The 55,796-nt window shown below is 61.7% G+C and carries 56 protein-coding genes (1 of these 56 running past the window's edge); 21 read left to right on the plus strand and 35 right to left on the minus strand.

Annotation, left to right across the window (positions count from 1 at the left end):
- Positions 1–336 precede the first annotated feature (336 nt).
- Together HU806_RS20065 and aptA are read right to left on the minus strand one after the other, a co-directional pair.
- Positions 337–1,830 carry a CoA-acylating methylmalonate-semialdehyde dehydrogenase gene (locus HU806_RS20065; protein ID WP_186613636.1) on the minus strand — a complete coding sequence of 498 codons (1,494 nt, stop codon included), beginning with the start codon at positions 1,828–1,830 and terminating at the stop codon, positions 337–339.
- A gap of 63 nt (positions 1,831–1,893) precedes the next feature.
- Positions 1,894–3,243, minus strand: a complete 1,350-nt coding sequence (gene aptA, locus HU806_RS20070) for an omega-aminotransferase AptA (protein ID WP_186613638.1) — start codon at positions 3,241–3,243, stop codon at positions 1,894–1,896.
- 123 nt (positions 3,244–3,366) lie between these two features.
- Between aptA and HU806_RS20075 the strand changes: the two genes are divergently transcribed.
- The 5 genes from HU806_RS20075 (at position 3,367) to HU806_RS20095 (ending at position 8,250) form a co-directional block, all read left to right on the plus strand.
- Entirely contained in the window at positions 3,367–4,287 is a 921-nt protein-coding gene (locus HU806_RS20075) for a LysR family transcriptional regulator (protein WP_186613640.1), read from the plus strand.
- Between the two features lie 105 nt (positions 4,288–4,392).
- Positions 4,393–5,043, plus strand: a complete 651-nt coding sequence (locus HU806_RS20080; RefSeq protein ID WP_186613642.1) for a TetR/AcrR family transcriptional regulator — start codon at positions 4,393–4,395, stop codon at positions 5,041–5,043.
- 6 nt (positions 5,044–5,049) lie between these two features.
- Positions 5,050–5,643: an IMPACT family protein gene (locus tag HU806_RS20085; protein ID WP_186613644.1), complete on the plus strand. Its 594-nt coding sequence runs from the start codon at positions 5,050–5,052 to the stop codon at positions 5,641–5,643.
- Positions 5,644–6,056: 413 nt separating this feature from the next.
- Positions 6,057–6,743 (plus strand): SDR family oxidoreductase, encoded by a 687-nt coding sequence (locus tag HU806_RS20090; RefSeq protein WP_186613646.1) that lies wholly within the window; start codon positions 6,057–6,059, stop codon positions 6,741–6,743.
- Between the two features lie 148 nt (positions 6,744–6,891).
- Positions 6,892–8,250, plus strand: coding sequence for an 8-oxoguanine deaminase (locus tag HU806_RS20095; RefSeq protein ID WP_186613648.1), 1,359 nt, complete (start codon positions 6,892–6,894; stop codon positions 8,248–8,250).
- Between the two features lie 28 nt (positions 8,251–8,278).
- Here HU806_RS20095 and HU806_RS20100 read toward each other — a convergent pair whose 3' ends face one another.
- Entirely contained in the window at positions 8,279–9,370 is a 1,092-nt protein-coding gene (locus tag HU806_RS20100) for a calcium:cation antiporter (protein WP_186613650.1), read from the minus strand.
- A gap of 186 nt (positions 9,371–9,556) precedes the next feature.
- Between HU806_RS20100 and HU806_RS20105 the strand changes: the two genes are divergently transcribed.
- Positions 9,557–10,510 carry an adenosine deaminase gene (locus HU806_RS20105; RefSeq protein WP_186613652.1) on the plus strand — a complete coding sequence of 318 codons (954 nt, stop codon included), beginning with the start codon at positions 9,557–9,559 and terminating at the stop codon, positions 10,508–10,510.
- 42 nt (positions 10,511–10,552) lie between these two features.
- On the opposite strand, the gene HU806_RS20110 is transcribed toward HU806_RS20105, so the two are convergent.
- Together HU806_RS20110 and HU806_RS20115 are read right to left on the minus strand one after the other, a co-directional pair.
- Positions 10,553–11,929: an MFS transporter gene (locus HU806_RS20110; protein ID WP_186613654.1), complete on the minus strand. Its 1,377-nt coding sequence runs from the start codon at positions 11,927–11,929 to the stop codon at positions 10,553–10,555.
- An 87-nt stretch (positions 11,930–12,016) separates the two neighbouring features.
- Positions 12,017–12,751 carry an ArsR/SmtB family transcription factor gene (locus HU806_RS20115; RefSeq protein ID WP_186613656.1) on the minus strand — a complete coding sequence of 245 codons (735 nt, stop codon included), beginning with the start codon at positions 12,749–12,751 and terminating at the stop codon, positions 12,017–12,019.
- A 392-nt stretch (positions 12,752–13,143) separates the two neighbouring features.
- On the opposite strand from HU806_RS20115, the gene HU806_RS20120 reads away from it, so the two are divergent.
- Entirely contained in the window at positions 13,144–14,157 is a 1,014-nt protein-coding gene (locus HU806_RS20120; RefSeq protein ID WP_186613658.1) for a zinc-binding alcohol dehydrogenase family protein, read from the plus strand.
- 156 nt (positions 14,158–14,313) lie between these two features.
- Positions 14,314–14,484: a hypothetical protein gene (locus tag HU806_RS20125; RefSeq protein WP_186613660.1), complete on the plus strand. Its 171-nt coding sequence runs from the start codon at positions 14,314–14,316 to the stop codon at positions 14,482–14,484.
- A gap of 1 nt (position 14,485) precedes the next feature.
- Here the strand turns inward: HU806_RS20125 and HU806_RS20130 are convergent, their stop codons facing one another.
- Together HU806_RS20130 and HU806_RS20135 are read right to left on the minus strand one after the other, a co-directional pair.
- The gene (locus HU806_RS20130) at positions 14,486–15,688 is read right to left on the minus strand and encodes a multidrug effflux MFS transporter (protein WP_186613662.1); all 1,203 of its coding nucleotides are present in this window, start codon (positions 15,686–15,688) and stop codon (positions 14,486–14,488) included.
- 95 nt (positions 15,689–15,783) lie between these two features.
- Positions 15,784–15,981, minus strand: coding sequence for a heavy-metal-associated domain-containing protein (locus HU806_RS20135; RefSeq protein ID WP_186613664.1), 198 nt, complete (start codon positions 15,979–15,981; stop codon positions 15,784–15,786).
- A gap of 148 nt (positions 15,982–16,129) precedes the next feature.
- Here HU806_RS20135 and HU806_RS20140 point away from each other — a divergent pair, with 148 nt between their 5' ends.
- From HU806_RS20140 to cueR, 3 genes are all read left to right on the plus strand, one after another.
- The gene (locus tag HU806_RS20140; protein ID WP_186613666.1) at positions 16,130–16,513 is read left to right on the plus strand and encodes a hypothetical protein; all 384 of its coding nucleotides are present in this window, start codon (positions 16,130–16,132) and stop codon (positions 16,511–16,513) included.
- Positions 16,514–16,640: 127 nt separating this feature from the next.
- Positions 16,641–19,037, plus strand: coding sequence for a heavy metal translocating P-type ATPase (locus HU806_RS20145; protein ID WP_186613667.1), 2,397 nt, complete (start codon positions 16,641–16,643; stop codon positions 19,035–19,037).
- On the plus strand, positions 19,034–19,447 hold the full coding sequence (cueR, locus tag HU806_RS20150; protein ID WP_186613669.1) for a Cu(I)-responsive transcriptional regulator: 414 nt from the start codon (positions 19,034–19,036) through the stop codon (positions 19,445–19,447). Before HU806_RS20145 ends, cueR begins: the two co-directional genes overlap by 4 nt.
- Positions 19,448–19,732: 285 nt before the next feature.
- Here cueR and HU806_RS20155 read toward each other — a convergent pair whose 3' ends face one another.
- Entirely contained in the window at positions 19,733–20,626 is an 894-nt protein-coding gene (locus HU806_RS20155; RefSeq protein ID WP_186613671.1) for a PA4780 family RIO1-like protein kinase, read from the minus strand.
- A 209-nt stretch (positions 20,627–20,835) separates the two neighbouring features.
- On the minus strand, positions 20,836–21,627 hold the full coding sequence (locus HU806_RS20160) for an AraC family transcriptional regulator (protein ID WP_186613673.1): 792 nt from the start codon (positions 21,625–21,627) through the stop codon (positions 20,836–20,838).
- Between the two features lie 79 nt (positions 21,628–21,706).
- Here HU806_RS20160 and HU806_RS20165 point away from each other — a divergent pair, with 79 nt between their 5' ends.
- On the plus strand, positions 21,707–22,735 hold the full coding sequence (locus HU806_RS20165; RefSeq protein WP_186613675.1) for a bile acid:sodium symporter family protein: 1,029 nt from the start codon (positions 21,707–21,709) through the stop codon (positions 22,733–22,735).
- Here HU806_RS20165 and HU806_RS20170 read toward each other — a convergent pair.
- The gene (locus HU806_RS20170) at positions 22,722–23,999 is read right to left on the minus strand and encodes an acetyl-CoA C-acetyltransferase (protein WP_186613677.1); all 1,278 of its coding nucleotides are present in this window, start codon (positions 23,997–23,999) and stop codon (positions 22,722–22,724) included. The two genes, HU806_RS20165 and HU806_RS20170, sit on opposite strands and share 14 nt — an antisense overlap.
- 136 nt (positions 24,000–24,135) lie before the next feature.
- Between HU806_RS20170 and HU806_RS20175 the strand changes: the two genes are divergently transcribed.
- Entirely contained in the window at positions 24,136–25,488 is a 1,353-nt protein-coding gene (locus HU806_RS20175; protein WP_186613679.1) for a 3-oxoacyl-ACP reductase, read from the plus strand.
- 2 nt (positions 25,489–25,490) lie between these two features.
- On the plus strand, positions 25,491–26,348 hold the full coding sequence (locus tag HU806_RS20180; RefSeq protein WP_186613681.1) for a MaoC family dehydratase: 858 nt from the start codon (positions 25,491–25,493) through the stop codon (positions 26,346–26,348).
- A 70-nt stretch (positions 26,349–26,418) separates the two neighbouring features.
- Here HU806_RS20180 and HU806_RS20185 read toward each other — a convergent pair whose 3' ends face one another.
- Genes HU806_RS20185 through HU806_RS20200 form a run of 4 tightly spaced genes read right to left on the minus strand, consistent with a single transcriptional unit; the run spans position 26,419 to position 28,668 of the window.
- On the minus strand, positions 26,419–26,976 hold the full coding sequence (locus tag HU806_RS20185) for a DUF4136 domain-containing protein (protein WP_186613683.1): 558 nt from the start codon (positions 26,974–26,976) through the stop codon (positions 26,419–26,421).
- 20 nt (positions 26,977–26,996) lie between these two features.
- A complete protein-coding gene (locus HU806_RS20190) occupies positions 26,997–27,605 on the minus strand; it encodes a DUF4136 domain-containing protein (protein WP_186613685.1) in 609 nt (202 codons plus the stop codon).
- Positions 27,606–27,617: 12 nt separating this feature from the next.
- On the minus strand, positions 27,618–28,367 hold the full coding sequence (locus HU806_RS20195; protein WP_186613687.1) for a methyltransferase: 750 nt from the start codon (positions 28,365–28,367) through the stop codon (positions 27,618–27,620).
- Complete coding sequence (locus HU806_RS20200) at positions 28,360–28,668, minus strand: MazG-like family protein (protein ID WP_186613689.1); 309 nt, start codon at positions 28,666–28,668, stop codon at positions 28,360–28,362. The genes HU806_RS20195 and HU806_RS20200 overlap by 8 nt, the downstream gene beginning before the upstream one ends.
- Before the next feature lie 163 nt (positions 28,669–28,831).
- On the opposite strand from HU806_RS20200, the gene HU806_RS20205 reads away from it, so the two are divergent.
- Positions 28,832–29,125, plus strand: coding sequence for a hypothetical protein (locus tag HU806_RS20205; RefSeq protein WP_186613691.1), 294 nt, complete (start codon positions 28,832–28,834; stop codon positions 29,123–29,125).
- Positions 29,126–29,360: 235 nt separating this feature from the next.
- Positions 29,361–30,710 carry an MATE family efflux transporter gene (locus HU806_RS20210; RefSeq protein ID WP_186613693.1) on the plus strand — a complete coding sequence of 450 codons (1,350 nt, stop codon included), beginning with the start codon at positions 29,361–29,363 and terminating at the stop codon, positions 30,708–30,710.
- 4 nt (positions 30,711–30,714) lie between these two features.
- Here HU806_RS20210 and HU806_RS20215 read toward each other — a convergent pair whose 3' ends face one another.
- The 14 genes from HU806_RS20215 to HU806_RS20280 all read right to left on the minus strand — a co-directional run bounded on the left by HU806_RS20215 (position 30,715) and on the right by HU806_RS20280 (position 44,596).
- Positions 30,715–31,512: a DUF4123 domain-containing protein gene (locus tag HU806_RS20215; protein ID WP_186613695.1), complete on the minus strand. Its 798-nt coding sequence runs from the start codon at positions 31,510–31,512 to the stop codon at positions 30,715–30,717.
- Positions 31,509–32,819, minus strand: coding sequence for a contractile injection system protein, VgrG/Pvc8 family (locus tag HU806_RS20220; protein ID WP_186613697.1), 1,311 nt, complete (start codon positions 32,817–32,819; stop codon positions 31,509–31,511). The genes HU806_RS20215 and HU806_RS20220 overlap by 4 nt, the downstream gene beginning before the upstream one ends.
- 316 nt (positions 32,820–33,135) lie before the next feature.
- Positions 33,136–34,158, minus strand: coding sequence for a lipoyl synthase (gene lipA / locus HU806_RS20225; RefSeq protein ID WP_434560820.1), 1,023 nt, complete (start codon positions 34,156–34,158; stop codon positions 33,136–33,138).
- A 1-nt stretch (position 34,159) separates the two neighbouring features.
- Positions 34,160–34,807 carry a lipoyl(octanoyl) transferase LipB gene (lipB, locus tag HU806_RS20230; RefSeq protein ID WP_186613699.1) on the minus strand — a complete coding sequence of 216 codons (648 nt, stop codon included), beginning with the start codon at positions 34,805–34,807 and terminating at the stop codon, positions 34,160–34,162.
- Positions 34,807–35,079: a DUF493 domain-containing protein gene (locus HU806_RS20235; protein WP_122565047.1), complete on the minus strand. Its 273-nt coding sequence runs from the start codon at positions 35,077–35,079 to the stop codon at positions 34,807–34,809. The genes lipB and HU806_RS20235 overlap by 1 nt, the downstream gene beginning before the upstream one ends.
- A gap of 81 nt (positions 35,080–35,160) precedes the next feature.
- Positions 35,161–36,318: a D-alanyl-D-alanine carboxypeptidase family protein gene (locus HU806_RS20240; protein WP_186613701.1), complete on the minus strand. Its 1,158-nt coding sequence runs from the start codon at positions 36,316–36,318 to the stop codon at positions 35,161–35,163.
- Between the two features lie 167 nt (positions 36,319–36,485).
- Positions 36,486–37,514, minus strand: coding sequence for a septal ring lytic transglycosylase RlpA family protein (locus HU806_RS20245; protein ID WP_186613704.1), 1,029 nt, complete (start codon positions 37,512–37,514; stop codon positions 36,486–36,488).
- A complete protein-coding gene (gene mltB / locus HU806_RS20250; RefSeq protein WP_186613706.1) occupies positions 37,514–38,524 on the minus strand; it encodes a lytic murein transglycosylase B in 1,011 nt (336 codons plus the stop codon). The genes HU806_RS20245 and mltB overlap by 1 nt, the downstream gene beginning before the upstream one ends.
- A gap of 17 nt (positions 38,525–38,541) precedes the next feature.
- On the minus strand, positions 38,542–39,645 hold the full coding sequence (gene rodA, locus HU806_RS20255; RefSeq protein WP_186613787.1) for a rod shape-determining protein RodA: 1,104 nt from the start codon (positions 39,643–39,645) through the stop codon (positions 38,542–38,544).
- Between the two features lie 31 nt (positions 39,646–39,676).
- Complete coding sequence (gene mrdA / locus HU806_RS20260; RefSeq protein ID WP_186613708.1) at positions 39,677–41,572, minus strand: penicillin-binding protein 2; 1,896 nt, start codon at positions 41,570–41,572, stop codon at positions 39,677–39,679.
- A gap of 10 nt (positions 41,573–41,582) precedes the next feature.
- Positions 41,583–42,050, minus strand: coding sequence for a 23S rRNA (pseudouridine(1915)-N(3))-methyltransferase RlmH (gene rlmH, locus HU806_RS20265; protein ID WP_047229490.1), 468 nt, complete (start codon positions 42,048–42,050; stop codon positions 41,583–41,585).
- Positions 42,051–42,059: 9 nt separating this feature from the next.
- Positions 42,060–42,554, minus strand: a complete 495-nt coding sequence (rsfS, locus tag HU806_RS20270) for a ribosome silencing factor (RefSeq protein ID WP_186613710.1) — start codon at positions 42,552–42,554, stop codon at positions 42,060–42,062.
- Positions 42,555–42,624: 70 nt separating this feature from the next.
- The gene (nadD, locus tag HU806_RS20275) at positions 42,625–43,296 is read right to left on the minus strand and encodes a nicotinate-nucleotide adenylyltransferase (RefSeq protein ID WP_186613789.1); all 672 of its coding nucleotides are present in this window, start codon (positions 43,294–43,296) and stop codon (positions 42,625–42,627) included.
- Positions 43,297–43,324: 28 nt separating this feature from the next.
- Positions 43,325–44,596, minus strand: a complete 1,272-nt coding sequence (locus tag HU806_RS20280; RefSeq protein WP_186613712.1) for a glutamate-5-semialdehyde dehydrogenase — start codon at positions 44,594–44,596, stop codon at positions 43,325–43,327.
- Between the two features lie 198 nt (positions 44,597–44,794).
- On the opposite strand from HU806_RS20280, the gene HU806_RS20285 reads away from it, so the two are divergent.
- Positions 44,795–45,475, plus strand: a complete 681-nt coding sequence (locus HU806_RS20285) for a DNA-3-methyladenine glycosylase (protein WP_186613714.1) — start codon at positions 44,795–44,797, stop codon at positions 45,473–45,475.
- A 61-nt stretch (positions 45,476–45,536) separates the two neighbouring features.
- Positions 45,537–46,853, plus strand: a complete 1,317-nt coding sequence (locus HU806_RS20290; RefSeq protein WP_186613716.1) for a bifunctional DedA family/phosphatase PAP2 family protein — start codon at positions 45,537–45,539, stop codon at positions 46,851–46,853.
- Between the two features lie 18 nt (positions 46,854–46,871).
- On the opposite strand, the gene HU806_RS20295 is transcribed toward HU806_RS20290, so the two are convergent.
- From HU806_RS20295 to HU806_RS20305, 3 genes are read right to left on the minus strand one after another with little or no spacing between them, the layout of a single operon-like run.
- A complete protein-coding gene (locus HU806_RS20295; RefSeq protein WP_186613718.1) occupies positions 46,872–47,462 on the minus strand; it encodes an LON peptidase substrate-binding domain-containing protein in 591 nt (196 codons plus the stop codon).
- Positions 47,463–47,472: 10 nt separating this feature from the next.
- A complete protein-coding gene (locus tag HU806_RS20300; RefSeq protein WP_186613720.1) occupies positions 47,473–48,189 on the minus strand; it encodes an LrgB family protein in 717 nt (238 codons plus the stop codon).
- A complete protein-coding gene (locus tag HU806_RS20305; RefSeq protein WP_186613722.1) occupies positions 48,186–48,551 on the minus strand; it encodes a CidA/LrgA family protein in 366 nt (121 codons plus the stop codon). The genes HU806_RS20300 and HU806_RS20305 overlap by 4 nt, the downstream gene beginning before the upstream one ends.
- Positions 48,552–48,740: 189 nt before the next feature.
- On the opposite strand from HU806_RS20305, the gene HU806_RS20310 reads away from it, so the two are divergent.
- From HU806_RS20310 to HU806_RS20320, 3 genes are all read left to right on the plus strand, one after another.
- Positions 48,741–49,196 (plus strand): MaoC family dehydratase, encoded by a 456-nt coding sequence (locus HU806_RS20310; protein ID WP_186613724.1) that lies wholly within the window; start codon positions 48,741–48,743, stop codon positions 49,194–49,196.
- 93 nt (positions 49,197–49,289) lie between these two features.
- Complete coding sequence (locus HU806_RS20315) at positions 49,290–51,008, plus strand: C13 family peptidase (RefSeq protein WP_186613726.1); 1,719 nt, start codon at positions 49,290–49,292, stop codon at positions 51,006–51,008.
- Between the two features lie 27 nt (positions 51,009–51,035).
- The gene (locus HU806_RS20320) at positions 51,036–51,677 is read left to right on the plus strand and encodes an oxidoreductase (protein WP_186613728.1); all 642 of its coding nucleotides are present in this window, start codon (positions 51,036–51,038) and stop codon (positions 51,675–51,677) included.
- Between the two features lie 157 nt (positions 51,678–51,834).
- Here HU806_RS20320 and HU806_RS20325 read toward each other — a convergent pair whose 3' ends face one another.
- The 4 genes from HU806_RS20325 to HU806_RS20340 all read right to left on the minus strand — a co-directional run.
- A complete protein-coding gene (locus HU806_RS20325) occupies positions 51,835–52,119 on the minus strand; it encodes a YceK/YidQ family lipoprotein (RefSeq protein ID WP_186613730.1) in 285 nt (94 codons plus the stop codon).
- Positions 52,112–52,744 (minus strand): flavin prenyltransferase UbiX, encoded by a 633-nt coding sequence (gene ubiX / locus HU806_RS20330; protein ID WP_186613732.1) that lies wholly within the window; start codon positions 52,742–52,744, stop codon positions 52,112–52,114. The genes HU806_RS20325 and ubiX overlap by 8 nt, the downstream gene beginning before the upstream one ends.
- Positions 52,744–54,090, minus strand: a complete 1,347-nt coding sequence (gene mpl, locus HU806_RS20335) for a UDP-N-acetylmuramate:L-alanyl-gamma-D-glutamyl-meso-diaminopimelate ligase (RefSeq protein ID WP_186613734.1) — start codon at positions 54,088–54,090, stop codon at positions 52,744–52,746. The genes ubiX and mpl overlap by 1 nt, the downstream gene beginning before the upstream one ends.
- 161 nt (positions 54,091–54,251) lie before the next feature.
- On the minus strand, positions 54,252–55,796 hold the 3' portion of the coding sequence (locus HU806_RS20340) for a sigma-54-dependent Fis family transcriptional regulator (protein WP_186613735.1). It continues 360 nt past the right edge of the window; 1,545 of the gene's 1,905 nt are visible here — the last part of the coding sequence; the start codon falls outside the window, past its right edge; it ends in the stop codon at positions 54,252–54,254.

Raw genomic sequence — 55,796 nt, forward strand, 5'->3', positions numbered from 1 at the left:
CGTTAGCGGGAGGCGAATTCTACAGCGTTAGTCGCTGCTGTCAACACCTCTTTTACACCGCTTTCGACCGAGAGGATCGAATCGTCGACAGAGCCAAACAACACCGCCCCATCCACTCCTTCCGCGCCTCGATAAACTGAAGCCTGCCTACATCGAAACCTACTTAACTCGTTGAAACTCAAGGAGTTTTCCGTTTCGACTGCGCCGGAAGTGGGGCGAATTATAGACACCCAGGATTTGCCGTCAACCCTTTATTTCATAATTCTGTCATATCGGTCAAAAAGCTCCGTAAACACAGAGGCCTGCGTCCCAGGGCGCAGGCCTCTCATCTACCTTTTACAAGCTAGGGAAAGCAAACTGCGAAGCCTCGTGGCTGGCGCGCTGTGGCCAGCGCTGGGTAATGGCCTTGCGGCGAGTATAGAAACGCACTCCGTCCGGACCGTAGGCATGCAAGTCGCCGAACAGCGAACGCTTCCAACCACCAAAGCTGTGATAGGCGACAGGAACCGGCAATGGAACGTTAACGCCGACCATCCCTACTTCAACCTCATCGCAGAACAACCGCGCTGCTTCACCATCCCGGGTAAAGATGCACGTGCCGTTGCCATACTCGTGATCGTTGATCAGTTGCATCGCCTCTTCCAGGCTGTTGACCCGGACGACGCACAATACCGGCCCGAAGATCTCTTCCTTATAGATGCGCATTTCAGGCGTTACGCGATCAAACAGGCAGCCTCCCAGGAAAAAGCCCTCTTCGTAACCGCTCACACTCAAGCCACGGCCATCGACGACCAGCGAAGCCCCCGCTGCCACACCGTCTTCTATATAGCTACTGACTTTGTCGCGATGCTGACCGGTCACAAGCGGCCCCATGTCCAACCCGCAAGACGTCCCGGCACCAATCTTCAACGCATTGATTTGCGGCACCAACTTGGCCACCAGTGCATCCGCCACCTGGTCACCGACACACACCGCCACCGAAATCGCCATGCAACGTTCACCGCATGAACCGTATGCCGCGCCCATCAGTGCGCTGACGGCGTTATCCAAATCTGCATCCGGCATCAGCACCGCATGGTTCTTGGCACCGCCCAGCGCCTGGACGCGCTTACCGCGTCGGGTACCTTCGGCATAGATGTACTCGGCAATCGGCGTCGAGCCGACAAAACTCAGCGCCTTCACCTCTGGCGCCTCGATCAACGCATCCACTGCCGTCTTGTCGCCATGGATTACGCTCAGCACACCCTTGGGCAATCCCGCTTCCAGCAATAGCTGGGCGATCAACAGGGTGGAACTCGGGTCGCGCTCGGACGGCTTGAGAATGAAGCAATTGCCGCAGACGATCGCCAGCGGATACATCCACAGTGGCACCATCGCTGGAAAGTTGAACGGAGTGATACCCGCCACAACTCCCAAAGGCTGAAAGTCTGACCAGGCATCGATGTTCGGTCCTACGTTGCGGCTGTATTCACCCTTCAGTATTTCCGGCGCCGAACAAGCGAACTCGACGTTTTCAATACCGCGCTTGAGTTCACCAGCGGCGTCCTCCAAGGTCTTGCCATGCTCTTCGCTGATCAGTTGGGCAATGCGCGACTCGTTCTGCTCCAGCAACTGCTTGAAGCGAAACATTACTTGGGCACGCTTGGCCGCCGGCGTGTTGCGCCACGCGGGGAAAGCCGCCTTGGCGGCATCGATGGCCTGCTGGACCGTTGCGCGATCCGCCAGCGGCACCTTATGGATAGCCTGGCCAGTGGATGGGTTGAACACGTCGGCGGTGCGCGCACTATCGCTCGACAGCTCGCCATTGATCAAATGCGGGATGAGGCTCATGAGGACTCCAGACAATTCGCTCACCAGGCGCCCGCTACAGGGCGCCTGTCTATAAAGAAGAAATCAGTCGATTTTATTCAACACTTCACCGACCGCATCGAACAGACGATCCAAATCATGCGGTTTGCTGTTGAACGTCGGTCCGAACTGCAGGGTGTCGCCGCCGAAACGCACGTAGAAACCGGCCTTCCACAGCGCCATGCCCGCCTCGAACGGGCGCACGATGGCATCACCGTCGCGCGGAGCAATCTGGATCGCCCCGGCCAAGCCATAGTTGCGAATATCGATGACGTTCTTCGAGCCCTTCAAACCATGCAAGGCGTTCTCGAAATGTGGCGCGACCTCGGCCACGCTTTGCACCAGGTTTTCTTTCTGCAACAGGTCCAGTGCCGCCAAGCCTGCCGCGCACGCCACTGGGTGCGCCGAGTAGGTATAGCCATGGGGAAACTCGACGGCATATTCAGGTGTCGCCTGGCTCATGAAGGTCTGGTAGATCTCGGAGCTGGCAATCACCGCCCCCATGGGGATCGCGCCATTGGTGACTTGCTTGGCGATACACATCAGGTCCGGAACCACGCCAAAGCTATCAGCGCCAAACATTGAGCCGGTACGACCAAAACCGGTAATGACCTCGTCGAACACCAGCAGGATGTTGTGCTGATCGCAGATGTCCCGCAGGCGTTTCAGATATCCCTCCGGCGGCACCAAGACACCGGCAGACCCGGCCATCGGCTCGACAAATACCGCAGCGATATTGGAAGCGTCGTGCAGTTCGATCAACTTCAACAACTCATCGGCCAACGCAATACCGCCTTCCTTGGGCATGCCACGCGAATAGGCATTGCTGGCGAGCAAAGTGTGGGGCAAATGATCGACGTCCATCATGGCCTGGCCGAACAATTTGCGATTGCCACTGACGCCGCCAAGGCTGGTGCCGGCGATGTTCACGCCGTGATAACCACGGGCGCGGCCGATCATCTTGGTCTTGGTCGCCTGTCCCTTGAGGCGCCAATAGGCGCGAACCATCTTCACTGCGGTATCGGCGCACTCGGAACCGGAGTCGGTGAAGAACACATGGTCAAGATTGCCCGGAGTCAGGCTGGTGATTTTTTCCGCCAACTGGAACGACAGCGGATGCCCGTATTGGAAGCCCGGCGAGTAATCGAGCGTACCTAGTTGCTTGGCGACCGCTTCCTGGATTTCCTTGCGGGTGTGTCCGGCGCCGCACGTCCACAGGCCTGACAGCGAATCATAGACCTTGCGGCCCTTGTCATCGGTCAACCAACTGCCTTCGGCGGCAACGATCAACCGAGGGTCGCGTTGGAAGTTGCGATTCGCCGTGTAAGGCATCCAGTGGGCATCCAGCTTGAGCTGGCTGGCCAGTGAACCGGGAGCGTGTTCGGGCATGTTCATCGACAAAAACCTCGCATGGCGTAAGCGGCATGAAATCAAAAGCGTTCTTGCAGCTAAATTGCCACGGGGATAAAGTCGGTGAAATCCAACTTTTCTAACCTTCAGTCAGCAGATCACTAAACTATGAGCGTCCGTCGTTCCGATCCCCTGGCCCAAGTCAGCGACTTCGACATCCGCTTGCTGCGCATTTTCCGAAGCGTAGTGGAATGCGGGGGATTCTCTGCCGCCGAGACGGTGCTCGGGATAGGCCGCTCAGCCATTAGCCAGCAGATGAATGATTTGGAACAGCGCCTGGGCCTGCGCCTGTGCCAGCGCGGGCGCGCTGGATTTTCCCTGACGGAAGAAGGCCGCGAAGTCTATCAATCAGCCCTGCAGTTATTAAGCGCGCTGGAAAGCTTTCGTACCGAGGTCAACGGCCTTCACCAGCACCTGCGCGGTGAATTGACCATCGGGCTGACGGACAACCTCGTCACTCTGCCCCATATGCGCATTACTCATGCCTTGGCCCAGTTGAAGGAGCGCGGGCCAGATGTGCAAATCCAGATCCGTATGATCGCGCCCAACGAAGTCGAGCAAGGTGTGCTCGACGGTCGCCTGCACGTCGGCGTAGTCCCCCAGGCCAGCGCGCTTTCCGGCCTCGAATATCAACCGCTCTACAGCGAACGCTCGCTGCTGTACTGCGCGGTGGGACATCCGCTGTTTTATGTCGATGACCAGCAGCTCGAAGACGCGCGTCTCGACAGCCAGGACGCCATCGCCCCGACCTTTCGCCTGCCCACCGAAATCCAGGCTCATTACCAGGCACTCAATTGCACCGCCAGCGCCTCGGATCGCGAAGGCATGGCGTTCCTGATTCTCACCGGGCGCTATATCGGTTACCTGCCGGATCACTACGCCAATCTTTGGGTCCAGCAAGGCCGGCTGCGAGCACTCAAACCCTTGGCACGCTTCTACGATCTGAGCCTGGCATCGGTCACGCGCAAGGGTCGTCGCCCTCATTTGGTGCTGGAAAGTTTCCTCGAAAACCTGGCGGCAACCCGCTGATAAATATCCACCGCACGGCTTTTATAGCGACGGCACTTGTCGGATCGGCACCGGTGCGCTATGAACGCATTTGCCCGCACCCACAGACCTAGCCCGGAAACGTCCATGACCTTTGAAGTTCCCGCCCATGGTGGCAAGCCTACCGGCCGCATTCGTCAAAAGAATGAGGAGACTATCCTCAGGGCCGCCGAGGATGAGTTCGCCCGGCACGGTTTCAAGGGCACCAGCATGAACACCATCGCCGTGAAAGCCGGATTGCCCAAGGCGAACCTGCATTACTATTTCACCAACAAGCTCGGGCTCTACGTGGCAGTGCTGAGCAACATCATTCAGTTGTGGGACAGCACGTTCAACTCTCTGACGGCCGAGGATGATCCGGCGCAGGCGCTGACCCGCTATATCCGCGCCAAGATGGAGTTTTCCCGGCAGCATCCCCAGGCGTCGAGGATCTTTGCCATGGAGGTGATCAGCGGCGGCGAATGCCTGAGCGAATATTTCAACCAGGACTATCGCGCTTGGTTCAAGGGCCGCGCAGCCGTGTTCCAGGCGTGGATCGATGCGGGCAAAATGGATCCGGTCGATCCGGTGCACCTTATCTTCCTGCTGTGGGGCAGCACCCAGCATTACGCCGATTTCGCCACGCAGATCTGCCGCGTAACTGGACGCAGCAAGTTGACCAAGCAAGACATGATCGATGCCGGCGACAACTTGATCCGCATCATCCTCAAAGGCTGCGGCCTGACACCAGACCTCTAGGATTCCATGCCTTATACCCTCGCCGGCTTTTGCGAATACCGAGAAGAGATCCGCAAGAGCCGATTCATTACCTTCGCGGCCCCCATCGCCAGCCCCGCCGAGGCCCAGGCCTTTATAGAGCAGCACAGCGACCCTGATGCCACGCATAACTGCTGGGCTTGGAAACTGGGTGACCAGTACCGCAGCAACGACGACGGCGAACCGGGCGGCACCGCCGGGCGCCCTATCCTGGCCGCTATCCAGGCCCAGGACTGCGACCAGGTCGTGGTGCTGGTCATTCGCTGGTACGGCGCAATCCAGCTGGGTACCGGCGGCTTGGCCCGCGCATACGGCGGTGGCGCCAACAAATGCCTGCAAAACGCCGAGAAAGTTGAATTGATCAGCCGCGTGGCGCTGCACTGTATGTGCAGTTTCGCGGAGCTGGCCTTGGTGAAACTGCGAATTGCCGAATGCGGTGGCCTGGTCAATACCGAAGATTTCACCGCCAACGGCGTGGCGCTTCAATTGGCCGTAGGCGAAGCGCACATCGAAAGCCTGCAAACGCGACTGGCCGACTTGAGTCGCGGACAGATACTACTGGAGCGCCGGGAAGCTCCCTGACAGTCGAGACAAGATTGGATTTGCCCACATGCCCTGTGCACCCGCCTGTGGATAAGCTGGGCGCAGCGTGCTGTAACCCTTCTGTCATGCGGGTTTCCGAGCTTTGCTCACTTTTCGTACAAGGATTGACAGACGCGCCGAATACGACGAGAAAACAAACGCTTGCAGCGCTTTATCACCTTTAGAAGAAAGCGATACAGGGCTTATGCCTCAGTTTTCAGTTTGCACACAATAACTGTGGAGGAACCTGTGGATAACCCGTTCATGGCTCAAGCCGCCCCAAGAACAGCATGGTTCGCAGCCGTCTGCCTACTTTTTAACCAGCGGGTCATGCATTACCTCGCAAACTGAAACAACAGCCCGGGCAACGTTGTCCATTACATCCGAAACCTGCTCTTTCAAGGAAAGCATTCATGAATTCGGCAAAAAACGCATTGGTCATCGGCGCCTCCAGAGGCTTGGGCCTTGGTCTGGTGAAGACGCTCGTCAGCGACGGCTGGAACGTGACGGCCACCGTGCGCAACCCGCAGAACGCGCAGGCTTTGGAAGCGCTGGGCGCGGTGCGGATCGAAAAGCTCGACATGGATGACCAGCAAGCCGTCATAGCCTTGAGCCAGCGGCTCAAGGATCAAACCCTTGACTTGTTGTTCGTCAATGCCGGCGTCAAGGGCCCCGCCAACCAAAACCCGGGGGGCGCGACGCTGGCCGAGGTCGGCCAATTGTTTTTCACCAACGCCGTGGCGCCGATCAACCTGGCCCAGCGTTTCGTCGGGCAGATCCGCGAAGGCAGCGGTGTGCTGGCCTTCATGAGTTCGGTGCTGGGTAGCGTGACCATGCCCGATGCGCCAGAACTGGCGCTGTACAAAGCAAGCAAGGCCGCGCTCAACTCCATGACCAACAGTTTTGTCAGCCAATTGGGTGAACAGACACTGACCGTGCTATCGCTGCACCCGGGCTGGGTAAAAACTGACATGGGCGGTGAAGGCGCCGACCTGGACGTGGAGACCAGTACCCGTGGGCTGATCGATCAGGTCAATGCTTTTGCCGGCAAGGGCGGTCACCACTTCGTCAACTACAAGGGCGAGACGATTCCCTGGTAAATACCAAGGCGCTCGGCAGGGCACTGGATAAGTGCCCGCCAACCTGAGTAAACTCCGAACCTCGCCCTTCCCCCGGCGACCCTGGATCAGCAGACAGGGCATCACTGAGCTGGCTAACCTGAACCCACTTTCAGAGGAGCCGGCCACCATGCCTGCGACCCGTACCTGGTTAAAAAATCCCCTCGCCATTTTCACCGCCAACGGCCTCGATGCCCATGGCGGTCTCGTCCTGCAGGACGGTGTGATCGTCGAACTGCTCCGCGCCGGGCAAAGTCCCGCGCAACCTTGCGACAGCGTGTTCGACGCTCGCGAACATGTGATCCTGCCGGGACTGATCAACACCCACCATCATTTCTACCAGACCCTGACTCGCGCCTGGGCGTCCGTGGTAAGCGAACCGTTGTTCCCCTGGCTGAAAACTCTCTACCCAGTGTGGGCGCGACTGACCCCGGCAAAACTCGCGCTGGCAAGCAAAGTGGCGTTGGCTGAACTGTTGTTGTCGGGCTGCACCACGGCGGCCGACCACCACTATCTGTTTCCCGAAGGCCTGGAAAACGCCATCGACGTGCAGGTGGAAACTGTCCGTGAACTGGGCATGCGCGCAACGTTGACCCGCGGTTCCATGAGCCTGGGCGAAGCGGACGGAGGTCTGCCGCCGCAGCAGACCGTGCAGCAGGGCGAGGTGATTCTCGACGACAGCCAGCGGCTGATTGCTCAATACCATGAGCGCGGTGACGGCGCGCGAATCCAGATCGCCCTGGCGCCCTGCTCGCCGTTTTCCGTCACGCCCGAGATCATGCGCGCCAGCGCCGAACTGGCGGAAAAACTCGATGTGCGCCTGCACACGCATTTGGCCGAAACCCTCGATGAAGAAGACTTCTGCCTGCAACGCTTCGGCCTGCGCACCGTGGACTATCTGGACAGTGTCGGCTGGCTCGGCCCGCGCACCTGGCTGGCCCATGGCATCCATTTCAACCCTGACGAAATCACCCGCCTTGGCGCCGCCGGGACCGGCATCTGCCATTGCCCCAGCTCCAACATGCGCCTGGCCTCGGGCATCTGTCCGACGCTTGAGCTGATCGACGCCGGCACACCGCTGGGCCTGGGCGTGGACGGCTCGGCGTCCAACGATGCCTCGAACATGATCCTCGAAACCCGCCAGGCGCTCTACATCCAGCGCCTGCGCTATGGCGCGCAAGCGATCACACCGGAGCGCGTGCTCGGCTGGGCGACCCGAGGCTCGGCGCAACTGCTGGGGCGCAGCGACATCGGTGAATTGGCGGTGGGCAAACAGGCCGACCTGGCGCTTTTCAAACTGGATGAACTGCGTTTCTCCGGCAGTCATGACCCGATTTCAGCGCTGCTGCTATGCGGCGCCGACCGGGCGGATCGAGTGATGATCGCCGGGCAATGGCGAGTGATCGACGGGCAGGTCGAGGGGCTGGACCTGAAGGGACTGATCGCCGACCACAGCCAAGCGGCGCGGGAGCTGATCGCAGCCTCCTGATCCCACCCATATGCGGATCGCCCGGGCGTTAAAGTCCAAGCAACGACAACATGATAAAGGTCGCAAAGAGCACAAAGTGGGTCATCCCTTCGATGGCGTTGGTTTCGCCATCGTTGAGGTTGATGGCACTGACGATCAGCGTGATGAAGATCATCACTGTCTGCACCGGCGTCATCGCCATTTGGAAAGGCTGGCCGGTGTAAAGCGCCATTGCCTCCATCACCGGCACGGTCAGGATCACGGTGGACAGCGACGCCCCCAGCGCGATGTTGACCACCGACTGCATACGATTGGCGAGGGCCGCGCGCAAGGCGGTGAGAATCTCCGGTGCAGCGGAAATGGCCGCCACCAGGATCGCCGTCACCACTGGCGGCGCACCCGAGCCTTCCAGTCCCAGGTCAACGGCCTTGGACATGACCTCCGCCAGCGCACCGATCACCACCACGCCAAACACCAACGCACTGATGGAAAACGCCAGGCTGATGGGCTTCGGCTCGTTTTCTACCGGCTCCTTCTTACGACGTTTTTCCGGGTAGCTGTAGCTGAAGAAATAACTGTGGGGCCCCACCTGCATACGCAGGAACAAGGCGTACAACACGATCATTGCGCCAATGGTGAATGCCGAATAATGCTTCCAGTTTTCTTGCGGAATGAACTCCGGCACCACCATCGATACACCCATGGCCGTGAGGATCATCACGCTGTAGGTGCGCGCCGAATCGTCGTTATAAACCTGCTCGCCGTGCTTGAGCCCACCCATCAGCGCCGCCAGCCCGAGAATACCGTTGATGTCGAGCATGACCGCTGAATAAATCGTGTCCCGCACCAGCGTCGGCGATGCCTCATTGCTCATCATGATCGCCAGGATCACAACCTCCACCAACACCGCAGACAAGGTCAAGATCATGGTGCCGTAGGGATCGCCAACCTTTTCCGCCAACAGTTCAGCGTGGTGAGCGACACGCATGGAGGCGGAAACGATAAAACCGATCAACACCAATCCACCAACCAGCGCCACGACCCGCCCGCTACCCAGCAGCCAATGCTCCAACGGATAAGCGACGAATGCGGCAAGCAGCGCCAGTAACAACAGTTTTTCTTGCTTGATCAACGTGAGCATCGTGGGCCTGTCGCCATGGATGGGTCATGAGCTACTAGACTGTGACGTGCCGGGAACGTTTCCTCCAGATGTGACGTAGCTGCCTCGTGCCATGGACACTTAGTGGATCAGGCGGTCAGGTTTTGCCCGACATCGGCGCCCGTCCCTGTAGAATGCCCGCCATCGATTCGCTGATGAGAAAAAAACATGTACGACTGGCTTAACGCCCTGCCCAAGGCTGAACTGCATTTGCATCTGGAAGGCTCGCTGGAGCCCGAGCTGTTGTTCGCCCTGGCCGAGCGCAACAAGATCGCCTTGCCCTGGAATGACGTGGACACCCTGCGCCAAGCCTATGCCTTCAACAACCTGCAGGAATTTCTCGACCTGTATTACCAGGGCGCCGACGTACTGCGCACGTCCCAGGATTTCTACGACCTGACCTGGGCCTATCTGCTGCGCTGCAAGGCACAGAACGTCATCCACACCGAACCGTTCTTCGATCCGCAGACCCACACCGACCGAGGCATTCCATTCGAAGTGGTGCTCAATGGCATCGCCGCCGCGCTCAAGGATGGCGAGCAACAGCTGGGGATCACCAGCGGCTTGATCCTGAGTTTCCTGCGCCACCTGAGCGAAGAACAGGCCGAAAAAACCCTCGACCAAGCCCTGCCGTTTCGCGATGCGTTCGTGGCCGTGGGCCTGGACAGTTCGGAGATGGGTCATCCGCCAAGCAAGTTCCAGCGGGTATTCGACCGTGCTCGCCATGAGGGCTTCCTGACCGTCGCCCACGCAGGCGAGGAAGGCCCACCCGAGTACATCTGGGAGGCGCTGGACCTGCTGAAGATCCAGCGCATCGACCATGGTGTCCGGGCGATTGAAGACGAGCGGCTGATGCAGCGGATCATCGACGAACAGATCCCGTTGACGGTGTGCCCGTTGTCCAATACCAAGCTGTGCGTGTTCGACGACATGTCGCAGCACAATATCCTCGACATGCTCGAGCGCGGCGTGAAGGTCACGGTGAACTCCGATGACCCGGCGTACTTCGGCGGCTACGTCACCGAAAACTTCCACGCGCTGCATACCCATTTGGGCATGACCCAGGACCAGGCCAAACGGCTCGCGCAGAACAGCCTGGATGCACGCTTGGTGAAGTCTTAAGTCATGTGCCGTTGGGTTACTGGAACACCTGTGGCGAGGGAATCATCGTCCCCCCTCGCTCAACTCCTCCAGCGTCTTGCCTCGCGTCTCCATGCCAAACAACCAGACCACGCCCGCCGCCACGGCAAAGCACAGTGCGCCGAGGGCGAACACGCCGCCCTGGCCGGTGATAGGAAATACCAGTCCGGTCACCATGGGCCCGAGCAACGAACCGATGCGCCCGACCGCAGAGGCGAAGCCCGAGCCAGTGGCTCGGGCTGAGGTGGGATACAGCTCCGGCGTATAGGTGTAGAGCACCGCCCACATGCCGAACAGGAAAAATTGCATCAGCAGACCGGTACCGATCAGCAGGCCGATGTTGCCGCCGAATACCGCGCTCTGGCCGTAAAGAAACGCCATCGCCCCGCCTCCCAGCAGCGTGATAACGCACACCGGCTTGCGTCCCCAACGTTCCACCAGCCATGCCGCCATCAGGAAACCGGGAATCCCGCCGAGGGAAATCAGCACGGTGTAATACACCGATTGGGTCACGGCGAAGCCCGACTGCTGCAACAACGCGCTGAGCCAGGACGTCAGGCCATAGAAACCGAGCAAGGCAAAGAACCAGACACTCCAGATCATCATCGTGCGCTGGCGGTACAGCGGTGACCAGATCTGCGTCAGGGCCGAGAAAAAATTGCCGGGAACCGTAGCCAGTCTTGGCAGGCGAATCGGCTCAGGCAAGTCGCGTCCTCCCAGCGAAGCCCGGACCTTCTCTTCGATCCGCTTGAGCACGGCATCCGCCTCGTCACCTCGACCGGCCTGTTCAAGCCAACGCGGCGATTCCGGGATGAAAAAACGAATTGCCAGGACGAACACCGCCGGCACCGCCAGTACCAGAAAGATGTCCCGCCAGCCAATCACAGGGAGCAGAAAATAAGACAGCACCCCGGCCGCCACGAAGCCCAGCGGCCAAAAGCCGTCCATCAGGGCGATGTAACGCCCTCGGCGCTTCGCAGGAATCAGCTCCGAGAGCATCGATTGGGCAATCGGGAATTCCATGCCCATGCCGACCCCCAGCAGGACCCGGAACAGCGTCAAGGTCTCGACGTCCTGAGCGGTGGAGCACAGGTAACTGGCAAGCCCCCACAGCACGATGCTCCATTGGAACACCGGTTTGCGGCCAAAACGATCGGCCAACATGCCCGACAATGAAGCCCCCACCACCATGCCGAAGAAGCTGGAGCTGGCAAGCAACCCAGCCTGGGCGGAGCTCAGGCCGAACTCGGTTTTGATCGAGCCCAGCAGGAACGTCATCATTGCCAGGTCCATCGAGTCGAAGAAAAAAGCCAAGGCGATGATGATGAAAATGACCCGGTGGTAGCCGCTGATGGGCAACCGTTCCAGTCTTTCCGCTGCACTGTAGGCGTGAGTGTTCATGTTGCGCTCCCCAATCCGATAGATCCCCGGACCGAGTGTGCGCGAACCTCGCAGGCAGCTATTGCTGATTGCGACCTGTCTACCGCCCTAGAGCGCCATTTCCAGAGACTCCTGCCTGGCGAAACGATGGATTTCCTGTTGACCAAGCGCTGTTACCTGCAAGGCCCTTGAGTCATTGGGCAGGCTTAGCCAGCCGGATTGCATGAACAATTGCAGCAACGCCGCCCCCAGCGCGCCCCCCAAGTGCGGACGCCGCTCGCTCCAATCGGGGCAGGCGCATGCAACTCGGGCATTGCGATGGGCCAGTGCCTGGATGAACAGGCCGCGCCCGGCCAACTGATTAGCACCTTTGTGGGTCACTATCACCCGCTGCTCACATTGCTCAAGCCACCCGGCATCCAATAGCTGCTGATACAGATCCGCCGCCAGCGTGCCCCCCAGATGGTCATCGCAAAGCCTGGCGCGCATCAACGAAGCGGGAGCCGTCGACGCCTGGGTGGCCAGCAGGCCGCGCTTGAAGACGTCCGGAACCTGTCGCGGCGTGCTGGCGAGGGTTGCGCTCGCCAGCGCCTCGACGGCTGCGCCAATCTCGGGCGCCGCCAGGCGAAAGAAGCGCTTGCGTCCGCGAACCTCAACTTTCAACAGGCCCCCGGTGAAAAGACGTCCCAGATGGGCGTTGGCCGAGGATGGCGAAAGCCCAGCCAGCAAAGCCAATTCGTCGGCTTGTCGGGCGGTACCATCCATTAACGCCCACATCATTGCGCTGCGCTTCGGGTCGGCCAGTAGCGTGGCAATCTGGCTGATGCAAGGTGCATGTTCCATGTATTCACTCCCTGTTGAATCATTCGTCTACTGCTTTGGGGCATATTGACCCGTAAGAAGGTGCCGCCCAAAGCGGCTGACCGCCTGGATGGCCGGCATGCCCATCCGGGCGTCGCCTTGTGCCGGCGAGGCAGCGGGGATCCAGACCGGGTTGCCGCCATCCTCGTTGCCGCGCCAATACAGGCGGCCGCTAGTATAAGCGCGTGGTTCAAGATTGCCTGTCCTCCGGAAACCTTTGGAGGCGATTGTTGGTGAGGGAAAAGTCTCTATTTGTCCGCGACTAATGGTCATTATCAAAAAATCGCTGAAAGACCCTGTTGGTTTAGCCACTTTTATCTCGATTCCAAATGGCCAACCATGGGCGCCAACGTACCCACCCACGGAGCCGCTTCATGAAAGCCATCGCGTACTACCAATCCCTGCCCATCAGCGATTCGCAATCGCTGCAGGACATCGAGCTGCCTACCCCCGTCGCCGGCCCCAGGGACTTGCTGGTGGAAGTCAAAGCCATCTCAGTCAACCCCGTCGATACCAAGGTCCGCCAAAACGTACAGCCCGAGGACGGCGCGGCCAAGGTGCTGGGCTGGGATGTGGCGGGCGTGGTCAAGGCGGTTGGCAACGATGTCACGCTATTCAAGGCGGGTGACAAAGTGTTCTACGCGGGCTCCATTGCCCGCGCCGGTGGCAACAGCGAATTACACGTGGTGGATGAGCGCATTGTCGGTCATATGCCGAAGACCCTCGGCTTTGCTGAAGCCGCCGCGTTGCCGCTGACGTCCATTACCGCCTGGGAACTGCTGTTCGATCGATTGCAAATCAACGAAGGCCAGCACGACCGGGGCCAGAGCCTGTTGATTGTCGGTGCCGCGGGAGGCGTGGGATCGATCCTGACGCAATTGGCCAGCCAGCTCACCGGCCTGAAAGTCATCGGTACCGCTTCACGGCCACAGACAGAGGAATGGGTACGAGGCCTGGGCGCCGACCTGGTGGTTGACCACAGCCAGCCGTTGGCCGAGGTCCTCAAGAAAGCAGGCCAGGGCCATGTGACTCATGTCGCCAGCCTGACGCAGACCGACCAGCATCTGGACCAGTTGGTCGAAGCCCTGGCACCCCAAGGCAAACTGGCGCTGATCGACGATCCCAAGTCGCTTGACGTGACCAAGCTCAAGCGCAAGAGCCTGTCGTTGCATTGGGAATTCATGTACACCCGTTCACTGTTCGAGACCGCCGACATGCTTGAACAACACAACCTGCTCAATCGCGTCGCCGGGCTGATCGACGCCGGCACGCTGAAGACCACCGTCGGCGAGCATTTTGGCACCATCAATGCCGAAAACCTGCGCCGGGCTCATGCATTGCTCGAGAGCGGGAAGGCCAAGGGCAAGATTGTGCTAGAGGGGTTCTGATTGCTGGGATTGGCAAGCCAGATATCTGGCTTGTCGATCCCCGTATTGAAAACCTGCACCGTCAGTCCGACAATTGATCGTCGTCACAACTGCGCCCGCATTCCGGTCTACACTCGAGGCCTTTGCAACGCAGTCTTTTACACGAGGAGGTCAGCAATGAAGATCCTGATAAAAGAAGTGGCAAAATCCCAATGGCAAGTGCGCCTTGACCAGCATGTCGTGACCTTTCGCACCGAGGCCGAAGCCCAGGCTTTCGCCAATACCCTGCAAGCGCGCATTCATGCGCCACATCATTTTCCCGAGTATCAGCAGCGCGCAGCCGGTTGAATCAATCCGGCTGGCCCGCCTGAGCGAGTGCCTGGGCATCCTGCAGACGGCGGGTCAGCATTGCCGCGCCCACCACCAATAATCCGCAGAGGCTGATGACGATCGCCATCGGCACGGCGGTGCCATCATGCAGCGCCGCCACCAGGGCAGCAGCCCCGGCAGCCACCGAAAACTGCAAGCATCCGAGCATTGCCGAAGCACTCCCAGCCCGGGCGCCCTGTCCGTTCATGGCGCACGCCGAGGCATTTGGAATGATGCAACCCAGGCTGGCGATGCAGATGAACAACGGAATCAATAGCGGCCACAATTGCTCCGGTTGCATGGCGCTGACAGCCAACAGGCTGAGCCCGGCGAGCAAGTAGACCCATACCGCGCGGGTCAGCAGGAATGCTGGGCCGCGCTTGGACAACAACCGCGCGTTGACCTGCGCAACCAAAATGAAGCCCGCCGCGTTGGTGCCGAACAGCCAGCCGAAATGTTCTGCCGGCACGCCATAGAGCTTGATGAAAACGAACGGCGAACCGGCGATGTAGGCAAACATCCCGGCAATCGCAATACCACCCGTCAGGGCATGTCCCAGGTAAACCGAGTCTTTCAGCAGCCGGCCATATTGACGCAACGCACCGGACAACGGTTGGCGAGGTACATGGTCCGGCAAGCTTTCAGGCAACCACAAGGCGACCGCCGTTGCCGCGAGCGCACTGAACACTGTCAGGCAGATGAAAATCGATTGCCAGCCGTGCAAGTTCACCAGCAAGCCGCCGAGCATTGGCGCGAGGATCGGCGCCAGGCCCATCACCAGCATCAGCTGCGAAAACACCTTGGCCGAGCCCACCGCATCGCATTTGTCGCTGACCACCGCCCGCGAAATCACCATCCCCGCACATCCGCCCAAAGCCTGGATGAAGCGCGCGCCAATCAGCCATTCAAGGCTCGGCGCATAAGCGCAGGCCAGGGAAGCCACGGTAAACAAGCCGACGCCGATGAGCAAAGGAACACGCCGCCCGAAGCGATCCGCCACCGGCCCATAGGCCAGTTGCCCGAGGGACAGTCCGAGAAAATAGGCCGCCAGGGTCAGTTGGATATGGTTTTCGTCGGTTCCGAAGGCAATGGCCATCGCCGGAAAGGCCGGCAGATAGAAATCGATCGCCAAGGGACCGAAAGCGCTCAAGGCGCCAAGAATCAGAATGGTACGAAGGTTCATGAGGCGTCCAGCTCAGGCGTCAGTCGGCAGCCCGACAGTCTAGCCGGGCTCGACGCTCTTGAACATTCCGATAGGTCGCTAACGATTAAAATGTTTCAAGTAGGACTGACTTCATATCCTTCTTCTTGGATTACCTCGACCACGGCTTTGGGCGACAACTTGCTTTCGACCTCAACGGTCCTGGCGCCCAGATCGATCCTTACTTGGGCTTGCGCGTCTCTGGCTTGAAGAGCCTGGGTAATGGCCTTGACACAATGACCGCAGGACATGCCCTGAACGTTGAAGATTTGCATGAAAATGACTCCTTGGCTTGAGGTTGCCCGCAGTTTCAAGCTTGCCATCATGGCAAGGTCAAGTTCTGGCGAAAACTGCCGGGCTGGCAATCCGCGTCGCGCTCGGCCAAGCTGCACCTATCAAGGATTTAACACCGGAGGTTCAGCCATGCGCTGGTCAGCGTTCAGTCTGTTTTGCATGCTCGTTTTTTCAGCGGTGGCGCCCCAGGCATCGGCCGCCGGCGAGGATTACGGCGTGTTGATCATTTCTCGCGAGCGCCTGGAGGTGTCCACCAATTGCGAAATCGGCATCTACATCCAGGATCAGCTCTCGGCCAGGCTGTTCCAGGAGCAAAGCACCTCGTTCAACCTGCCACCGGGACAGTTTTCCTTGCGCCTGAAATTGCTGCCGGGACAGGCGCCGGGTTGTAACCCGGGCATGCTCGCGCCGGGATCGCAGAACATCACGCTCAGGGCCGGTGACATCTTGAAGTTCCGCATCGCCATGAATGATCAAGGCATGTACCTCAAGCAGGCTGGGCTCGGTTACTGACCCGTCATAAGCGAAGGGCGCGGGTTTGCCACGCCCCAGGTTTCCGGTCACCCGTTGAAACTGGCGCTTGACCTTGCCAGCATGGCAAGGTTGATCCTGTGGTCATCCACTACAGGGAACCTGCCCCATGCCCGAATCCACCACCTTCGATCTGCCGATCTCCGGCATGACCTGCGCCAGTTGTGCCGGCCGGGTCGAACGTGCCTTGAGCAAAGTCGCCGGCGCTAGCGCCGTCAGCGTCAACCTGGCAACGGAACAGGCGCGGATCCAGGCACCCAGGGAAAGCCTGCTGGCCTTGATGCAGGCGGTTGAGCAGGCAGGCTATAGCGTTCCGGTCCAAACCCTGGAGTTGAGCATCGAAGGCATGACCTGCGCTTCCTGCGTCGGCCGCGTCGAACGGGCGTTGGCTAAAGTCGCCGGTGTCAACCGAGCCAACGTCAACCTGGCAAATGAGCGCGCGCACCTCGAATTGCTCGGGCAGGTCAATCCGCAAAGCCTGATCGATGCGGTCAAGCGCGCCGGTTACGACGCCAGCGTCTGGCAAACGGAGCAGCGTCCTCGCAACGCACAAACCGACCACCTGAAGCGTGAGCGCTTGGCCTTGGTCCTGGCGATTGTGCTGTCCATCCCGCTGGTATTGCCGATGTTGCTGGAGCCGCTTGGCGTGCACTGGATGCTGCCGGCCTGGGCGCAGTTCGCCTTGGCGACGCCGGTGCAATTCATCTTCGGTGCGCGTTTTTACCTTGCAGCGTTCAAAGCCGTCCGCGCCGGCGCGGGAAACATGGACCTGCTGGTAGCGTTGGGGACCAGCGCTGGCTATGGCCTGAGCCTTTATGAATGGGCGATGGCCCGGCCGGGCAACATGCCGCACTTGTACTTCGAGGCGTCGGCGGTGGTGATTGCCTTGGTGTTGCTGGGCAAATACCTGGAAAGCCGCGCCAAGCGGCAGACCGCCAGCGCCATCCGCGCCCTTGAAGCCTTGCGACCGGAACGGGCGATCCAAGTCATTGACGGAGAGGAACGCGACGTCGCCATCAGCGCCCTGCGTTTGAATGATCAGGTGCTGGTCAAGCCCGGCGAACGCTTTCCGGTGGACGGCGAAGTGCTGGAAGGCCAGAGCCACGCCGACGAAGCGCTGATCAGCGGCGAAAGCCTGCCGGTGCCCAAGCAACCCGGCGACAAAGTCACCGGCGGCGCCATCAATGGCGAAGGTCGACTGCTGGTCCGTACGCTGGCGCTGGGCGCCGAGACCGTGCTGGCACGCATCATCCGCCTGGTGGAAGACGCCCAGGCAGCCAAGGCGCCCATTCAAAAGCTGGTGGACAAAGTCAGCCAGGTATTCGTCCCGGTCGTACTGGTGCTGGCGCTCGCCACGTTGCTCGGCTGGTGGCTGTACGGTGCCCCGCTGGAGACGGCGTTGATCAATGCCGTTGCCGTGCTGGTGATCGCTTGTCCGTGCGCCCTGGGCCTGGCGACGCCGACGGCGATCATGGCCGGCACTGGCGTCGCCGCGCGTCACGGGATTCTGATCAAGGATGCCGAGGCGCTGGAGCGCGCCCACGCAGTCAACACCGTCGTGTTCGACAAGACCGGGACCTTGACGTCCGGCACGCCGCGCATCGCTCACTTGAGTGCGCTCGACGGCGACCGGGACACGCTGCTGAGGTTGGCTGGCGCCCTGCAGCGGGGCAGCGAACATCCGCTGGCCAAAGCGGTGTTGGACGCCTGTGCCGAGCGGGGCTTGAACGTACCGGATGTCAGCGATAGCCAATCCCTGACCGGACGCGGTATTGCCGGCAGCCTCGATGGGCGCCGCCTGGCCCTGGGCAATCGACGTCTGCTGGACGAACTCGCGCTGAGCCCCGGTTCGCTGGGCGAGTCGGCGCAGGCTTGGGAAAGCGAAGGCCGGACGCTGTCCTGGCTGATCGAACAAGGCACGGCACCTCGGGTCTTGGGCCTGTTTGCCTTTGGCGACACACTCAAGCCGGGGGCTCTCGCTGCGGTTGAAGCCTTGAACCAGCGACATATCGCCAGCCACTTGCTCACGGGCGATAACCGCGGCAGCGCCCGGGTCGTCGCCCGGGCGCTGGGCATCACCAGCGTCCACGCCGAAGTATTGCCAGCCGATAAATCCGCCATCGTCGAGCAATTGAAAAGCCATTCGGTGGTGGCGATGGTCGGTGACGGTATCAACGACGCTCCGGCACTGGCTGCCGCAGACATCGGCATCGCCATGGGCGGCGGCACCGACGTAGCGATGCACGCCGCAGGCATCACCCTGATGCGCGGCGATCCGCGCCTGGTACCGGCGGCGTTGGACATCAGCCGCAAGACCTACGCCAAGATCCGCCAGAACCTGTTCTGGGCCTTCGTCTATAACCTGATCGGCATCCCGTTGGCGGCGTTCGGCCTGCTCAACCCGGTGCTGGCCGGCGCAGCCATGGCACTGTCGAGCGTAAGCGTGGTGAGCAATGCATTACTGTTGAAGTTCTGGACGCCCAAGCACTTGGAGGACAAGCGATGAACATCGGCCAAGCGGCCCGCCAGAGCGGACTGAGCGCGAAAATGATCCGGTATTACGAATCCATCGGCCTGCTCAAGCCAGCCCATCGCACGGACAGCGGTTATCGGATCTATGGCAAGGAAGACCTGCACACGCTGGCCTTCATCAAGCGTTCCCGGGACTTGGGATTTTCCCTGGAGGAGGTCGGCAAATTGCTGACCCTGTGGCAAGACCGCCAACGCGCCAGCGCCGACGTCAAGACGCTGGCGCGGCAGCATATCGACGAGTTGAACCAGAAAATCCGCGAACTGGCCGAACTGCGCGACACCCTTCAGGACCTGGTGGAACATTGCCACGGCGACCATCGCCCGGACTGCCCGATCCTCAAGGAACTGGCATCTGGATGCTGCACGGAAACAGCGCGAGCCTGAGCACTGGAAACCAACCGCTGAGCGCAGGCGTTGCCCTTACAAAAAACCCGGCCTGGGCCCAATGCTGTTCACTTAAGGCAATCGACAAACCCGTGGCGAGGGAGCTTGCTCCCGCTGGGCCGCGAAGCGGCCCTAAAACCTGCCAAATGCGGAACATCAGACACACCGCATCCGTCGGTTTACGACTGCTTCGCAGCCGAGCGGGAGCAAGCTCCCTCGCCACGGGTCGGCATTTTTCTTAAATGAACCGCATTGCGGCCTGGGCCGGGTTTCATGATCAACCGATCACTGCATCCAAGGCGGAGGCGGTTCTTCGGTCTTGCCGGGCGGCGCATCGTCGGCCGCGCGTACGGCCTGGCGACGTTCCTCGTCGAGGCGCGCGGCTTCGATCTCGCGCATGATCCCACCGACATCCGCCAGCTCTTCCGGCTCGTCGAACTCACCGGTCAACACACTGGCCGGGTGCAGGGTGCCGGCCTCATACAGCGCCCACATTTCCTTGGCGTACCTGGTGCGTTTCAGCTCCGGAGCGAACCGGCCAAAGTAGGACGCCATGTTGCCAACATCCCGTTCCAGCATGCTGAAGGCGTGGTTGTTGCCCGCAGCATCCACCGCTTGCGGCAAGTCGATGATGACCGGGCCGGTCGGCGTAAGCAGCACGTTGAACTCCGACAGGTCGCCGTGCACCAGGCCGGTACACAGCATCAGCACGATCTGGGAGATCAGGAATGCATGGTATTCACGGGCCTGGTCCGGCTCCAGCACCACATCGTTCAGGCGCGGCGCGGCATCGCCGTACTCGTCGGCCACGAGTTCCATCAGCAGCACGCCCTCCAGGAAGTCGTACGGCTTGGGGACTCGCACGCCAGCGCTGGCCAACCGGAACAGCGCGGCCACTTCGGCATTCTGCCAAGCGTCCTCGGTTTCCTTGCGCCCAAACTTCGACCCTTTCGCCATGGCGCGGGCCTGACGGCTGTTGCGGACCTTGCGACCTTCCTGATATTCGGCCGCCTGGCGAAAACTTCGCTTGTTCGCCTCCTTGTAGACCTTGGCGCAACGTAGCTCGTTGCCGCAGCGCACCACATAAACAGCTGCTTCTTTACCACTCATGAGTGGGCGCAGCACCTCGTCGACCAGACCGTCCTCGATCAGGGGTTCAATGCGTTTTGGAGTCTTCATCAGCTTTTATTCTGGGTCCTTTATTACCAAACACGCGAATGACAGGTCGTTATACGGCAATCCTCCCCTCACGGGGAGGGGGGCCGACCTATGAACCTTGGATGCACACACTGTGCCGGCCCGGGTCAACCGAGCCAAATCATAGCCGAGACCGGGTGCGGCGCTGCTAAATGAATACGCAGGCATTTGCGACAAGAGCTGACAATCGATCAATGCTTGAACAGTTCGCCCGGTGTAAAACCGAACAATCCCTTGAATGCCGCAATGAAAGCAGAGGTCGAATCATACCCACAGGACAACGCCGCGCTGGTCACGCTGTCGCCTTTTTCCAGGGATTGCAGGGAAGACAACAATCGCATGCGCTGGCGCCAGGCGCGGAAACTCAGACCGGTTTCACGCTGAAACAAACGCATCAAAGTCTTTTCCGACGTGCCCAGGCGTTCCGCCCAGGCTTGCAGAGTCACGCTGCCTTCAGGCTGTTCGATCAATTCATTGCACAGGTCCAGCAAACGAGCGTGACGGGGCAATGGCAGGGAAAAGCCCACTTCCGGCAGTGCTGCCAGTTGATCCAGCAGTACCTGGACCAGGCGTGCTTGCTCGGTATCGCCCTCGGGGTACGTGGCGGGAAACTGACAGAACACCTTGATCAGCTCCCGCGCCAGCGGCGTGACTTCCAGCACCCGACAGCGGTCCTCGGCCCACGGGCACGCTTGGCGATGGACATACAGACTGCGCATTTCCGCCCGCATGGAAGACACGACATGATGCTCCAGATCCGCCGGAATCCAGATCCCCCACTGCGGCGGTGCAAAGAAACTCCCCTCGGCGGTATGGACGCCGAGCACGCCGCTGATCGCATAGGAAAATTGCACCCAGTCGTGGCGGTGAACCGGCGTCCATGATCCGGCGTTCAAGCTTTCGACCCGGGCATAAAGCGGCCTGGGCAGTTCCGTCAGGTCGGGAATACGCCGTTCGAGCTGTTGGTGTCCGTTAGTCGGCATTGATTGGCCTTATGTCGCAAGACGACTGTGTAAGGCGACGTTAGGCTAAGTCGACTTCTCTTTCAACGCGCGGTGGCCTATGCACATCCTTCAACATCTCAAACGGGTGGTGACCGACTGGTTCCTCTGCGGCATGTTGCTCGCCACGCTGCTGGCTTACTTTTTCCCCCGCTTCGGCGCCACTGGCGGTGCCATGCATGCTGAATGGGTAGTCAACATCGGCATCTTCGTGGTGTTTTTCCTCCATGGGGTCAATCTGTCCGGCGAACAGATCCGGCATGGCTTGAAGAACATCCGCCTGCACCTGATGGTGCAAGGCTTCACGTTTGTCGTGTTTCCGCTGATCTGGTTGCTCAGCAACTGGCTGTTGCGCAACCACGTGCCGGCGCTGTTGATGCTGGGCTTCTTCTATCTATGCACCCTGCCATCAACCATTTCTTCATCGGTAGCCCTGACCGGCAGCGCGGGCGGCAACGTGCCGGCGGCGATTCTCAACGCCAGCCTGTCCAGTGTGCTGGGGATTTTCCTGACACCACTGTTGGTCAGTCTAGTGGTCGGCAGCGGTGCCGGTGGCATCGACCTGGGTTCGACACTGCTCGATCTTTGCCTGATGTTGCTGCTGCCGCTGGTGCTCGGGCAGTTCCTGCGGCGCTGGCTGGGCGGTTTTTTCGCCCGCTACAAACGCTACACCAGCGTCATCGACAAGCTAGTCATCCTGCTGCTGGTCTACGCGGCGTTCTGTAATTCGATGGTGTCGGGGATCTGGCAGCAACAAGGCAATAGCGTGCTGCTTAGCGCGGCACTGGGCAGCGCCGTGTTGCTGGCGGTCATTCTGTGGATGACCACCCGCACCGCTCGCGCCCTGCGGTTCAGTAACGCCGATGAAATCGCCGCGGTGTTTTGTGCCAGCAAGAAATCCCTCGCGGCTGGCGTGCCGATGGCGGCGCTGATCTTCGGCAACAACCCCGGGCTTGGGCTGATTCTGTTGCCGATCATGATCTATCACCCGCTGCAATTGATCGTTTGCTCGATCCTCGCCGAACGCTACGCCAGCCGCAGGCGAGCGCAAGCGACTCAGCCGCGCGAAGCCATCGTCAACGCTCGATAATCGCTGTCACACCTTGGCCGGCGGCCGCGCAGATGGATATCAGCCCCCGGCCCTTCCCCGCCGCGTCCAGCAATTTGGCCAGGTTGGCGACGATCCGTCCGCCGGTGGCGGCAAACGGGTGACCGGCGGCCAGTGAGCTGCCTTTCACGTTCAACCGGCTGCGGTCGATGGCACCCAGCGGCGCATCGAGGCCCAGGCGGGTTTTGCAATAATCCGCGTCCTCCCAGGCTTTCAACGTGCACAACACCTGGGCAGCGAATGCCTCGTGGATCTCGTAGTAATCGAAGTCCTGCAACGTCAGGCCGTTGCGTGCCAATAGCCGTGGCACGGCATACACCGGCGCCATCAGCAGCCCTTCGGCGCCATTGACGAAATCCACCGCCGCCGTTTCGCCATCGCGCAGGTACGCCAGGATCGGCAGCCCACGGGCCTTGGCCCATTCCTCACTGCCCAACAATACCAGCGAGGCACCATCGGTCAGCGGCGTGGCGTTGCCCGCCGTCAATGTGCCCTTGGCGCTTTTTTCGAAAGCCGGTTTCAACGAGGCGAGCTTCTCCAGGGTCAGGTCCGGACGCAGGTTGTTGTCGCGGGTCAGGCCGAGAAAAGGTGTCATCAAATCGTTGTGCCAGCCTTCAGCATAAGAAGCGGCCATTTTCTGATGACTTTCCAACGCCAGCTGGTCCTGTTCTTCACGGGGAATCTGCCAGGTCTGTGCCATCAATTCGCAGTGCTGCCCCATGTTCAGGCCCGTGCGCGGTTCGTTGATGCGCGGCAGGTCGGGAACCAGATGCTGGGGGCGCAATTGCAAGAACGCCTTGATCTTGTCGGCGGTGGTCTTGGAGCGGTTGGCTTGCAGCAGAATCCTGCGCAGCCCTTCATTGACGCCGATCGGTGCGTCGGAGGTGGTGTCCACGCCGCCGGCGATGGCGCTGTCTATCTGGCCCAGGGCGATTTTATTGGCCACCAGCAGCACCGTTTCCAGACCCGTACCGCAAGCCTGCTGCACATCGTAGGCTGGAGTGCTCGGCGACAGTCTTGAGCCGAGCACGCATTCGCGGGTCAGATTCATGTCCCGGGAAAATTTCAGCACCGCCCCCGCTGCCATTTCGCCGATGTGCTCGCCGTGCAGGTTATAGCGCTCGATCAAGCCCTCGAGCGCGGCCGTCAGCATTGCTTGGTTGCTAGCAGTGGCATAGGGCCCGTTGGAACGGGCGAAAGGAATGCGGTTACCGCCGATGATCGCGACGCGGCGTAGCTGTGCCATGGAAAACTCCCTGTGTGTTCCCGAAACTGTCAACAATAGCCTGCCCCGGCATGAGCTTAGGCTTTATCCAGGCGATCGAACGACTGATTGCCAAACATGGTCCACACTTGGAACCCCATCAGCCGGAGTGTGTTCCATGTCAGACCGTTACATAGACTTCGCCAATTCGCCCATTGGCCTGCGTCTGGTTGGCGCTCTCGGCTTGCCATCGCCGGTACGCCTGGAGCGTTGGCAAGCCGGGCGCTTGCGGCCAATCGAGGGCGCCTTGCTGCTGGGCGGCGGCCCATTGACCGAACAGGTCGGCGCGTTCGCCAAGCGCCTCACTGACGCCATTTACATCTACGGGGGCGAACCGACGCTGGCGACCGAATGGATTCCCGGCCACGGCCCGAAGATCAAGGCGGTGGTGTACGACGCCAGTCACCTGGTGCAGGTTGACCAGCTCAAGCAGCTGCGCGAGTTTTTCCAGCCACTGATGAAAAACCTCGACCACAGCGCCCATGTCGTCATCCTCGGCCGCGCCCCGGAAAGCCTCGGCGATCCGTTTGCTGCCAGTGCCCAGCGGGCCTTGGAAGGTTTCAGCCGCTCCCTGGCCAAGGAGCTGCGCAACGGCGGGACGCTGCAATTGCTGTACGTCGGCGACGGTGCCGAAGTGCAGCTGGAAGGCGCCCTGCGGTTCTTCCTGTCGCCGAAAAGCGCCTACGTTTCCGGCCAGGTCATCCGCCTCAAGGCCTGTGAGACCCAGGTCCAGGACTGGACCCGACCGCTAACGGGGCTCAAGGCGCTGGTTACCGGCGCGGCGCGCGGCATTGGTGCGTCGATTGCCGAAACCCTCGCCCGTGATGGCGCCGACGTGATCCTGCTGGACGTTCCGCAAGCCAAGGCCGATCTCGAGGCGTTGGCTGCGCGCCTGAGCGGGCGCAGCGTGACGCTGGACATCTGTGCCGAAGACGCAGCCACGCAGTTGATCGGACATTTGCCCGACGGCGTCGATATCGTAGTACACAACGCTGGCATCACTCGCGACAAGACCCTGGCCAACATGACCCCGGAATTCTGGGATGCAGTACTGGCGGTCAACCTCAACGCACCGCAAGTGCTCACCAAAGCCCTGCTCGACAATGGCACCCTGCGCGATAACGGCCGGGTGATTTTGCTGGCGTCCATCAGTGGCATCGCCGGCAATCGCGGCCAGACCAATTACGCCGCAAGCAAGGCCGGGCTGATTGGCCTGGCACAGGCCTGGGCGCCAACCTTGCAAGCACGAGGGATCAGCATTAATGCGGTGGCGCCAGGCTTCATTGAAACACGCATGACTGCCGATATTCCCTTTGGCCTGCGCGAAGCCGGGCGGCGCATGAGCTCGCTGGGCCAGGGCGGCTTGCCCCAGGATGTCGCCGAAGCCGTGGCCTGGCTCGCCCAACCGGGAACCGGCGCCGTCACCGGACAGGCGCTGCGAGTCTGCGGACAAAGCCTGTTGGGGGCATGACCATGACGATCCAATGGCATGAAATAAACGCCGCGCCGTCTATGTCCGGGCTGTACGCAAAGGCCGCGACACGCCGCAAGATTACCGGCACCACGTTGCCGGACGTTGGGCTGCGCCAGATGATCCAGGTCGATCAGCAACGCCTGGCGGCGTATCGCAAGGTCTGCGGTTTCGCTGAAAGCGGGCTGCTGCCGCCGACTTATCCGCACGTCCTGGCGTTCGCCCTGCAAATGCAATTGTTGACCGACCGGGACTTTCCGTTCCCGCTGCTGGGGCTGATCCACCTGAGCAACCGCATCCGCGTGCTACGGCCCATGGGCGGGGTCGGTCAGGTGCGGGCCAGCGTCAATGTCGAAAACCTGCAAGCCCATGCCAAGGGTGCGGTGTTCGATCTGGTGACCCGTATCGAGGATCAATTGGGACCGCTGTGGGAGGCCGAAAGCCAGATGTTATGCAAGGGCGTCCAGCTTGATGGTGCCTTGATCGAAGACCCACCGCAGGTCGACCAGGAGTTGGCCGAAGTGGCGCGCTGGACCGCACCGGCGGACATTGGCCGGCAATACGCGAAGGTGTCCGGTGACTACAATCCGATCCACCTGAGCAGCGCCAGCGCCCGTCTGTTCGGTTTCCCTAGCGCCATTGCCCATGGTCTATGGAACAAGGCGCGGACCTTGGCGGCGCTGGATGACCATTTGCCCGAGGCCAACATCGAGATCGACGTGACCTTCAAGAAACCGGTACGCCTTCCCAGCGAAGTGACACTGCTGGCGAGCGCCGCCGGGTCCAGCGGGAAGCTGCGATTGGTAGGCGTTGGGGAGCTGGAGCATATGATCGGGGCGTGGCGGCCGGCGGTGGCTTGAGCAACAGGCGGTTTCGCGATAAATCCTCTGTCGGGAGCGAACCTGCTCGCTCCCGACAAGAATTTTCACCTCAGCGTGGCGGATAATTGGACAGGATCCGCCCCACCGTCTCGCGCACCTTGGTGCTGCGATCGGCCGGGTTGGGCGAATTGCTCAGCAGTTGCTCATCGCTGCCGCGCCACACCAGCTTGCCGTCCTTGCCATCGAGCAGATCGATCTGCACCGTCGCGACCTTGTAGCTGACGTTGCGGGTTTCGTTGTACATCGGCCCGCCCCAGTAACCATTCCAAGGACCGCCCCAACCGCCACCGTAATTGGTCGTCACTTGCTGCTGGCGATCTTCGACGATCAGGTAGGCCTGGACTTGCACATCGCCCCGGGCACCAGCAGGCGCCGGGCGCAGGCCGCGCTGGTCGAGTTGATCGGCGACGGCCTGGCGGATCCGCTGCTCGGTCAGGTCGCTCTGGATGCGAGGGTCGTCGGGGCGATACTGCAACGCCGGCTCTTTCCAGCTCCAGCTGCGGTAGGCGGCGAAATCGCGGCTGGTGTCGAAATCATGGTTGACCTGATTGGAAGCACAGGCGCCAAGCAACAGGACAAGGGCAAACAAGGCAAGACGGCGAAACATGGTTTTTCTCCGTTGCGTAATCAACTGGGGGGATAAGCCGACATGGCCTTTTCCACTGCTTCACGAATGGCGCCGGTGCGCTCGCTCTGGTCGCCTCGCTGGCTCGTCTCGGCACTGGCGCTCCATACCGGCTGGCCATTGCGGGCATCGAACAGGTCCACCCGAACCACCACGACCTGCTCCTGGTAGGTGCGCACCATCGGAACGGTGTTGTACATGCCATAGCCTGGGCCGTAGCGGTTGTAGCCGCCGTAATAACCGGAATCATAATCTTCCCGAACCTGGCGGATGCGAGTCTCCAGGCGCAGGTCGGCACTGACGAAAAGGTCCGCCGGCCGGTTGTCATGCAGCGGGCGCAGGCCACGCTGGTCCAGGGCTTCGCTCACCGCCTCGGCCACTTGAGTCGAATCCGCCCAGGCCGTGCCCGGTGGCAGCCGACCATTGAGCCAGGCCCAACTGCGGTAGCGCCCATAGTCACGGGGCGGCGCCGGATAAGCGCTGCGATCGAACACCTTGGCGGCCTCCGGCGGGGCTGGCGGCAACGGATTGGATGTCGCCACATACGGGTTGCTGCCCTGGCAGGCTGCCAGTCCCAGGCACAACACCAATAACCCTGAACGACCTTTCATTTCGCTCTCCAGTCACACCGGACGGCAGACCCAGTGCAGATAACGCCCCAATCCGGCAAACGCCGGATGGCGACGGTGAGCCAGTTCCATTTCCAATAACTGCGCAAGCTCTACGCGCCCCTGGAACTCCACCGGCATGTAGTCATGAAAAACCCGCACGCCACTCTGGATTTCGACCTGCCACAAGTCTTCAAGTTGCGCCGCCAATTCTCGCGGATCAAGGGGTTGTTGCGGCGTCAGGCTCTGCTTTTCGCCGGCCATGTCGTTTTTGCGCAGTTTTCGAAAATGCCCCTTGAGCAGGTTGCGATAAACCAGCGCGTCACGGTTGTAGAAGGCCAGGGACAACCAGCCGCCGGGCACCGTCAGTTGATGCAGCACGGGCAGGATCGCGTGAGGCTCGGCCAGCCATTCGAGCACCGCATGGCACAGCACCAAGTCGTAAGGCTCGGTGAGCTGGCCGAGCAGATCCTGCCACGGCGCCTGGATGAATGTTGCGCTCTGGCCAGCCTCGGCGAACCGCTGGCGGGCGCCTTCGAGCATGGGCTCGGCCGGCTCGGCCAGGGTGACCTGATGGCCCCGCTCGGCCAGCCACAACGACATGTGTCCAAGCCCCGCGCCAATGTCCAATACCCGCAGCGGGCGGTCTGGCAAGGTTTCAAGCAGATCGGCCTGGAGCACGGCCAGACGAATCGCGCCCTTGGCGCCGCCGTAGATTTTTTCAGCGAAGCGCGTGGCGAGCTGATCGAAATGACGGTCACTCATTGGCGAACCGCCGCTCGCTGTCGGCCAACTTGCTGCGTACCACGGCGTCCATGTCCAGCCCCAGTTCGCTGCAAAGCAACAGCAGATACAACACGATATCGCCGATCTCCTGCCCGGCATGGGCCAGTTTATCCGCCGGCAATTGGCGCGACTGGTCCTCGGTCAACCATTGGAAGATCTCCACCAGCTCAGCCATTTCCACACTGGCGGCCATGGCGAGGTTTTTAGGGCTGTGAAATTGCCGCCAATCGTTACGGTCACGTATGGCGTGCAGGCGTTCGGTCAGTTCAACAAGGTTCATCGGGCTCTCCTGAATGCACATAGCTTCGGGGGATGATGGGGGGAAGGCAAGCGTCTCGGTACGAAGCGGCGAAATACCCCATAATCGAACCATCGCAGCCGCCGTCGCTCCTACTATCAGGAGCCCAGGCTCGATTTCGATCCCCCTTCATCAGGATGCACACATGCAGGTAGAAAGCTTTTTCGAATGGCTTGGCCAGGCGCTCGGTTCGGTGATCCGTTTTATCGTCGATCTGCTCAGCGGCCTGTTCAACACCCTGGCCAATGCCGGCGGCAACTTCGTCGATGGCCTGTCCCGCACCCTCGGCATGGACACCTCGATCATCAGTATCATCGCGCTGATCCTCGGCCTGATGCTGCTGTACTCAGCGATCCGCGCGTTCATGCGGGCGTCGATTGTGATGGGCATCATCTGGCTGATACTGGGGCTGTGGTTGTTGAGTTGGATCATTCACTGAGACTTCCACTTGCGCCGGACCAAACAACACCCTGTGGCGAGGGAGCTTGCTCCCGCTGGACTGCGCAGCAGTCCCAAACCGGGCTGACGCGGTTCTCCATGAACACCGCGCCATCCAGTCTTGCGACGGCTGCGCCGCCGAGCGGGAGCAAGCTCCCTCGCCACAAAAGCCTGCCGCCCATATGAATGAAACGCTGCGATAACCCGCTACAATCGCGCTCCACCCAGGAGCCACCATGTCCAACCTGATCGCCGACTGGCGCGACCGCCTCACCCATCGCCGGGTATGGGCGCTGGCCGCGCCGATGATTCTCTCGAACATATCCGTGCCGCTGGTAGCGCTGGTCGACAGCACCGTCATCGGCCACTTGCCGCACGCCCATCAGTTGGGCGCGGTGGCCGTTGGGGCGAGTCTGTATACCGTATTGGCCTGGGCCATGGGTTTCTTGCGCATGGGCACCACCGGGTTCGCCGCCCAGGCAGCCGGCCGGGGTGACGGAGCGGCGTTGCGGCAAGTGTTGCTGCAAGGACTGCTGCTGGCGATGGGGCTGGCAATTGTGCTCGGCGCGGTGGGCGTGCCGCTGAGCGACGTCGCGTTGCACTTTATGCAGCCGTCGGCCGAACTCGATCAACTGACTCGGGATTTCTTTCACACCCGACTCTTCGGCTTGCCCGCGGCGTTGGCCAGCTACGCGCTGGTGGGCTGGTTTCTCGGCGCCCAGAATGCTCGCGCGCCATTGGTGATTCTGCTGGTCACCAATCTGGTGAACATCGCCTTGAACCTCTGGTTCGTCATTGGCCTGGATTGGGGCGTGACCGGTTCGGCGCGGGCGTCAGTCATTGCCGAGTGGACGGGCGCGCTGGTGGGCTTGGCCCTGGCCCGCCACACGTTGCGCACCTGGCCAGGACGAATCGCCTGGGCGGCCCTGGGGTTGTGGCAGAGCTGGCGACCATTGCTGGCGGTGAACCGGGACATTTTCATCCGCAGCCTGATCCTGCAATCGGTATTTTTCCTGATCACCGTGCAAGGCGCCCGCCTGGGGGATGCGACGGTGGCGGCAAACGCCCTGCTGCTCAATGGCTTGCTGCTGACCGCCCATGCCCTGGACGGCCTGGCCCATGCCGTCGAGGCGCTGTGCGGCCACGCCATCGGCGCCCGGGATCGCCTGGCCCTGCGCCGCTCGCTGGTGGTCGCCTGCGGCTGGTCGCTCATCGCAAGCGTCGGATTTGCCTTGCTGTTTCTGCTTGCCGGGCATTTATTCATCGATATGCAAACCAACATCCCCGTTGTGCGCGACACCGCTTACCACTACCTGCCTTACCTCGCGGCGCTGCCGTTGATTGCGGTGTGGAGCTATTTGCTCGATGGTTTGTTCATCGGCGCCACCCGCGCTAGGGAAATGCGCAACGGCATGCTGCTGACGCTGTTGCTGGCGTTGCCATTCGCCTGGGCGCTGCAAGGACTGGGTAACCATGGACTGTGGATCAGCTTCCTGTCGTTCATGGTATTGCGCAGCCTGACGCTCGGCGCCGTCGCCTGGCGCTTGCACCGGCGTGATGGCTGGCTCGACGCTGCCGCTCGGTGACGGCTCAGCCTCGATCGTCCTGCCACAGCCGACGCAGATGGTCGAGACGTTCTCGCTGCGAGCCGCCCACCAGCCCTGGCACTGGCCGGGCATCGGGATATTGCAGACGTAACCACAACCAGCCGTCGACAACAGCCTGCTCGCTGAACCCCAGCGCCCGGCCCTGTTGCAGATACTCCCAGAGCACCCAATAGTCATGCCCCGTGGAGCGGGACCATTGCCAGACGTGACGCCCCAGCAGGCACTCCTGCAATCTGATTTGCTGCTTGTCGCTGAGGCCATGTTCGGTCTCCAGCGCCGGCACCGGCAGCCTGGGATTAGAGAGTTGTTGCCAACCTTGGCAGCTCATCGCCCGATCAGCCCAAGTACCACCGAACCATCGCAACAGGCTGATCGGCCCGAGCCAGCAGCTGAGCTCCCGAGGATCGCAACCATCGAAGAAATAGCTGGCGGTGTGCGGGTTGTAATAGTTCAACAAAGCCTTGTGGTGAAGGCCAAGCGTCACGGTCAACATGCGACGCAGATGCGCCAGCAGCGACTCGACGGGCGTCGCGCTCACCAATAGCAGCCCTGGCCAGGACTGGGCGTCCAATTGGCACAGGCTAGCCAGCGCAGGCGACTGGCGTAGATCCACCAACAATGGGCCGTGCTGCTTCAGTTCGTCGAACTCGGTGTCTTCGAGCAGGGGGAACCGTCGCGCCTCCCTGAATTGCTCGCGCAGGCGCTGCGCAGCCTCCGGCGCGTCCGGCACATCGAGCAGCAACCATTGCGGGGCCGGGCCAGGCAGGATTGCGACGGTCATGGAGCAGCGCCCGCGCCGTGCCGCGTCAACATGCGGCACGTACATACTGGCTGGGCACAAGGACTGAAGCGCCCCCCGCCGGGCAGCAGGCAAAGCAAGACCAGCGGCTCGCCTCCCTGGATCGCGGACAATAAGGAAGTATCGACTCCAGACGGCTCCGAGGACGCCCGAGAAGACAGGGCCGACGGGGCCGTCTGTGGCGTCTGGGCGTCGGCAGAAGCGCCGAGGAATGCGCAGACCAAGGGGCGATCAGGATCGCCTTCGATAAAACTCACCAATACTTCGGTGCCCTCGCGAATGGCCCCCGCACCGCGCGACGCCAACTCGGGCGCCAATGGCAGCCAACAATGGCTGGGGCTGGCTCCCTCCCCCTGATAGGCCCAGTCGAATTGAACCGCCACTCGTCCGGCCAGCGGTGGTTCATCGACCTCCACGACCCATCCGCGTTGCCTGCTCACCATGACCGGCTTGGCTGGCACCCTGTCCGCCACGAAAGGCCACTCCCAGGGAATGGCCCGGAAATGATTGCCGTATATGCCGGATTGGCCTCGGTGCTCCACCTTGGTCAATCGCCAGCGCTGGTTCCGTCTTTTGAATGAATGTGCCGCCAGCGACAGAACCTGCTCGGCACGCAAGTGCATCAGATCGCTGCGACCTTGTGCCACCGGCGCTCCCGAAGCGTCAACCTGTACCCTGAAGGCCTGCACCGCGCCGGTTCGCCCTTCATCGCCGTAAACCGCTTTGGCGGCTATGGGAACTCCGACCACCGTATCAGCGAAAACCAGGCAGTGCCGATCCCGAGCGTGTTCGAAATGGAAGTGAATCCCTGCCTGGGCGCACACCCGTTGGAGGAAGTGCAGGTCCGATTCTCGGTATTGGGTGCACACATCCTGCAGCGGATATTCGCCGCTCAGGTCCAGGCATAGGTTGCGGCCACTGATGCCATGCCCCTTGAGCACCTGGCGAATGATCTGCGGCACCGAGCAAGCATTGAACACTCGTTGGCTAAAGCGCTGGGCGAGGCACGCCAGCTTCGGCCCGATGCGCACACGACAGGCCTCGCCATGCCGGTGGACAAGCTCGTGAAGCTGTCCGTGGATGCCCCGATCCGGCGCCCCGAAACTCAACCATACGTCGCGGTACAGCAATCCCGCCAAGTCCAGGGTCAGGTCGCCGAGCACCAGTTCCACTTCGAAAACGAAAGGTTCGCTGATGGCTTCACGGCCCGTGAAGGCCACGACGATAAGAGCTTCGGACAGACCGGCTATCTCCAGACGAAATGATAACTCGCAGGCTGGATCGGACATCGGCGTTTCTCTACAGGAGGGGCGACCAGGCATTCTCGCTGAGAGCCGGGGTCGAGTAGAGGGCTCAACTGCAAAATAGGAAAAGGACTACATGAATTACGGAAAGCAGCGGTTAGGTGAGAGGGGGGCCGGAACAAACAAGCTGTACACGCGGCAGCGCGACAATGGCTCCCCTTTTTCCTCGCCAACAGGCAGACACAGGCCCCGGAACAAAGCAAAAAGGCGCTTTTCCCTTTCAGGAGAAGCACCTTTTCCATAAATGAACCGCCACAGGCCGCCGATGAGCCCGGCAGTCATTGTTGCGTTTGAGTACCGATCAGGAACCCAACAGCTCAGCCTTGACCAGTTTCGCCTGCTCATCAGCATGGTACGAAGACCGTACCAGCGGACCGGACGCAACGTTCTTGAAGCCCATCTTGTAGCCTTCCTCGGCGAACCAGGCGAAGGTGTCCGGATGCACGAAACGCTGCACCGGCAAGTGGCTACGGGACGGTTGCAGGTATTGGCCCAGGGTCAGCATGTCGATGTCATGCTCGCGCATGCGCTTCATGACCTCGATGACTTCCTCGTCGGTTTCACCCAGGCCCAGCATCAAGCCGGACTTGGTCGGAATGTGCGGCATCATCTGCTTGAAGCGTTGCAGCAGGGTCAGCGACCATTGGTAGTCCGAACCCGGGCGCGCGGCCTTGTACAGGCGTGGCACGGTTTCCAGGTTGTGGTTGAACACATCCGGCGGCTCGGCGGCGGTGATTTCCAGGGCAATGTCCATGCGGCCACGGTAGTCGGGCACCAGGGTTTCCAATTGCACGTTCGGCGACAGCTTGCGGATTTCGCGGATGCAGTCGGCAAAGTGCTGGGCACCGCCGTCACGCAGGTCATCGCGGTCCACCGAGGTGATGACCACGTACTTGAGCTTCAGGTCGGCGATTGCGATGGCCAGGCTTTGCGGCTCATTGGTGTCCAGTGGCTTCGGACGTCCGTGGCCGACGTCGCAGAACGGGCAGCGACGGGTGCAGATGTCGCCCATGATCATGAAGGTCGCGGTGCCGCCGGAGAAGCACTCGCCCAGGTTCGGGCAGGAGGCTTCTTCGCAGACGCTGTGCAGCTTGTGCTTGCGCAGCAGGGCCTTGATGCGGTCGACTTCCGGGGAAACCGGGATGCGCACGCGGATCCAGTCGGGTTTCTTTGGCAGTTCTGTGGTCGGGATGATCTTGACCGGAATGCGTGCAACCTTCTCGGCGCCGCGCAGCTTGACGCCGGCCTCTACCTTGGCACGCGGGGCCGGACGTTCGGTGACGTCCAGCGTCGGGATCATGGTTTGCACTGCATCAGTAGTCATATCAGTCGATTCCGCCCGTGAGGGTCGTCTGCTCAGCATAGTCGAGGTGTTTGACGAGCTGCGCGCGCAGCCGGGCACTTACCTCGGCAAATTCAATCGATCCTGTGTGATCGCGCAGCTGGGTCATCGCCAGCCCTGCGTAGCCACAGGGATTAATCCGTCGAAACGGCTCAAGGTCCATGTCCACGTTCAACGCCAGGCCGTGAAACGAACAGCCATGGCGGATTCGCAGGCCCAACGAGGCGATCTTCGCCCCGTCGACATACACGCCTGGTGCATCCGGCTTGGCCGCCGCGGTCACGCCATAGCTTCCGAGCAGATCGACCAGGCATGTCTCCATGCGGGTGACCAGCTCGCGAACGCCGAACCCCAGCTTGCGCACATCCAGCAACAGATAGGCGACCAACTGGCCCGGGCCATGGTAAGTCACCTGCCCGCCCCGGTCGACCTTCACCACCGGGATATCCCCCGGCAACAACAGGTGCTCGGCCTTGCCCGCCTGCCCCTGGGTGAACACCGACGGGTGTTCGACCAGCCAGACTTCATCGCCAGCGGTGGTGCCGCGTTCGTTGGTGAAGCGCTGCATGGCATGCCAGACCGGCTCGTAAGCCATGGTGCCCAGCTCGCGAAAGCCCAGCGTGCCCGGCATCACAACACCATGTGCACGAAACCGGTCGCTCGCAGCTCGCTATTGATGTCGTAGAGCTGTTCCTGGCCAGTGGCAATGATATGCAACTGGATAGTCGTGTACTTGCCGTTGGTACTCTGGCGCTCGGCCAGGGTCTTGTGGTCAACGGTGGCGTGCTTCTCAAGGATCGCGATGATCTTGTCCTTGAAACCCACACCGGTGTCGCCGATTACTTTGATCGGATAATCCGCGCAGGGAAATTCGATCTTTGGCGCCTTTACTTCGTCTGTCATGGCGTAACGGCCTCGCAAGCCGTGGTAACGAACATGGCCCCGCGCCGCAAAGGAACGGGGCCATGCAGGTCAACACTCGAATCAGTTGAACAAGCCGTAGAAGAATAGACGGATGCTATCCCACATGCGGCGGAAGATACCACCTTCCTCGACCGCGTCCAGCGCGATCAGGTCGGCGCTGTGCACCACTTTGTCGTCCAGTTTGACTTCGACCTTGCCGATGACGTCGCCCTTGGCGATCGGCGCGGTCAGTTGCGGATTCATGGTCATGCTGGCGGCGAGCTTCTTGAGCTGGCCTTTCGGCAAGGTCATGGTCAGGTCCTGGGCCAGGCCGGCCTTCACCTGGTTGGTGGCGCCTTTCCACACCTGGGCCTGGGCCAGTTCGGTGCCTTTCTGATAGAAGGTCTGGGTTTCGAAGAAGCGGAAACCGTAGGTCAGCAGCTTCTGTGTCTCGGCGGCGCGAGCCACTTCGCTGTTGGTGCCGAACACCACGGCGATCAGGCGCATCCCGTCGCGGACAGCCGAAGACACCATGCAATAGCCGGCCTCTTCGGTGTGGCCGGTCTTCAGGCCATCGACGGTCTTGTCGCGCCACAGCAGCAGGTTGCGGTTAGGCTGCTTGATGCCGTTCCAGAAGAATTCCTTCTGGGAATAGATGGCGTAGTGCGCCGGGTCTTCGTGGATGATCGCCCGCGCCAGCAGTGCCATGTCGTGAGCCGACGAATAGTGCTCAGGGTTCGGCAAGCCTGTCGGGTTCATGAAGTGGCTGTTGGTCATGCCCAGGTCGGCGACAGTCTTGTTCATCATGTCGGCGAACGCATCTTCGCTGCCGGCGATGTGCTCGGCCAGGGCGACGCTGGCGTCATTGCCGGACTGGATGATGATGCCGTGCAGCAGGTCGCTGACGGTCACTTGCGAACCGACCTTGATGAACATCCGCGAACCGCCGGTGCGCCAGGCGTTTTCGCTGACAGTCACCGGATCGTTTTCGCCGATCTGGCCACGACGGATTTCCAGAGTCGCGATGTACGCGGTCATCAGCTTGGTCAGGCTGGCCGGTGGCAGGCGCTGGTCACCGTTGTTCTCTACCAGGACCTCGCCGCTGCTGGCATCCATGAGCACAAAGGATTTGGCAGCCAATTGAGGGGGTGCCGGCATCATCTCGACCGCGAACGCGGCCGGTGAAAGAAGCAACGGGACTAGCAGGCAAAGGCGTTTGGCAAAGGTGGTGATGTTCATCCGTCTCTCGAAATCGCTAATGGAACTGCCCAAAGGCAAAACTAAACAGGCAACTCATCAAGGAGCTGCCGCGTATTTAAGTTGCTCACTCACAACCCTTGCCGGGCTTTTGTTATTCATGGAGCCAACAACCTGACCCGCTCCAACCGCAGCGGGCTTTCAATCAGTTACTCGGCGGTGACCAGGCTCGGCGAACCGAGATTGGCCAGGCGCACGCTGTTCTGTACCTGCTGGACTTCACCCGGAGAACCGATCGGCCCCAGGCGCACCCGATGCAGTGTCTGCTGGTTGCGCACGATCGAGCTGATGAACACCGGCGCGCTGACCATCGAGCTCAGCTTCGATCGGAGCAGCTCTGCAGCGTCCGGGTTGGCGAACGCGCCCACTTGCAGATACTGGCCAGACGCTGTTGCAGAAGCGTTTTTTTTTGCGTCGATCTGCACAGGCACCACGGCCGCGGCATGTTGCTGCGGCGGCGGGGTCCATTGCTCGACCGTGCCGGTGGAGGCCGTCAGGGTCGGCGCGGCATTTTGCGCCACTTTCGGCTCGTTGAGCATCAAAGGCGCCGGACGGCCACGCTGGGCCCACCATTCCTGGGGATCGATGCCTTCGACCTTGACCCGCGCAGTGCCGGTTTCAGCGTAACCGAGCTTTTTCGCCGCCGCGTACGACAAGTCGATGATGCGATCGGAATAAAACGGCCCACGGTCGTTCACCCGCAGGATCACCGTCTTGTTGTTGTCCAGGTTGGTCACCCGTACATAACTGGGCAGCGGCAAGGTCTTGTGGGCCGCGCTCATGCCGTACAGGTCGTACACCTCGCCATTGGCGGTATTCTGGCCGTGGAACTTGGTGCCGTACCAGGACGCCGTGCCCGAAGCGACGTAGCGCTTGGATTCGGCGATCGGAAAATAGGTCTTGCCCAGCACCGTATACGGATTGGCCTTGTAGGGACCGGTGTGCAGCGTCGGCGTCGCGTCGGGAATGCGCGAGACATCGACGTCCCACCATGGCGCGCCGTCCTTGTGGGCCCGGTTGATGTCCAGGCCCGGCGTGGCGCGCACGGCGGTGGTGGGGGTTTTCTGGGTCGGTGCGCGACTGGTCGAACAACTGACGACCAGCAACGACAGCGCTGCCAATGCCACCAGCTTGAGGGGCCTGGCTTTCAGGGGTTGATAGGTAGGCAATGCCCGCATTATTTGACGCCCCGTGCTTTGACCAGCTCTTCAGACAGTTGATGTACGGCCATGGCGTACATCACGCTGCGGTTATAACGCGTAATCGCGTAGAAATTCTTCAGGCCCATCCAATATTCAGGGCCCTGCTCGCCTTCAAGGCGCATCGCGGTGACCGGCATGTCGTCACGCAGCGCATCATGACTCGACCAGCCCAGCGCTCGCAACTCCCCGACGGTTTTCGTCGGCTCGATCCCTTCGGTCAAGCCCTCGTCAACCTGTTCGCCACGCACGTCGGCGCGGCTCACCACAGGCTGGCCAGCCTCCCAGCCGTGACGCTTGAAATAGCTGGCGACACTGCCAATGGCATCGGTCGGGTTGGTCCAGATATTGATGTGGCCGTCGCCGTCGAAGTCGACCGCGTAGGCGCGGAAACTGCTGGGCATGAATTGCGGCAGGCCCATGGCGCCTGCGTAGGAGCCCTTGAGGGTCAGCGGATCGACCTGCTCTTCGCGGGCCAGCAGCAGGAACTCGCGCAGCTCCTTGCGGAAGAACTCGGCGCGCGGCGGGTAATCGAAGCCCAGGGTCGACAGTGCGTCGATCACGCGGAAATTGCCGGTGTTGCGGCCAAAGAAGGTTTCGACGCCGATGATGGACACGATGACTTGGGCCGGCACGCCATATTCCTGCTCGGCGCGGGCCAGGGCCGCCTCATGCTGGCGCCAGAAGTCCACGCCCCGGGCGATCCGCGCCTCGGTGATGAACATCGGCCGGTACTCGCTCCACTGCTTGACGCGCTCGGCGGGCCGGGAAATCGCGTCGAGGATCGATTGCTTGCGCTCGGCCTCGCGGAACACGCCCATCAGCTGTTCACCGGCGAAACCGTAGTCACGGGTCATTTCACCGACGAACTCGGCCACCTGCGGCGAGCCCTCGTATTCGCCGGCGAGGGCCTGCGGCGCGCAGCCCAGGAAGCCGACCAGGCCGACCCACGGCGCATATCGCGTCGACCAGCCACGCATTGCTTGCATTGAACTCTTCACCTTATTCAAACCTGCGCGATCCATTTGCGGTGCGTATGAATCGACATCAAAACCCCAAACGCTGACAGTAGCGTCACCAGCGAAGTTCCTCCGTAGCTAATGAATGGCAACGGCACCCCCACGACCGGCAGCAGGCCACTGACCATACCGATATTGACGAAAACATAAACAAAAAACGTCATGGTCAGGCTGCCCGCGAGCAATTTGCCGAACAACGTCTGCGCCTGGGCGGTAATCACCAGCCCGCGGCCGATCAGCAGCAAATAGATCAGCAGCAGCACGCAAATGCCCACCAGGCCGAACTCTTCGCCCATCACCGCGATGATGAAGTCGGTGTGGCTTTCTGGCAAAAAGTCCAGGTGCGACTGGGTGCCCATCAGCCAACCCTTGCCAAACACCCCGCCGGAACCGATGGCGGCCTTGGACTGGATGATGTTCCAGCCGGTGCCCAGCGGATCGCTTTCCGGATCGAGGAAGGTCAGCACGCGTTGCTTCTGGTAGTCGTGCATCACGAAATACCACATGGCCACCGACACCGGCACGGCGGCAGCGATCACGCTGAGGATCCAGCGCCAGCGCAGCCCGCCCATGAACAGCACGAAGGCGCCGCCGGCCAGGATCAGCAGCGAGGTGCCGAGGTCCGGTTGGCGGACGATCAGGATAAACGGGATGCCGATCAGCAACAGGCTGATGCACACATGCTTGAGCTGCGGCGGCAGGGAACGTTTGGCGAGGTACCAGGCGATGGTCGCCGGCATGATGATCTTGAGGAATTCCGAGGGCTGGAAACGGATCACCCCGGGAATGTTGATCCAGCGGGTGGCGCCCATGGCGTTGTGGCCCATGATGTCCACCACCACCAGCAAACCCACGCCTACGACATAGGCCAGTGGCACCCAGCGCGCCATGAACCGTGGTTCGAGCTGCGCGATGACGATCATCGATACCAGGCCGATGCCGAACGAGGTGGCCTGCTTGGCCAGCAGGTCCCAGCTCTTGCCACTGGCCGAATACAACACGAACAGGCTGCCGGCGGCCAGCGTCAGCAGCAGGATCAGCAACGGCCCGTCGATGTGCATGCGTTGCAGCAAGGTGGCGCGGCGGCGCATCACGTCTTCGCTGGACAGGATGCGGTCGAAATTATTCTTCACGGGCCGTAGCCTCCGCAGTGGTGGGGCTTGCGTATTCGGGCTTGAGCTGACCGTGCTCATCCAGCAGCCAGGCGTCCATGATCTGGCGCACCACCGGCGCGGCGACACCGGAACCGGACTCACCGTTCTCGACCATCACCGACACTACGATCTTGGGATTTTCGGCCGGCGCGAAGCCGACGAACAAGGCGTGGTCACGATGGCGCTCCTGAACCTTGGAGCGGTCGTATTTCTCGCCCTGCTTGATCGCCACGACCTGGGCCGTGCCGCTCTTGCCAGCTATGCGATATTGCGCGCCAAGGGCAGCCTTGCGCGCGGTGCCCCGGGCGCCATGCATCACCTGCTGCATGCCGATGTTGACCTTCTGCCAGTCCGACGGGTTGCGCAGGATAATGTCGGGCATCGGGTCCGGGTCCAAGGGCTTCTGGCCTTCGATGGTCTTGGCCAGGTGCGGGCGATACCACTTGCCCTTGCTCGCCACCAGGGCCGTGGCCTGGGCCAGTTGCAAGGGCGTTGCCTGCATGTAGCCCTGGCCGATCCCCAGGATCAGGGTTTCACCGGGGAACCAGGCCTGGCGGCGAGTCGCCCGTTTCCATTCCCGCGACGGCATCAGGCCCGGGGACTCCTCGAACATGTCCAGGGACACCTTCTGGCCGAGGCCGAACTTGTTCATATAGGACGACAACCGGTCGATCCCCAGCTTGTGGGCCAGGTCGTAGAAGTAGGTGTCGTTGGAACGCATGATCGCCGTTTCCAGGTCCACGTAGCCATCACCGGTACGGTTCCAGTTACGGTACTTGTGGTCGTAGTTCGGCAATTGGTAGTAACCCGGGTCGTAGACCCGGCTCGACGCAGTCACAACGCCAGCGTCCAGCCCGGCAATCGCCACGGCCGGCTTGATGGTCGAGCCCGGCGGATAGAGCCCGCGCAGCACACGGTTGAACAGCGGCCGGTCGATGGAATCGCGCAGCTCGGCGTAGGCCTTGAAACTGATGCCGGTGACGAACAGGTTCGGGTCGAAACTCGGTTGGCTGACCATCGCCAGGACTTCGCCGGTATTGGGGTCCAAGGCAACCACCGCGCCACGCCGTCCGCCCAGCGCTGCTTCGGCGGCTTCCTGCAATTTGATGTCCAGGCTCAGGACAATGTCCTTGCCGGGAATCGGGTCGGTGCGCTTGAGCACTCGCAGCACGCGGCCGCGGGCGTTGGTCTCGACTTCCTCGTAGCCCACCTGGCCGTGCAGCTCGGCTTCGTAGAAACGCTCGATGCCGGTCTTGCCGATATGGTGAGTGCCGCTGTAGTTGACCGGATCGAGCGTCTTGAGCTCTTTTTCGTTGATCCGGCCCATGTAGCCGACCGAATGGGCGAAGTGCGGCCCTTGGGGATAATGCCGCACCAGTTGCGCCACCACCTCGACGCCCGGCAGGCGGAACTGGTTCACGGCGATCAGGGCGATCTGTTCTTCGGTCAGCTCGAACATGATCGGCACCGGCTCGAAGGGACGCCGGCCCTGGCGCATACGCTTCTCGAAGATCGCCCGGTCCTCGGGCGTCAGTTGCAGGACCTCGACGATCACGTCGAGGACCTGCTGCCAATCACCGGAGCGCTCGCGGGTCATGCTCAGGCTGAAGCTGGGCCGGTTGTCGGCCACCACCACGCCATTGCGGTCGAAAATCAGTCCGCGGGTCGGCGGAATCGGCTGGACATGTACACGGTTACTTTCCGACAGGGTCGAGTGGTACTCGTACTGGATCACCTGGAGGAAATACAGCCGCGCGATCAGCACGCCGATCAGCGCCACCACCGCAATAGCACCGAACACGACGCGGCCCCGCACCAGGCGGGCGTCTTTTTCGTGGTCCTTGATGCGAATCGGCTGAGGCATGAGGGCAGGATTACTTGTGATAAGGGTGCCCGGACAGGACTGTCCAGGCACGATACAACTGTTCACCGATCAGGATCCGCACCAACGGGTGCGGCAACGTCAGGGGCGACAAGGACCAGCGTTGATCGGCTCGGGCACAGACTTCCGGCGCCAGCCCTTCCGGGCCGCCGACCATGAAATTGACCGTGCGCGCATCCAGCCGCCAGCGATCGAGCTCGACTGCCAACTGCTCGGTGCTCCAGGGCTTGCCGTGAACTTCGAGGGTGACGATCCGCTCGTTCGGCCCGACCTTGGCCAGCATGGCTTCGCCTTCCTGGCGGATGAAGCGCGCCACGTCAGCGTTCTTGCCACGGGTATTGAGCGGAATTTCCACCAGTTCCAAGGCCAGCTCGGACGGAAGACGCTTGGCATATTCATGCCAGCCTTCTTCCACCCACTTGGGCATGCGAGAACCGACGGCGATCAGGCGCAGTCGCACAGCGATCCCTTATTGCTGGTCTTTGTTGAGCTTGGTGAAGTGCTCATGGGGGTTTTCCGGGCTGTGGTGCGCGGCGCTGGCCGAACGGCTCTGCTCGGCGCCTGCCCACAGGCGTTCCAGGTCATAGAACTGGCGCGCCGAGGCGGTCATCATGTGCACGATGACGTCGTCCATGTCCAACAGGACCCAGTCACTGTCGCCCTTGCCTTCTTCGCCCAACGGCTTGACGCCCTGGGCCTTGACCGCTTCGCGGACCTTGTCGAGCATCGCGCCGATCTGGCGATTGGACGTACCGGTGGCGATGATCATGTAGTCGGTGATGCTCTGCTTTTCACGAACGTCGATCACCTGGATGTCCTGGGCCTTGACGTCTTCCAGGGCCGCCACGGCCACCTTGACCAGCTCTTCGCCGGCGAGCACCACGCCGGTGTGTGCTTCTACCGGCAGCGGGGCGCTCTTGAAGGTGCCCTTGCGCTTTACTTTGTTCAGGTCTTTGTCAGTCATATAAAACTCGTTTTGCTCATGTTCGGGCGCTTCGGTACACGTTGATTCGTGTCGGCGAAGCACACCTTGTTCAATTCGACGCACGGTACAGACCGTGCGCATCGATGTAGGCCAGGACCGCGTCGGGCACCAGGAAACGTACCGACTTACCGCTGGCCAGCAGTTGACGGATCTGGGTGGCGGATACCGCGAGCGGTGTCTGCCAGACGAATGCAATCTGTCCGCTCGGCCCCTTGAGGGCCAGCGGGTCGCTCACCGAGCGCGCCGCCAACAGGTTGCGCAAGGCATCCGGCGGTTCGCTGTCGGCATCCGGGCGTTGCAGCACCAGGATGTGGCAATGCTGGAGCAACTCTTCCCAGCGATGCCAAGTGGGCAGGCCGCAAAATGCGTCCCAGCCCAGAAGCAGGAAAACCTGGGCATCGGCGGCCAGTTCGGCGCGCATCAGCTCCAGGGTGTCAATGGTGTAGGACGGTTTGTCCCGCTGCAATTCGCGGGCGTCCACCACCAACGGTGCCACACCGACCACCGCGCACTCGACCATCGCCAGGCGGTCTTGCGCCGACACCTGCGGCGCATCCCGATGAGGCGGCCGGGCGCTTGGCGTCAGCCGCAGCTCATCGAGGCCCAGGGCATCGGCGGCTTCCAGTGCACCGCGCAGATGGCCGATGTGCACCGGGTCGAACGTGCCGCCCAGGATACCGATGCGCTTTGGCGCGGTCGCCGTCTCAGCGGTCGCAGTCATGGAGGCCAGTGGGTCGAGATCGCCCAAGTCAGACCGGCTCCTGGCCGCGCAGCTGGCCGTCACCGACCACAATGTACTTTTCGCACGTCAGGCCTTCGAGGCCCACCGGGCCGCGGGCGTGCAGCTTATCAGTAGAAATGCCGATCTCGGCACCCAATCCGTATTCAAAACCATCGGCGAAGCAGGTCGGCGTGTTGATCATCACCGACGCCGAGTCCACTTCGGCGACGAAACGCCGGGTTTCGCCCTGGTGTTCGCTGACGATGGAGTCGGTGTGGTGGGAGCCATGGCGATTGATGTGCTCGATCGCCTGGTCGAGACCGTCGACCACGCGGATCGACAGGATCGGCGCCAGGTATTCGGTGTTCCAATCCTCCTCGGTGGCGACCGCCGCGTCGATGATCGTCCGGGTCCGCTCGCAACCGCGCAGCTCGACGCCTTTTTCGCGGAACTGGGCGGCCATCGACGGCAGGAAATCCTTGGCGACAGCCTGGTCCACCAGCAGGGTCTCCATCGCACCGCAGATGCCATAACGATAAGTCTTGGCATTGAAGGCGATGCGCTGGGCCTTCGGCAGCTCGGCGTGGGCACTGACGTAGACGTGGCAGATGCCGTCCAGGTGCTTGATCACCGGCACGCGGGCGTCACGGCTGACGCGCTCGATCAGGCCCTTGCCGCCGCGAGGCACGATGACGTCGACGAACTCGGGCATGGTGATCAACGCGCCGACTGCCGCGCGATCGGTGGTCTCCACCACCTGCACCACCGCCGCCGGAAGATCGGCTTCAGCCAGGCCGCGCTGGATGCAGGCGGCGATGGCGCGGTTGGAATGAATCGCCTCGGAGCCACCGCGCAGGATGGTCGCGTTACCGGACTTCAGGCACAGGCTCGCGGCGTCGATGGTCACGTTCGGCCGCGACTCGTAGATGATCCCGACTACGCCCAGGGGTACGCGCATCTTGCCGACCTGGATACCCGACGGCCGATAGCTCATGTCGCGGATCGCCCCGACCGGGTCCGGCAGTGCCGCGACCTGACGCAGACCGACGATCATGCCGTCGATGCGCGCCGGAGTCAGTGCCAGGCGCTCGAGCATGGCCGGCTCCAGGCCATTGGCCCGGCCAGCGGCCAGGTCCAGTTCGTTGGCGGCGGACAACTCGGCGCGCGCAGCGTCCAGCGCATTGGCCGCGGCCTGCAGGGCGCGGTTTTTCTGCGCGGTGCTGGCACGGCCGATGATGCGCGACGCTTCGCGGGCGGCGCGACCCAGGCGGGTCATGTAGTCAAGAACGGACTCAGTCATGGTCTGTGTGGTCTTGGCAAAGAGGAAAGCGGCAGATTATAGCTGTCGTAACCCTCGACTAACAGCATGGACTCGCAGCGGTGACCGGCGGAGGAGCAAAAGCGGCATTAATCGCAGGTATTCCCGTGAATGTTCAGCGGTAATTAAGCTTTCCGTTGTTATCATCGCGCTATCTTTGGCCCTACTCCGTTCCTCGCCATGACCGATTCGCCAACCGCGCCCATTGCCTTGCCCCACGCTTTTTTTGATCGCGACGCCCAAGTACTCGCCCAGGACCTGCTGGGCAAGGTCATTCGCCACAAAGTCGGTGACGTGTGGCTCGGCGCGCGAATCATCGAGACCGAAGCGTATTACTTCGCTGAGAAAGGCAGCCATGCCTCCCTGGGCTATACGGAAAAACGCAGGGCTTTGTTTCTTGATGGCGGCCACATCTATATGTACTACGCCCGCGGCGGCGATTCGCTGAACTTCAGCGCCCAGGGCCCGGGCAACGCGGTATTGATCAAATCGGCGTATCCCTGGGTCGACGCCATCAGCGGCCCGGCGAGCCTGGCGCAGATGCTGATCAACAACCCCGACGCCCAGGGCCGCCCACGCACACCGCAAAAGCTTTGTGCCGGGCAGACCTTGCTGTGCAAGGCGCTGGGACTGAAAGTGCCGGACTGGGACGCGAAGCGCTTCGACCCAGAACGGTTGCTGGTGGAAGATGTGGGCGTGCCGACGGTCAATGTGATCCAGACCACTCGTTTGGGCATCCCACTGGGACGGGACGAACACCTGCTCTATCGCTTCGTCGATGCCGCCTACGCGCCGTGGTGCACCCGCAATCCGTTGCGGCGCGGCCAGGTCGAGGGCCGTGATTATTTTTTGCTTGCCTGAACGCAGCACCGCTCCCTGACAAAAATTGCATGCCGCTTGAATAAACAATGGAGTTGTCTTTATGGGCCCATGGCTCGATAGCATTACCGGCTGGCTGACTGTAAATCCGCAATGGCTGGCGGTGGCGGTGTTCGTCGTCGCTTGCGTGGAATGCCTGGCTATCGCCGGGCTGATCGTACCGGGCACGGTGCTGTTGTTCGCGATCGCGGTGCTGGCCGGCAGCGGCGCGCTGTCCTTGGGCGAAACGTTGCTGCTGGGCCTTCTAGGGGGGCTACTCGGGGATCTGGTGTCGTACTTCCTCGGCCGGCATTTCCACCAGAACATCCGGCGCCTGCCGGGGCTGCGGCAACATCCGGAATGGATGAGCGCGGCGGAGAGCTACTTCCAACGCTACGGCATCGCCAGCCTGCTGGTGGGGCGCTTTATCGGACCGCTGCGGCCAATGCTGCCGATGGTGGCCGGGATGTGCGACATGCCATTCCTGCGCTTCGCCGCTGTCAGCCTGGTCGCGGCGGCAGGCTGGACCGTGGCGTACCTGCTGCCGGGCTGGGCCACCGGAGCGGCGTTCCGCCTGCCGCTGCCCGAAGGTTTCTGGCCACAGGCCGGTGTCGTCATCGGCAGCATCGCCGTGATGCTCGGCCTGAGCGTCAACAGCAGCATGCGTCGCCATCGCCACGCCTCGGCGATCATCGCGGTTGTTGGCCTGGCGATCCTGATCGGCCTGTTTATCGGTTTTCGCTACCTGACAGCGTTCGACCAAGGCCTGATGACCCTGGTCCAGGAACATCGCAGCGCGACGCTGGACGAGATCGCCGTGACCTTCACGCTGATCGGCGAATTCCGCTACATGTTGATTGTCTGCAGCCTGGTGACCGGGTTGCTGCTATTGGCACGACAGTGGCGCCAGGCAATCTTTGCCGGCGGCACAATGCTGCTCACCGCCCTGGCCAACACTGGCTTCAAGCTGTTCTTCGCCCGCGTGCGCCCTGAAATCCTGAGCGAGCCATTGACTAGCTACAGCATGCCCAGCGGCCACGCCTCCGGCGCCTTTGCGCTGTTCCTGGCCCTGGCGATACTGGCCGGGCGCGGCCAACCGCCACGCCTGCGCCTGACCTGGCTGTTACTCGCCTCGTTGCCGGCGCTGGCCATTGCCTTGTCGCGGGTGTATCTCGGCGCCCACTGGCCGAGCGACGTTGTCGCCGGCGCCATGCTCGCCGCCACCGTCTGCGCCGCTGTCCTGTGGTTGAGCCAGCGCCAGGAGCCGCTTCGCGCCATGTCGCCAAAAGTCTGGTGGCTGGTCCTCCCGGCACTGATGGCGGCGTTCAGCTTCTTCGCCCTGCGGCATCTGCCGCACGCGATGTTGCGGTATGCCTATTGATGCATCGGCGCAGTCGTGTCAGGCGAACAACTCGCCCTGCAATTCATCGAGCAAGGCCTGGATCGCATCCAGGCGCTGCTGGGGATCGTCGAGTTGCAGCAGATCGATCTTGTCCAGTTCGTTGAACGGCAGCAGATAGGCCAGTTGATTGGCCAGCGATTGCTGGCCGGTCGCTTCGGTGCCCATGTTCAGCGCCTCGACCATGGGGTGTTCGGCCAGGGCCTTGAGCAAGGCAACCAGATCGGCGTCCTCATCCTGTAGCGGTTGTTCCGGCTCATCTTCGAGCCACTCGACCTCTGCCACGGTGAGTTGATCGGCCTGGACGCTGCTGTTGTGCACCAGGAATCGTCGTCCGCCCTGCACGCGAATACCCAGCAGGCCATTCTCTTGCTGGGAAAAGTCGGTGATCAGCGCTTCACAACCCACCCGCGCATAGCCGTCCGGCGCGATTCCAACCTCCTCGCCGTCGAGGATGCAGACCACGCCGAAGCCTTCGCCCTTTTTCATGCAGCGCCCGATCATGTCCAGGTAACGCGCCTCGAAAATCTGCAGATCGAGAGTGCAACCAGGGAACAGTACGGTGTTCAACGGGAACAGCGGCAAGCTCATAACCCATTCCTTAAACAGTCATCGACACCACCAGCGGCAGCAACACCGCCGTGGCCACGCCCATCAGACTCATCGCCAGTGCCGCGAAGGCACCCGACTCCTCGCTTTCCTGCAACGCCACCGACGTACCCACCGCATGGGCGGTCAGGCCCAGGGCCATGCCACGGGCCTCAGGACTGTGGACACCCAGCCGGGTCAAAATGCTCGGACCCAGGATTGCCCCGAGTACGCCGGTGATCAACACGAACACCGCCGCCATCGCCGCCACGCCGCCGATCTGCTCGGCCACCAGCATGGCGATCGGCGAGGTCACGGACTTGGGCGCCATGGTCATCAGAATCATGTGTTCGGCGCCGAATGCCCAGCCCAGCACTACTGCAGAACCGGTGGCGAACACCCCGCCTATCACCAGCGTAGTAAAAATCGGCCAGAACAATTGACGGATTCGCCGCAGGTTCAAATACAACGGCACCGCCAGCGCAACCGTGGCCGGACCCAGCAGAATGCTGAGTATCTCGGTGCTCTTGCGGTATTCGGCGTAGCTGATGCCGCAGCCGACCAGCACAGCGATCAACAGCAGCATCGACATCAATACCGGTTGCAGGAACACCCAGCGGGTCTTTTCGAACGCCGCCAAGACCAGTTGATAAGCGCCCAGGGTAATGCCGATGCCGAACAGTGGATGATGGATCACCGAAGTCCAGGCGCCTTGCCAGTCGAACATCATTGGGCGTCCTCCGGCTCGACATTGTGACGCCGGGACAGGCGCTGCATCAGTACGCCCGTCAACGCCACGGACAGGATCAAGGACAACACCAGCGCACCGACAATCGCCCAGAAATCGGCGGCGATCGCCCGGGCATACACCATCACCCCCACCGCCGGCGGCACCAGCAGCAACGGCAGATAACGCAACAGGCTGCTGGCGGCCAGGTTCAACGGCTCGCTGACTTCGCCGCGCGTGATCAGGTAGCCCAGCAACAGCAGCAGGCCAATGATCGGCCCCGGCAGGATTGGCAGGAATAAATGATTCAAGGCGGTGCCCAGCAATTGGAACAGCACCAGCCAGGTCAGGCCCCGTAACAACATCCGCTCTCTCCCCTGCAACACTTACTCAAAGAATGCGCCGGCATTATAAGCACGCCGGCGCTATGGTTCGGCATTCGTAAAAAGCATGGTCGATGACCTTCCCGACGCGCCATGTTGATCTACAGTGGTTCTCGGGGGCGCAGATCCCCGTTCCAAAAAAGCAGGACAGATGAACCAAGGAGAGTCTCAATGCCCTACGTTCCCGTAACAGCGCTCAAAGATTATGTCGGCAAGGAACTTGGACGTTCCGACTGGCTGACCATCGACCAGGACCGCATCAACCTGTTCGCCGAAGCCACCGGCGACTTCCAGTTCATCCACGTCGATCCGGTCAAGGCCGCGCAGACCCCGTTCGGCAGCACCATCGCCCACGGATTCCTGTCGCTGTCACTGATGCCCAAATTGATGGAAGACATCCTGATCCTGCCCGAGGGCGTGAAAATGGTCGTCAACTACGGGCTGGACAGCGTGCGTTTCATCCAACCGGTGAAGGTCGACTCCAAGGTCCGCCTCAAAGTCGACCTGGTGGAAGTCACCGAGAAAAAACCCGGCCAATGGCTGCTCAAGGCCATCGCTACCTTGGAAATCGAAGGGTCGGAAAAACCGGCCTACATTGCCGAGCCGCTGTCGCTCTGCTTCGTGTAACCCCCCGCGGTCGCGAAACCGCTCATGCAGTTTCGCATCGCTTCAACGCGCATAGCTGCGGCATACTCGTCGCCTGATTACTTGGATCCGGTTATGCGCGCACTTGTCCCCCTGACTCTGGCCCTATTGCTCACCGCTTGTGGCGACGGCGAATCGCTGTTGCCCCCCGACGCGCGCCTGCCCGACGGCGGGCGCTATCGCGGCGACCTGGTGGATGGGCTCTTGCAAGGCCAGGGCCGCATCGATTACCCCAACGGCAGCTGGTACGCCGGACAATTCGACAAAGGCCAGTGGCATGGCACCGGGGAATGGCATGGCAGCAATGGCGAAGTCTATCGCGGCCAGTTCCAGCAAGGCCTGTTCCACGGCCAGGGCAGCCTGACCACACCGACCAGCAGCTACACCGGCAGCTTCAAGCTGGGCCGGCGGAACGGCGAAGGGACGCTCAAGGAAAACGGCATGACTTACCGGGGTGAGTTCAAGGCCGACCGCTACTCCGGTCTCGGACGCCTGGAGCTCGAAGACGGCAGCCAGTACCAGGGCCCCTTCGCCAACGGCAAGCCCAACGGCGAAGGCCAGCGCTTCGATGCCAGCGGTAACCAATTCACCGGGCACTTCGTCGACGGCCAGCTCCAGGGCAAGGGCACCTTCAACAGCGCCGATGGCGACGTTTATGTCGGCGGCTTCAGGAACAACCAGCTCAACGGTCGTGGCCGCTACGAAAATGCCGATGGCGACGTCTGGATCGGCCAGTTCAAGGACGGCGCGCTGACCGGCAAGGGCGAGTTGATTGGCGCCGACGGCAGCCATTACCTCGGCCGCTTCAATGAATGGCGCTTCACCGGTGAGGGCCGCCTCAACCTGCCCGATGGCAGCTTCTACATCGGCCAGTTCGAAGGCGACAGCTACCACGGGCGCGGCACCCTGGTGCTGACCGACGGCACCGTGCAAAGCGGCACCTGGGCCAACGGCCAGCGGATACGCGACGCCGACGGCAAGCTGCTGCCGGACGTCCTTGAACTCGGCGTCCTGGCCCAAGGCCGGCTGCTGGACGATGCCCTCGCCAACATCCCGGCCTCGACCCCGGCCGTGGAACTGTACAGCTTGACCCTGGGCGGCGACGGCAAGCAAAGCGTGTTCCTGCGCGAATCCGACTACGTCGCCAACATGCTCGCCAGCCGTTTCAGCGCGTTCGGCCAGGTCCGACTGGTGAACCACCACGATCACCTCGGCGATCGGCCCATGGCCAGCCGTGAAAGCCTGCGCCGTGCCGCCGCTACCCTGGCCGAGCGCAGCGGCCCGGAAGACCTGATCTTCATCTACCTGACCAGCCACGGCACCAGCGAGCATGAATTGGTGCTCGATCAACCACGCATGGAGCTGGCCGACCTGCCCGCCGATGAACTGGCCGTGGTCCTGGCGCCGCTGAAGAATCGCGACAAGATCGTGGTGATCTCAGCCTGTTATTCCGGCGGTTTCATCCCGGCTCTGAAGAATGAGCGCACGCTGGTGATGACCGCGTCCCGGGCCGACCGGGTGTCTTTTGGCTGTTCCGAAGAAGCCAACTTCACCTATTTCGGTGACGCCCTGTTCGCCCAGGCGCTGAACCAGACCGACGACTTGGAACAAGCCTTCAAGCTCGCCAAGGGCATCGTTGCCGAACGGGAGCAGGCGGACAACTTCGAAGCCTCGGAGCCGCAGATCTGGGCGCCCCGGACCGTGTTGTCCCATTGGCAGTTGCTGCGCAAACAACAGGCGCGAAAAGCATTGCAAAGTGCTGCACTGAACGACGAGGGTAAAAAGAGCAACTAAGCTGAACCGTATCAAGGGGGAAACACTATGTACTTGACGCCTCAGCATGTTTTGCTCGCCGGCGCGACCGGGTTGACCGGGGAACATCTACTGGACCGGCTGCTCAACGAGCCGACCATTACTCGGGTACTGGCGCCTTCCCGCCGGCCATTGGCCGAGCATCCGCACTTGGAGAATCCAGTGGGGGAACCGGCCGAGGTGCTGCCAAGCTTGGTCGGCCCGGTCGATATCGCCTTCTGCTGCCTCGGCACGACGATCAAGAAAGCCGGCTCCGAACACGCCTTCCGGGCGGTGGACCTGGATCTGGTGGTGGCCTTCGCCAAACGCGCCCGCGAACTCGGCGCGCGACACCTGATCGTGATCAGCGCCCTGAATGCCGATGCGAAGTCGTCGATTTTCTACAACCGGGTCAAAGGCGAGATGGAAGCAGCCCTGAAGGCCCAGGACTGGCCACAACTGACTATCTGCCGCCCTTCCCTGTTGTTGGGCGACCGCGTCGAACCGCGCCTGGCCGAGCAACTGGCCGGGCCTTTGTCGAAGCTGATCCCAGGCAAGTACCACGGCATCGAAGCCTGCCAACTGGCCCGGGCCATGTGGCGGCTGGCGCTGGAAGAAGAGGATGGGGTGCGGGTGGTGGAGTCGGATGAGTTGCGCAAGCTGGGTAAATAACCTACTGCCCAGGACAACGCGATCATTGTGGCGAGGGAGCTTGCTCCCGCTCGACTGCGCAGCAGTCGCCTTCGAATTTGGGTCAGCCTATAAAGTTAAGGTCTGCTGCGCAGCCCAGCGGGAGCAAGCTCCCTCGCCACGGGGTTCTAGGCGTCTGTTACATGCCGCCAGAGGCCTGAAACCCCACCCCAATCACCGTCAACAACGACAGCGGCAACAACAAGGTATCGAGCAACGCACTCCCGGGCAGATCCACACCTGGATAACTCGGCGCCTCGGCACCAAAGCGGTCCTTGGCGCAGCAACCACCGTTCAGGGCGTAAAGATCCAGGCGCGTGCCTGCGTATACCACCGGCGCTCCCGGCTTGGCGGCGTCGAGCGTGCGGGCAGTGGCGCAACCGGTCAGTTGCAGTGCCAGCAGCACGATCAGCAGCTTATTCATCACTGCTCAAATGATGCTCGCCCCAGCGCGGCAACATGTCCTGGGGGATGTTCAGCAGATTGAGGATTCGCGCCACCACAAAATCGATCAGATCGTCGATGGTCTGCGGCTGGTGATAGAAACCCGGCGAGGCCGGCAGGATGGTCACGCCCATGTTCGACAGCTTGAGCATGTGCTCAAGGTGAATGCTCGAATACGGCGCTTCCCGCGGTACGAGGATCAACTGGCGGCGCTCCTTGAGAGTGACGTCCGCGGCGCGCTCGATCAGGTTGTTGCAAGCGCCGGTGGCAATCGCCGACAGCGTCCCGGTGGAACACGGCACCACCACCATGGCCGCCGGCGCACCGGAACCCGAAGCCACTGGCGACATCCAGTCGTCCTTGCCGTACACGCGAATCTGCCCCGCCGCCGCACCGGTGTATTCGGTGAGGAAGGCCTGCATCATCTGCGTCTTCGGTGGCAGCGTCACGTCAGTCTCGGTGGCCATCACCAGTTGCGCGGCCTTGGAGATCAGGAAGTGCACCTCACGGTCCTCGCGCACCAGGCAATCGAGCAAGCGCAAGCCATACTGGGCGCCGGAGGCACCGGTCATCGCCAGCGTGATGCGTTCGGGGCCATTGCTCATCACAGTGCCTCGGCCAGTTTGCCGTGCAGGCCGCCGAAGCCGCCGTTGCTCATGATCACCACGTGAGTGCCGGGCTGGGCCTGGCTCTTCACGCGCTCGATAATGCCTTCCAGGGAATCGCTGACAATCGACGGCACCGTGCACAGCGCGGCGATCGCTGCGAGGTCCCAACCGAGGTTGGCCGGTGCGTACCAGATGACTTGATCGGCATCGACCACGCTTTCCGGCAGGCCATCACGGTGCGCGCCGAGCTTCATCGAGTTGGAACGCGGCTCGATGATGGCGATCAGCGGCGCGTCGCCGATGCGCTTGCGCAAACCGTCAAGGGTGGTGGCGATGGCCGTCGGGTGGTGGGCAAAGTCGTCATAAATGGTGATGCCGTTGACGTCGGCGACTTTCTCCATCCGCCGCTTCACGCTCTTGAAGGCGCTCAACGCGGCAATGCCCATGGAGGGCACCACGCCGACATGCCGTGCGGCCGCCAAGGTGGCGAGGGCATTGGCAACGTTGTGCTGGCCGGTCATGTCCCACTCGACCACACCTTGGGATTGGCCTTCGAACATCACTTCGAACTCCGAGCCGTCATCCTTGAGCAACTTCACCTGCCATTGGCCGCCCGCGCCGGTGGTCTGCACCGGGGTCCAGCAACCCATTTCGATGACGCGCTGCAGGGCAGGCTCGGTGGTCGGATGGATCACCAGGCCTTCGCTCGGAATAGTGCGCACCAAGTGATGGAATTGCCGCTCGATGGCCGGCAGATCAGGGAAAATGTCGGCATGGTCGAACTCAAGATTATTGAGAATCGCTGTACGCGGACGGTAGTGGACGAATTTCGAGCGTTTGTCGAAGAAGGCGCTGTCGTATTCATCGGCCTCGATCACGAAAAACGGCGTGCCGCCCAGGCGTGCCGATACCGAGAAGTTCTGCGGCACGCCGCCAATCAAGAAGCCAGGGCTCATGCCTGCGTGCTCCAACACCCAGGCGAGCATGCTGCTGGTGGTGGTCTTGCCGTGGGTACCGGCCACGGCCAGGACCCAACGCCCCTGCAGCACATGATCGGCCAACCACTGCGGCCCGGACATGTACGGCAGGCCTTTGTTGAGCACATATTCCACCGCCGGGTTACCACGGGACATGGCATTGCCGATCACCACCAGGTCCGGCGCCGGGACCAACTGCGCCGGGTCATAACCTTGGGTCAGCTCGATGCCCTGGGCTTCCAGCTGCGTGCTCATCGGCGGGTAGACGTTGGCGTCGGAGCCGGTCACGTGATGGCCCAGTTCCTTGGCCAGAACCGCCATCGAACCCATGAAAGTGCCGCAAATACCGAGAATATGGATGTGCATTAGTACGACCTCGTAAACATGGCCGCAGGTTAGCGTAGGGAGGGGGAATTCGCACCTTGTGTTTAGAGCTTACCCTCACCAGAACACCGCAAATTCCTGCTGGAGCACAGGTTTTTTGTGGCGAGGGAGCTTGCTCCCTCGCCACAAAAGCAGTTCGTAGCTCAGCGGGCGATGGCGTGTTTACGCAGCTTGCGGTAGAGGGTATTGCGGCTGATCCCCAATTGCGCCGCCGTGTGGGTCATGTGCCAGCGCTGGCGCTCCAGTGCGTCGAGCAATGCCAGGCGCTCGGCGTCTTCCAGCGGCCGCTCCGCCACCGTTTCAACCACTGCCACCGGGCGCTGGCGAATCATCGCCGGCAAGTCCTCCAACCCAATCCGCCCGCCATCGCATAACGCAGCGAGGGTGCGCAGCACATTGCGCAGTTGCCGCACGTTGCCCGGCCAGTCGAACTCGAGCAACGCCTGGCGCGCCGGTTCGTCGATGAACACCGTCTCGGCGCCGCCCTCTTCAGCCAACAGGAAATCCAGCAACTGCGACTTGTCACTGCGCTCGCGCAACGCCGGCAGCGGGATTTCCAGGCCATTGAGGCGGTAATACAAATCCTCGCGAAAACTGCCATCGCGCACCCGGTCGAGCAATTGCCGGTGGGTGGCGCTGATGATGCGCACGTTCACCGCCTCGGGTTCGCCGCCGATGGGCACCACCTGGCGATCTTCCAGCACCCGCAGTAAACGGGTCTGCAAGGCCAGGGGCATGTCGCCGATTTCATCGAGGAATAGCGTGCCGCCGTCGGCCTGTTGCAGCTTGCCGCGCATGCCTTCCTTGCGCGCGCCAGTGAAGCTGCCGCCGCGATAACCGAACAGCTCGCTTTCGATCAGGCTTTCCGGAATGGCCGCGCAGTTGAGGGCGACGAAATTTTTCCCGGCGCGCTGGCTGGCGTGGTGCACGGCTTTGGCGAACGCCTCCTTGCCGGAGCCGGTTTCGCCGTGGATCAACAGCGGCACGTCACGCTCGAAGACTCGCAGCGCCTTGCGAAAATGCTCCTGCAACGCCGCGTCGCCGAGGCAGATGCCCGGCAGGCGCGCGGGTTCGACAACTTTGAGCGCCGGCGCGACCGGCGCCGGCACGCTACGGGGCTGGCCGCGCAATACGGCGAACAGATGCCGGCCGTCACGAGTGCGCAACGGCCAACTTGCACTCGCCTGGGCGCTGGCCCGGCCCAGCAACTCATCCAATGAACAGTCGAAAAAGTCCTCGACGCACTGGCCGAGCAGGCTGCCGCGGATGTGTCCCAACAGGTTCAACGCGCTCTGGTTGACCGCGTTAATCCGCCCTTCGCCGTCGAACGCCAGCAAACCCTCACTGAACAGTCCCACGGACTCGGCCTGCAAATGAAAGCGCAGCAGCCACTGATTGTCGAAGCAACGGAGGAAATAGCAGCTCTCGATCATCTTCGCCGAGAGATTGACCAGGGCCATGGTGTGGAACTGGCTCTGGCGCGAGACGTCTGGCCGGGCCGAGGACACGTCGAGCACTGCCAGTAATTCGCCGTGAGGATCGAACACCGGGCTGGCCGAACAGGTCAGGCCGGTGTGACGACCGCGAAAGTGTTCTTCCTGGTGAATGGTCAGGGCTTGGCGCTCCACCAGGCAGGTGCCGATGCCGTTGGTGCCTTCGCAGGCTTCGCTCCAGTCGGCGCCGAGCCA

The sequence above is a fragment of the Pseudomonas sp. SWRI154 genome (assembly GCF_014268645.1).
Lineage (GTDB): Bacteria > Pseudomonadota > Gammaproteobacteria > Pseudomonadales > Pseudomonadaceae > Aquipseudomonas > Aquipseudomonas marvdashtae.

Bases quoted from the DNA above. Each gene is read 5' to 3' on its own strand.
- HU806_RS20065 (WP_186613636.1), bottom strand. From the start codon at position 1,830: ATGAGCCTCATCCCGCATTTGATCAATGGCGAGCTGTCGAGCGATAGT.
- aptA (WP_186613638.1), bottom strand. From the start codon at position 3,243: ATGAACATGCCCGAACACGCTCCCGGTTCACTGGCCAGCCAGCTCAAG.
- HU806_RS20075 (WP_186613640.1), top strand. From the start codon at position 3,367: ATGAGCGTCCGTCGTTCCGATCCCCTGGCCCAAGTCAGCGACTTCGAC.
- HU806_RS20080 (WP_186613642.1), top strand. From the start codon at position 4,393: ATGACCTTTGAAGTTCCCGCCCATGGTGGCAAGCCTACCGGCCGCATT.
- HU806_RS20085 (WP_186613644.1), top strand. From the start codon at position 5,050: ATGCCTTATACCCTCGCCGGCTTTTGCGAATACCGAGAAGAGATCCGC.
- HU806_RS20090 (WP_186613646.1), top strand. From the start codon at position 6,057: ATGAATTCGGCAAAAAACGCATTGGTCATCGGCGCCTCCAGAGGCTTG.
- HU806_RS20095 (WP_186613648.1), top strand. From the start codon at position 6,892: ATGCCTGCGACCCGTACCTGGTTAAAAAATCCCCTCGCCATTTTCACC.
- HU806_RS20100 (WP_186613650.1), bottom strand. From the start codon at position 9,370: ATGCTCACGTTGATCAAGCAAGAAAAACTGTTGTTACTGGCGCTGCTT.
- HU806_RS20105 (WP_186613652.1), top strand. From the start codon at position 9,557: ATGTACGACTGGCTTAACGCCCTGCCCAAGGCTGAACTGCATTTGCAT.
- HU806_RS20110 (WP_186613654.1), bottom strand. From the start codon at position 11,929: ATGAACACTCACGCCTACAGTGCAGCGGAAAGACTGGAACGGTTGCCC.
- HU806_RS20115 (WP_186613656.1), bottom strand. From the start codon at position 12,751: ATGGAACATGCACCTTGCATCAGCCAGATTGCCACGCTACTGGCCGAC.
- HU806_RS20120 (WP_186613658.1), top strand. From the start codon at position 13,144: ATGAAAGCCATCGCGTACTACCAATCCCTGCCCATCAGCGATTCGCAA.
- HU806_RS20125 (WP_186613660.1), top strand. From the start codon at position 14,314: ATGAAGATCCTGATAAAAGAAGTGGCAAAATCCCAATGGCAAGTGCGC.
- HU806_RS20130 (WP_186613662.1), bottom strand. From the start codon at position 15,688: ATGAACCTTCGTACCATTCTGATTCTTGGCGCCTTGAGCGCTTTCGGT.
- HU806_RS20135 (WP_186613664.1), bottom strand. From the start codon at position 15,981: ATGCAAATCTTCAACGTTCAGGGCATGTCCTGCGGTCATTGTGTCAAG.
- HU806_RS20140 (WP_186613666.1), top strand. From the start codon at position 16,130: ATGCGCTGGTCAGCGTTCAGTCTGTTTTGCATGCTCGTTTTTTCAGCG.
- HU806_RS20145 (WP_186613667.1), top strand. From the start codon at position 16,641: ATGCCCGAATCCACCACCTTCGATCTGCCGATCTCCGGCATGACCTGC.
- cueR (WP_186613669.1), top strand. From the start codon at position 19,034: ATGAACATCGGCCAAGCGGCCCGCCAGAGCGGACTGAGCGCGAAAATG.
- HU806_RS20155 (WP_186613671.1), bottom strand. From the start codon at position 20,626: ATGAAGACTCCAAAACGCATTGAACCCCTGATCGAGGACGGTCTGGTC.
- HU806_RS20160 (WP_186613673.1), bottom strand. From the start codon at position 21,627: ATGCCGACTAACGGACACCAACAGCTCGAACGGCGTATTCCCGACCTG.
- HU806_RS20165 (WP_186613675.1), top strand. From the start codon at position 21,707: ATGCACATCCTTCAACATCTCAAACGGGTGGTGACCGACTGGTTCCTC.
- HU806_RS20170 (WP_186613677.1), bottom strand. From the start codon at position 23,999: ATGGCACAGCTACGCCGCGTCGCGATCATCGGCGGTAACCGCATTCCT.
- HU806_RS20175 (WP_186613679.1), top strand. From the start codon at position 24,136: ATGTCAGACCGTTACATAGACTTCGCCAATTCGCCCATTGGCCTGCGT.
- HU806_RS20180 (WP_186613681.1), top strand. From the start codon at position 25,491: ATGACGATCCAATGGCATGAAATAAACGCCGCGCCGTCTATGTCCGGG.
- HU806_RS20185 (WP_186613683.1), bottom strand. From the start codon at position 26,976: ATGTTTCGCCGTCTTGCCTTGTTTGCCCTTGTCCTGTTGCTTGGCGCC.
- HU806_RS20190 (WP_186613685.1), bottom strand. From the start codon at position 27,605: ATGAAAGGTCGTTCAGGGTTATTGGTGTTGTGCCTGGGACTGGCAGCC.
- HU806_RS20195 (WP_186613687.1), bottom strand. From the start codon at position 28,367: ATGAGTGACCGTCATTTCGATCAGCTCGCCACGCGCTTCGCTGAAAAA.
- HU806_RS20200 (WP_186613689.1), bottom strand. From the start codon at position 28,668: ATGAACCTTGTTGAACTGACCGAACGCCTGCACGCCATACGTGACCGT.
- HU806_RS20205 (WP_186613691.1), top strand. From the start codon at position 28,832: ATGCAGGTAGAAAGCTTTTTCGAATGGCTTGGCCAGGCGCTCGGTTCG.
- HU806_RS20210 (WP_186613693.1), top strand. From the start codon at position 29,361: ATGTCCAACCTGATCGCCGACTGGCGCGACCGCCTCACCCATCGCCGG.
- HU806_RS20215 (WP_186613695.1), bottom strand. From the start codon at position 31,512: ATGACCGTCGCAATCCTGCCTGGCCCGGCCCCGCAATGGTTGCTGCTC.
- HU806_RS20220 (WP_186613697.1), bottom strand. From the start codon at position 32,819: ATGTCCGATCCAGCCTGCGAGTTATCATTTCGTCTGGAGATAGCCGGT.
- lipA (WP_434560820.1), bottom strand. From the start codon at position 34,158: ATGACTACTGATGCAGTGCAAACCATGATCCCGACGCTGGACGTCACC.
- lipB (WP_186613699.1), bottom strand. From the start codon at position 34,807: ATGCCGGGCACGCTGGGCTTTCGCGAGCTGGGCACCATGGCTTACGAG.
- HU806_RS20235 (WP_122565047.1), bottom strand. From the start codon at position 35,079: ATGACAGACGAAGTAAAGGCGCCAAAGATCGAATTTCCCTGCGCGGAT.
- HU806_RS20240 (WP_186613701.1), bottom strand. From the start codon at position 36,318: ATGAACATCACCACCTTTGCCAAACGCCTTTGCCTGCTAGTCCCGTTG.
- HU806_RS20245 (WP_186613704.1), bottom strand. From the start codon at position 37,514: ATGCGGGCATTGCCTACCTATCAACCCCTGAAAGCCAGGCCCCTCAAG.
- mltB (WP_186613706.1), bottom strand. From the start codon at position 38,524: ATGCAAGCAATGCGTGGCTGGTCGACGCGATATGCGCCGTGGGTCGGC.
- rodA (WP_186613787.1), bottom strand. From the start codon at position 39,645: ATGCGCCGCCGCGCCACCTTGCTGCAACGCATGCACATCGACGGGCCG.
- mrdA (WP_186613708.1), bottom strand. From the start codon at position 41,572: ATGCCTCAGCCGATTCGCATCAAGGACCACGAAAAAGACGCCCGCCTG.
- rsfS (WP_186613710.1), bottom strand. From the start codon at position 42,554: ATGACTGACAAAGACCTGAACAAAGTAAAGCGCAAGGGCACCTTCAAG.
- nadD (WP_186613789.1), bottom strand. From the start codon at position 43,296: ATGACTGCGACCGCTGAGACGGCGACCGCGCCAAAGCGCATCGGTATC.
- HU806_RS20280 (WP_186613712.1), bottom strand. From the start codon at position 44,596: ATGACTGAGTCCGTTCTTGACTACATGACCCGCCTGGGTCGCGCCGCC.
- HU806_RS20285 (WP_186613714.1), top strand. From the start codon at position 44,795: ATGACCGATTCGCCAACCGCGCCCATTGCCTTGCCCCACGCTTTTTTT.
- HU806_RS20290 (WP_186613716.1), top strand. From the start codon at position 45,537: ATGGGCCCATGGCTCGATAGCATTACCGGCTGGCTGACTGTAAATCCG.
- HU806_RS20295 (WP_186613718.1), bottom strand. From the start codon at position 47,462: ATGAGCTTGCCGCTGTTCCCGTTGAACACCGTACTGTTCCCTGGTTGC.
- HU806_RS20300 (WP_186613720.1), bottom strand. From the start codon at position 48,189: ATGATGTTCGACTGGCAAGGCGCCTGGACTTCGGTGATCCATCATCCA.
- HU806_RS20305 (WP_186613722.1), bottom strand. From the start codon at position 48,551: ATGTTGTTACGGGGCCTGACCTGGCTGGTGCTGTTCCAATTGCTGGGC.
- HU806_RS20310 (WP_186613724.1), top strand. From the start codon at position 48,741: ATGCCCTACGTTCCCGTAACAGCGCTCAAAGATTATGTCGGCAAGGAA.
- HU806_RS20315 (WP_186613726.1), top strand. From the start codon at position 49,290: ATGCGCGCACTTGTCCCCCTGACTCTGGCCCTATTGCTCACCGCTTGT.
- HU806_RS20320 (WP_186613728.1), top strand. From the start codon at position 51,036: ATGTACTTGACGCCTCAGCATGTTTTGCTCGCCGGCGCGACCGGGTTG.
- HU806_RS20325 (WP_186613730.1), bottom strand. From the start codon at position 52,119: ATGAATAAGCTGCTGATCGTGCTGCTGGCACTGCAACTGACCGGTTGC.
- ubiX (WP_186613732.1), bottom strand. From the start codon at position 52,744: ATGAGCAATGGCCCCGAACGCATCACGCTGGCGATGACCGGTGCCTCC.
- mpl (WP_186613734.1), bottom strand. From the start codon at position 54,090: ATGCACATCCATATTCTCGGTATTTGCGGCACTTTCATGGGTTCGATG.